This is a genomic window from Geobacillus sp. GHH01 (genome assembly GCF_000336445.1).
Lineage (GTDB): Bacteria > Bacillota > Bacilli > Bacillales > Anoxybacillaceae > Geobacillus > Geobacillus zalihae.
In genome coordinates this window covers 564,439-621,549 of the sequence record NC_020210.1, presented here as the reverse complement: position 1 = coordinate 621,549, position 57,111 = coordinate 564,439, and the positions used below count along the sequence as shown (strand labels likewise).

Below are 57,111 nucleotides of genomic sequence, written 5' to 3'. Positions count from 1 at the left end.
CATCATTTCCAGCCAGACGTGCGTGCCGCGTCCGGACGGTTCAGCCGGTTCGACGATGAGCCGTCGCGGCAGACGGTGGCGAATTTCTTGTACATGACTGATGACGCCGACCGCCAGCCGCTCGGTATGCAGCTTTTCCAAGGCGGAAATGACCGTCTCAAGCAGCTCAGCATCGAGGGTGCCAAACCCTTCGTCCAAGAAGAAAAAGCGGAGCGGATACTCGCCGCGCAGCTGAATTTGCGCCGATAACGCCAACGCCAACGACAGTGACGTCAAAAATGTCTCCCCACCCGAGAGCGTCGATACCGGCCGTCTGACGCCGCCATTGGCATCATCGCGGATCAGAAACCCGCCTTGCGAATCCAATTCGAGCGAATACCGGTGCCGTGTCAGCCGCTGCAGCCGTTCCGAAGCCATGGCGGTGACTTGCTCGAGCTGCTCTTCAGCCATAAATTCGACAAAGCTGTTGCCGCGAAGCAGCGCCTGCAGCTGTTTATACCGCTCGATGCGCCGGCTGAGCTCCGTCTGCTTCTCCTCCAGTTCAACAAAGCGGCTATGTTTTTTTCTCAACTCTTCCACCTTCGCTTGAGCCGCCCCAAGCTGCTGCGTCATCGCCTCCACTTGCCCCTTCAACTCGGCGTATACACGCTGCATCGTCTCCCATTGTTCAGCGCTCACCGTCGCCCCCCCGATGGCGGCGGCCAGCTGGGCGAGGCGATGTTCGGCTTGCCCGATTTGGCGCCAATAGCGGCGGATTGCCTCATCCCATTCATCTCGCTGCGCTTTTTCCGCCTTTGCTTGCTTGACTTGTTCGGCATCGGCAAACATGGTGTCCAAAAGCGCGCCGCGCCAGCGAGCGAGCGCCTCTTCTTCGCGGCGGACGCCTTCTTCCCACGCCTGCTTGGCTGCTTTTGTTTCGCTTTCAAGCATTTGATATTCCCGCTGGGCTCGCTGCCAGGCCTCATACGCCTGTTGCTCGCCGTTTTGCAGCTGGCGCCATTCGTCCTCCGCCTTCTGAAGCTGCACGGCCGCAGGACCTTCCCCCGCCTTCTCGCCCCGTTGCCGCTCATATTCGTTCCATTGCTGCTGTTTGGCACTAATCAGCGAGTCAAGACGCACCCGCTCCGTCTCAAGCCGGCTCCGCTCTTTGGCCGCTTCCTCTTTCGCCCGCTGTTTTTCCTCTAAAAACAGCACGCTGTCCTCCAGCCGTTTTTGCACGTCGCGCCGCACGTTTTCCAGTTCACACAGCTGTTCATACACCGCATCGATCGTCTCAAGCGAATGGAAAGGATACATCTGCCGCCATTGCTGTTCAAGTTGCCGCCGCTCTTCCTCCAGCCGCTGCTTTTCAACTTGCAGCGCTTCGATGTCCGCCGCTATCCATTGGCACGCTTTCTCCGCTTCGCGCCGCGCTGACTCGGCTTCATTCCATTGGGCAAGCACCCGGTAGGCCGCTTCTTTCAATTCAATGACATCTTGCGCAAGCGCCCGCACTTCCACAGTGAGGTCGACGACCTCCTCCACCGATCGGCTTTCGGCAAACACAGGCGGCGCTTCATGGCCTGCCGCCAGCTCGGCAAGCTGCTCGAGCTGCGCCTTGAACGAAATGATCATTTGCCAATCTTGTTCATACCGCTGCCGCTCTGCCTCAAGCTCGGACAGACGCTCAAGTTGGACATCGTGCGGTGCGGCGGCCGGATGCGGATGCTCGCGCGATCCGCACACTGGACACGGCTCGCCGGGACGGAGCCGCTCAGCCAAGGCGGAGGCGAGTTGCGCCGTCCGCGCTTCTTCGGCTCGCTGTCGCTCCGCCTCCATGGTTTTCTGCAACGTATACAATTGTTTTTCAGCGTCCTGCTGCCGCCAGCAGACGAAACGATACGTCCGCTCCACACGCCGGAACAGCTCTTGAAGCCGGGAGCCGACAGCGGCTGATCGGCGTTCCCGCTCCAACTTTTCCTCTTTCGCCCGACGCCAAACGGCCTCCTTTTGCTGAAGTTGGGCATCGACGCGAGCGATGGCTGACGCCGCTTGCTCAATATGCTGCTTCTGCCTGTACGCCCGCTCTGCCTCATCTTTTCCATCCAGCGCCTCTTCATGCTGTTTCAGTTCTTCTTTCAACTCCCGCTGCCGCTTCGCGCCGCGCTCATACCAGACCGACGCCTCTTCAAACCGGCGTGCAGCTGCCTTCTCCTGGGCAATGAGTCGCTTCCTCTCTTCACGAAGAGCTGCGAGCTCCTGTCCAAGCACTTCCATTTGCTGCTCAAGCTGCGCCGCCTGCCGCAGCCGTTCCATCTGGACGAGCAATTCCGGTTCGCGCTGCGCCTTTTCTTGGCGCGCCCGTTCATAACGCCGCGCCGCTTCTTCATAGCTCAATTGGGCTTCTTCTAACCGACGCGCCAGTCCTTCATACCGACGAAACGCCTCTGCCCGCAAGCGACATGCCTGCTCGCACTGCTCCCAATACGGCCAGATGCGCTCTGCTTGCTCGGCGCGCTCCTTTTTCGCCTCAAGCTCGCGGATGGCGGATTCATGTTGGCGCAGCGCGGCGAGCTCTTGTTCGACCGCTTCTTTTTCTTGCTGCCACGCCCATCGTTGTTTTGTTCGTTCCACATCTGCTTCGACTTCCTCAAGCTCTTTTTTTCGCTTGGCAAACAGCCCCGCGAGCTCCCGCACATCCGCCTCTGCCTGCTCGAGCGCTGCTTTTGAAGCATCGCCAAGCCCCGCTTTTTCCGCTTCGATTTTTTCCCATTCTTGCCGAGCGGCGGCAAGCCGGTCTTTCAACTTTTTATTCAACTGATCGCCATACCGCTCAAGATGGAAGAGGCGCTGCAGCATTTGCCGCCGCTCCGACCCTTTGAGCGATAAAAATTCGGCAAATTTTCCTTGCGGCAAGACGACCGCCCGGGTGAAATCCTCCATCGTCAAGCCGAGCAATTGCTCGATCGCCTTGTCCACCTCCGACAGTTTATCGGCGAGCACGACCGGCTCGGACCGATGCTCGATCAGGCGGCAAACGGCGCTGCGCGTCCGCCATTCGTCCACTTTTTTTAAGCTTCGTTCGACTGTATACCGTTTCGCTCCTGCCGCATTTTCCAGCTCAAACGTAAACGAGACAAACAACTCTTGCTCCGCGTGGTTGATGATCGCCTGCGTGCGGTTGGCCGCCCGCTCGACGCTGCCGAACAAGGCGAGCGTCATGGCGTCTAAAATCGTTGATTTGCCGCTTCCAGTCGGCCCGAAAATGCCGAACACACCGCCCTCACACAGTGCGGTGAAATCGATCGTCTGCTTTTCACGAAAGCTATGAAGCCCGGCGATCGTCAGCGAGATCGGCTTCATTCTCCCTCCCCTTCCTTCTCTTCTTCCGCCGCCAGCTCCAAAAAGAGGCGGACGAGCTCTTCATCCGGCGTTTGTCCCCCAGTCTGCCGTTCGTAAAAGCGGTGAAACATTTCTTCAAGTGAAAGCGGCTCGCGGCTCATTTCCATCATCTCTTCCACCCGATTGGGAAGCACCGGGCGAATGTGGACAAATCCGGGATGAAGCTTACGCAGCCGATCAATTTCTTCCATTGTCAACGACTCGGTCACATGAATCTCCAAATCGATCCAGCTTGATCGGTCTCTTCCTTCCTCACACCAGCGGTATACTTGAGCGAGCCCCTCTGTCGCCTTCCAACGGATGAGCGGTTTGCCGGCAACGAGCGGTATCTCCGCCACCTTGGCCGCCCCGCCTGGATGCACGTCAACGACCGTGACCGATTTGGCTTGACCGGCTTCGGAAAAGCTGTACGCCAACGGCGAGCCGGAATAGCGCGCCGCCGTCTTTGCCTGCTTGACATCCTGCGGCCGGTGCAGATGGCCAAGCGCCACATATTGCGCGGCTTTCGGCAAGCTCTCAGCCGCCACCGTATAAGCGCCGCCGACTTCAATCGGCCGCTCGGAATCGGACGTACGTCCGCCGGCAACGTAAAGATGGCTCATCGCGATATTGACGGTCTCCGCCGTGAACGAGGCGGCCATCGCCGCTAATAGGGCGCGGATGCGGTCATCGTACCGATCGCGCATCGTCGTCTCTTTACAGTCGGATGACAACAGCTCGGCGAGGCGCGATTCGGACGGATAGGCCAACGGAGCAAGCATCATCGTTTCGCCGCACGATGGAACGTCAATCCGGCAAACAGCCGCTTGCGGGCGGCCGAAAAGAAAAATGTTGTGCGCACACATCAACGTCCGGGCAGCGCTGATCCGGTCGGGGTGGTCGTGGTTGCCGCTGATGACTGCCACCGGGCGGCGTCCTTTGTCGGACAAGCGGGCGAGGCTTTCATAAAACAGTTGTTCCGCAGCCGCCGGCGGGTTGACGGAGTCGAATACGTCGCCGGCCACAAGGATGATGTCAATTTGTTCTTTCTTGACAATCTCCACAAGCTCATCAACAAATGCCTCTTGCTCGGCCATCCGACTCCTCCCCTCGAGCGTTCTCCCAAAATGCCAGTCCGCGGTATGCAAAATCCGCATTCTCTCTTTCCCCCCTTGCATCACTCAACAGCCACAACAAACCCGCCGTCAAACGAATACAAATAGCATTCCGCCACCGGCACACGCCAAATTTGCTCGATGGCCCGCCGGTACAAGCGCATTTGCGTCCCGTAGCGGCCGAGCAGAAAACGAGCCGCTTCTTCCTTTTGCCCAGCAAAACGGTGGACGACTTCATCCGTTTTATAGTCAATCATCACATAGCCGCATTCGTCGGCAAACACGCAGTCGATCACCCCTTGCACGAGGACGCGCCGGCCGCTTTCCGTCCCTTCGCCGCCGTACAGTTCAGCCGCTTTAAGCCCCAAGCTGAACGGCACTTCACGGTGCACTTCGCGGGCGGCGCAAAGGCGGCGGCCAAGATCTGCAGTGAAAAAGGCAGCGATGGCCGCTGGATCGACCGCCTCTGCTTGTTCTGCCGACAGCAGCTCTTTTTCGACAAGGCGGACGATCTGACTGCGGATCCACGATTCATCAAGCGGCGCTTGCAAATCGAGATGGCGCATGACGACATGGAGCGCCGTCCCTTTTTCGGCCGGCGTCAACGTTTTCTCCTGCATAAAACGCGGCCGGGAAAACACCGGAGCCGTCCCTTGGCGCGGCCGCCATTCGTCCGCTTGCTCGCCAAAGAGCGCGCGCTGTTCTTTAAGTTCTGACACCGATTGCTTGGCGCGCACGGCCGTTTCTTTCTCATACGAATACCGCCACAACAAGCGGCGTTTGACCTCCTTCTGCCACCCTCCTTCTACGGGAACGGGTCGGCCTTGTTCGAGGGCAAGAAGCACGCCGCCATCCATCTCCTCCCTCGCAGCCTCTGCGCCGCGCAAATCGGCGGCCGGCACGATGGCGACACGCCATACAGACGGGTGAGAGGCGACCTCTTCAGGCGCCTTCGTTCCCGCAAGCGCCCCCCCATCCCGATGACGGATGAGCGCCCGGCCGATCCAATCCAAGTAGGAGCGGGCCGAAGCCCGCACATCGTCGGGGAGAAGCCAGCCGCGTTCCGAAGCAGCGCTTTTCCATTTTTCAATCTCCTTGGCCGCATCGTTGACCGACGCCAACAAATACAGCTTCTCTTTTGCCCTTGTGAGCGCGACATACAAAATGCGCATCTCCTCAGCGAGCAGTTCAAGCCGCTTTTTCGTTTGGATGGAAAGCAGCGGCAGCGTCGGATAACTGATGCGCAGCCGCGGGTGGACAAAGCGGGCGGCAAAGCCCAGCTCTTTATCGAGCAAATATGGGTGGTGCAAATCACGTGTATGAAACGGACGAGCCAGCCCAGCGAGAAACACGATCGGAAATTCCAATCCTTTGCTGCTGTGAATCGTCATGATGCGCACAACGTCTTCCTGCTCGCCGAGCGGCCGGGCCGCCCCTAAATCGTCGCCGCGCTCTTGCAGCCGCTCGATGAAGCGAAGAAAGCGAAACAAGCCGCGAAACGACGTCGACTCGTACTGCCGCGCGCGGTCGTACAAAGCGCGCAAGTTCGCCTGCCGTTGCCTGCCACCCGGCAGTGCGCCGACAAAATCGTAAAATTGCGTATCGCGGTACAGCTGCCAAATGAGATCAGCTAATGAGCGGCGGCGCGCCATCGTACGCCAGCCCTCGAGCCGCTCTAAGAAAGCCGCCGCTTTCCTTTGGGCGTTGGCCTCCTCTTTTGTTTCCGCCGGCTTTTGCCGAAACGAACAGAGCGCTTCATAAAACGTGCCTTTTGGATCGGCGAGGCGAATCATGGCGAGCTCATTCTCGTCAAAACGAAAGAGCGGCGACCGGAGCACCGCGGCGAGCGGAATGTCTTGGTGCGGGTTGTCGATCACTTTTAACAGTGAGAGCATGATCGAAATTTCCGTCGCCTGAAAATAGCCGGATGACAAATCCGCGGCCGCCGGGATGCCTTGCGCCTGCAACTGCTCGATCATCTGCGGCGCATTCGTCATCGAGCGGACAAGGATGACGATGTCACGGTACATGGCGCGCCGCGGCTGCCCGCTCGAACGATCGTATACATAAAACGGAGCGGAAACGATCTCTTTGATTTTTTTCGCCATCAGCCGCGCCTCGAGCTCCGCCGCTTCCCATTCAGCCGCTTCCTCTTCGTCCTCTTCCGCCGCACGCTGCCGGTTGATGATCATGACTTCCGGCGCCGCATCCTCCCCTTCCGGGTAATCGGCACCGTATTTCAGCTGCGCCGCTTCGTCGTAAACCATTTCGCCGACGGTTTCCCCCATGAGTTGCGCAAACAGAAAATTCGTCCCGTCAAGCACTTCGCGGCGGCTGCGGAAGTTGCTCGCGAGGTCGATTTTCATCCCCCCTTCTTCCCCGTCGGCGGTGAATCGTTTGTATTTGTCCAAAAACAGCATCGGCTCGGCAAGGCGGAATCGGTAAATCGACTGTTTCACGTCGCCGACCATAAACAAATTGCCTGTTCGTTCGCTCCCTTTTTTCACCAGCTGCAAAATCGCTTCTTGAACGAGGTTCGTATCTTGATACTCGTCAACAAGCACTTCATCAAACTGCGCCTGGTATTCCAAGGCGGCGGAGGAAGGCTGCCATTCGCCCGTTTCCGGATCACGCCGCCGCAAAATATGCAAACAATAATGTTCCAAATCAGAAAAATCAACGATTCCTTTTTCCCGTTTCGCCGCTTGGAACATGACGGCAAAACGGCGGACAAGGTTAGCGATCGTTTCAACGATCGGCTTCATTTCCCGCATATGGCGGAGCCAAACGGATGGATCGAGCGAAAACACATTGTCGCGCAGCGCCTCCACTTTCTTTTTCGCCTGATCGCGCAACGATTTGGCTTCGTCGATCAGCCGCTCGTCATAGTCCTTGCCGCGGCAGGCCGGCAGCCGCCCAAACGACAGCGCCTTTAGCGCGCGATGCAGCTCGGCCCACGGTCCAGAAAGACGCGTTTCCAAATCAGCGATCATATCTCGATCTTCGCGCAGCCGCTCCGCGTACGGACGCGGTCCGCCCGGCTCTTCTGCAAGCTCAAGCGCCCTTCGGATCAGCCGTCTGGCCGCCGCCAGCTCCATCGCGGCATGTTGCGCGATATAGCGGGCTGCTGGCAGCGTCTTTATATCTGTTCGTTCATCGACATCATACATCGAGGTCAAACCGGCCAACCATTCATCTGGTTCCGGATGGGAGCGGGAAAATTCATAAAGGGCGACAATCATCTCCTGCAGCTCCGCATCGCTCCGGTCGCCCGTATAGGCATCCACGACAGCGAAAAACCGCTCGTTGTCCGGCTTTCCGTATTCCTCCTCAAGCAGCTCTTCAAGGACATCCTCTTTCAACAGCTCGATTTCCGTTTCATCCGCGATGCGAAACGACGGATCCAAATCAAGCAAATAGTAATATTTGCGAATGACATCCAAGCAAAAGGAATGGAGCGTCGAGATCGCGGCGCGGGGAAGCAGGCTGAGCTGGCGCCGCAAATGGAGCGAATGCGGACGCTTGGCCAATTCCCGCTCGAGCGCCTCACCGATTCTTGCTTTCATCTCCGCGGCTGCCGCATTGGTAAAGGTAACGACAAGCAGCCGGTCGATATCGACCGCTCCTTCTTCCGCCGTCACTTTTTGAATGATCCGCTCGACAAGAACGGCCGTTTTCCCGGATCCGGCCGCCGCGGCGACAAGAATGTCTCGGCCGCCCGCGGCGATCGCCTTCCATTGTTCATCCGTCCATCGGCTCCCAGCCGGCTTCGGGCGAATCGTGGCGTTCATTTATCCTTCCTTCCCTTCCGCTAGTTTTTCGATGACCGCTTCCTTCGTTTGCGGGGCAAGCTTCCGGTATTCGTTGCCGGAGAGTGCCTCATCAAATTGGCAGACCGGTTTGAAGACGCAAAACTCGCACGCTGTTTTATCTTTCAACTTGTACGGGGCGATCGACACGACGCCGTCGGCGATTTGCCCGCCGATGTCGATGAACAAACGGCGGACATGCTGGCGGAGCGCGGCAAAGTCGGATGGACTCGCCACCGACGAACGCGAATGGATCGATCCGCTTTTCGTAAGCTGAGCGGGCACAATCAGCGACCATTGTCCGTCTTCCGTTCGGTTGTCCATCAACCGGATCGCCTCGACGTCAGCGAGCAACAGTCCGCGCATCCGAAACGGTTCAAGCAACTTTTTCGCCATTTCCACCTCATCATCCACCCATTGCTTCGCTTGAACGATCGGATTGTGGATGTGAAAATAAAGCACCCCGGCTGGCAAGGCCGGCTGGCCGACGAGCTGTTCGGCATATGTCAGCACGATGTCCAGGTAGGTGAACATTTGCAGCGCCAGGCCGTAATATACTTCCGTCAAATCGAGCGTTTTCGCGCTCGATTTGTAATCGATAATGCGCAGAAGCACTCCTTGGCTGCTTTCCGCCTTATCGACGCGGTCGATCCGCCCAACAAGCTCCATCACTGTTCCGTCGGGCAGCCGAAACCGAAGCGGCGGCAGGTCGCCATTGGGGCCGAATGACAGCTCAAGTCCGATCGGAACGAAACCGCTCGCCCGCGCATGCTCACTTAAGACATGGGTTGTACGGGCAACGACGTGTTTCAATTTTCGTTTCATATATTCATAGCGATGAGAGCTTGAGAGCACTTGCTGCTGGATGAGCGGGGCGATTCGCTCGACCGCTTCGGCCGACAGCCGTTCACAGTCTGGTCTTGACAGTTCGCGCCAATCAAGATGCTGTTCGCGCAGCCGGTCGGCGATTTGCTTGATGGCGGCATGGAACAATTGCCCAACATCCGGCGCCTCAAGTCGGAAAACGTTGCGCTCTTTCAACCGCAGCCCATGCGATGCGAAATGGGCGTACGGGCATTTTTGAAACTGCTCCATGCGCGAGACGCTCGCCTGAATTTTTTTGCCGTACAGCCGCTGGCTCCACTGTTTTTTGAGCGGCGTCGCTCCGTTTGTATAAAAGAGCGCGGAGACGGCATGCCGCACCTGCTCCTTCCAGTCCCGATGGCCGATGAACGTGTTATACACATCCCACCAAAGCGGATCGATGCCGTAGTTGCGCTTCCATGCTCGGAGCTGGCTGATCAAATACGTTTGCGTCGCCCGCGGCGCGGTCACGAACGCCTCTGCTTTTTCTGCCGGGGCGTCGAACGGGTCGTTGCCGCACAGATGCACCGGCGCATGCGGAAACAGTTCCGTAAGCTGCTTGATGAGCGGCGACGGCATCAACGCTTTCCCTTCTCCATCAGCAAGCGGATATGTAACATACAGCCGCCGGCTCGGACAAACAAGTGCCAAGTAGACAAAAAACGGGTCATAAAACAGCTGCTCCCGTCCCCCTGGGGCGAGCGCCACCCCCAACTCACGCAGCTGCTCGCGCTCCACTTCCGCCATCAGCCCGTCTTCCTTCACTTTCGCTGGAATCACGCCATCGTTGGCGCCGATGACGAACGCATACTTGATGTCAATTAAACGAGAGCGATCAAGCTGAGCGACGATCACCTGGTCCATCGCCGGCGGCACAAGGGAGAACTCCAACCGATCGAGCCCAGCCTCGATAATCTTGACAAACTCAGCGAGCGGCAGTGATTCTGTCCCGAGCATTTCTACATATTGGTCAAGCAAATCGACGACGGCGTTCCACGCCTGTTCATGCTGGCGCGCTTCAACGAGGCGGCCGTCCGCTTCCGCTTGCGCGCTCATTTTCTCTAGTTTTTTTGGAATCTGCAATTCTTCCAAAAACAGATATAATGCCATACAAAACCCGCGTCCGTCCTCCGCCCGGCGCAGACGGCGCTCCAACCGGCGAAGCGGAGCGGCCAACGCCTCGCGCCATTCATTGAGCATGTCCTCAAACTGCCGCTCTTCATCCGTTTGTGGTACGTTCAAACCGTCAAGCGCCTGATAGCGCCGATACGCCCAGCGCTCATTGTTTGTCCACTTATCCCCTTTGATTCCGTAAGCAAGCACATAGTTTTCGAGCTTGTCGGCCGCCTCGCGCCACATGTGCAGATCGCCGTCCGTTGGAAAAAGCAAATCCGTTTTCACCGCCCGAAACACCGCTTCATATCGCCAACGCGTCACGACCGTCTCTAAGGCAGCGCGCACGAGTTCAATGAGCGGGTGGTGGTGCATCGGTTCTTTTTCATCCATAAAATACGGGATCCCAAAATCAAAAAACACCGTTTTTACCAGATCGCGGTACGCCTCCGTCTGGCGGATGATCAGCGCAATGTCGCGATAGCGCGCCCCTTCATCGCGGACAAGGCGGATGATTTCGCGTGCGACCGCTTCGATTTCCGCTCGGCGATTGGACGCCTCATAAAGATGGACGGCATCGGTCTTTGCACCATATGGAAGCAACGGGCGTCGGTGAAATTGCGCCTCAAGATGAACGAGCGCCCTGTCTTCATGGCGTCGGTTGGCCGAAAGCACGATCGGCTCTTCGATCGCAATGTCATTGCTTAGCGCCAACTCCCTCAGCTGGCGGTACGTTTGCGCCGGCAAATAAAAGAGATGAAGTTCGTCCGGCATTCCGTCGTCATACGGGCGGTCGATCGTCAAACAAACGGTGACGCGCCGGCAATGGCGAAGAAGCTGTTCGATGATCATATATTCTTGCGGCGCGAAATGATGAAAGCCGTCGATGTAAATATCGGCATCCCGCAAATAACTTGAGCGCGGAATATGCTCAGCGAGCAAGCGCAAATAATCTTCCGAATCAAGATAGTGGCCGGAAAGACTTTTCTCAAGTTCCTCATACACAAGCGCGACATCGCTCAACTTGTCAGCGAGCAAGCGGCGGCCCGGTTGATCAGGCCCATCCTCGAACGCCTCAGCATGTCGGCGGAGTTCGCCCGGCGTCAGGCAATACCGTTTGCATTCGGTGATCATTTCGTTCAGCTGCTCGATAAACCCATGTTTGTCCGCCGCGCGGCCAAACAGTTTCAGCTCTTGTTTGCGTTGCTCAATAATTTTGCGGATCATCATCTGCACGCCAACATCATGAATGTGGTACCGGGTCATGCCGCCTGTTTCCTGCAGCACGCGCCAAGCGAGACGGGTGAAGCTGAACACTTGGGCGCGAATCATCCCGTCCACTCCCTCGGTATGTATCAACGCGTATTCGCATTGAAATGTCATTTGCTCCGGAACGAGATAGACGATCGCCCTTCCTTTTGGATCCTCTTGCAACTGGCGGCGAATTTCTTCGAGGCAGACAGCCGTTTTCCCACTTCCTGACCGTCCGAGCAAAAACCGCAGCGACATTGTATCCACCACCATTCGTTTCCTTTATTTGTTTTATTTTAGCACGTATGTTCGCTTTTGGGAAGAAAAAAACGCCCTTCCGGCCGCGGGTTATATAGAGGCAATCTGAAACGTTAACGTTTGTTTCTTTTTGTGGAGCCAGCCGACATGTCAGCGACTGTCGGACGACTGAACAACCTCGCTTCGAAGGATCCATTTATTGGTCTGCAAAGCTTCACTTCGTTATAGAAGCGGAAGACTTCTTTCGAGATTAAGGTTAAAATTGAAAGGCGAACTGTTTAAACGGCCAGTAGCGAAAGTCCACCTTGCCGACAATTTGGTTGATTTTGACAAACCCAAAATGGCGGCTGTCCCAGCTGCTAAGCCGGTTGTCGCCAAGAACGAAAATGCAGCCGGGAGGCACCCGTGTTTTCCCGGTCACCTCCTCAAGCGTAAAATCCCCGGTCAGCCTGCCGTCAAGCAGCTTTTGCTTATACGGGCGCAAATACGGTTCGTCAACTTTTTTTCCGTTGACATACAAGATGTCATTTTTGTACGCGATCCGATCGCCAGGCAGGCCGATAACCCGCTTGACGTAATCTTCCTTTTTGTTGGCGTGAAAAACGATAATGTCGAACCGGCGAATAGGCCCGATGTCGTAGGAAAGCTTATTGACGATCAGCAAATTGCCGCTCTCTAGCGTCGGCATCATCGATTTTCCTTCCACCACGTAATTGCTGAACACGAACAACCGAAGCGTGGCGACAACACAAACGGCAACAAACCATGGCCATCGGCGGCCTCGTTTTTCTTTTTGCTTCGTCACTCCCCGTCCTCCTCGCCGCCTTGTTCTTCCGTCAACGAAAATCGCGCTTCCACCCGTTTTCCGGCGTACCAAAGCAACAGAACGACTGCGGCGATCATCGCCGTGCGCAGCGGCTGACGGATGAGCGCCTTCAAGTCATAGCCGATAAAACTGATGGTAAACACCATGATCATCTTTCCTAGCAGCACCGCCAATACAAACTGCTGGCGGCTGATGCGCGACAGTCCGGCAACAATATTGACAAGCGCCGATGGGGTGAACGGAAAGCAATACAACAAAAACAGCGGACCAAATCCGTGTCGCTCAATCCAATGCATAAACTGCCGCACTTTCGGGTGGCGGCGGACAAAGTGAAAAAAACGCTTCTGTCCCACTTTCCGCGTCAGCCAAAACACGATGAGCGAGCCAAGTGAAGCGCCTAGCCAAGAGATCAGAAACCCTTTCCATAGTCCAAACGCCGCTGCGTTCGCCATCACGAAGACGAACATGGGCAAAATGGGAAAAAACGACTCAAGCAACGTCGCTGCGATGCCGGGAAGCACGCCGAAAGAGCGGTATTGTTCGAGCAGGGAAAGGATGCTGTCGAGCGTGAACCATTGTTTGATTGTTTCCATATCCATGTCTATTCCCCATTCAAATGCCGTTTATATCTTTATTTTACACGTCCAGGCGCCTAATTTGAACTCATCTTTAGGAAAAACCATTTTTATCAATTTGTTCAGCTAACTCTGTTTTTCTTGCTGCATGCGAAATATGTATTGGAGTTTGCGCTCCCTCGCTTCCATCCGCTCGGATAATTTCGTTCGAAGTTGAGCCGTTCGGTATAACTGGTTGATGAACGATTTGCAGGAAACATCGAGGGATATGCTTTTTCCGTTGCGGAAATAAACGATGGTCCGCTCATATTTGGCAGGCTCATACCGATAGACGTGCATGTGCGAGAGCCAAACGCAGCGGGAGTCACGCGGAGAGGCGGTTGGAAATACGTAAATTTCATTGGACGGTTCAATGGCGATCGGCGCTTTATGAGTGATGCCAATGACGGCTTTCGTTCCTTCTTTCCTTCCTTGAAAGCTGCTTCCGTAGTAATCGCAACTATGTTTAATAATGTCAATCGGCGTTTGTTTGATGATATATTCGCCGTCCTCTTCAATGACTTTCGCATACACATCGCTGTTTAAAAAGTATGGGAGAACCGCCATCGTATAACGGCTTACGATGAATTGTTCCAATACAATGAATTCATTGACTTTCATCCGTTCGTCTCCTCCCTTAATCAACTCGCTCACTACTCCTATCATACCATCAGTAGTTATTTTTTTCTATATTTTGCAAAAAATCTAATAAAAAAACCCATGACAATCGTCATGGGTGTTCTAGGAGTTTTCGAACGTTTGGCCGATTTCTTTGGACGCTAAATATTCATTCGCCTGTTCCAACGCGGTATGCTCGCCGACCGAGTCGCCAGCATACGTCTCTTCATTCATCGACCATTGCTCAACATGAAGATCCGTACTGACGCGAAACTCGGCAGGCATCAGCTCCGGCAGATCGCCTTGATTCTTTTCCATTACATCGCCTCCTTGTACTCCATAGGATGCGTCATTTTTTTCCTTATTATGCGATGGAAGCAAGGAGGCTCTTCGTCTCAAACAAAAAACGCCCGGCCAAGCCGGGCGTCTCTTTGCTGGTGATCGGCATTAGATGGCTGTAAACTGTTGGTGATCGGCATTAGATGGCTGTAAACTGTTCTTCTTCGGTCGATCCTTTCAAAGCGACTGTTGACGATTGGCCGCCGGAGATCACTTGGGCGACTTCGTCGAAATAGCCCGTGCCGACTTCGCGCTGATGGCGCGTCGCCGTGTATCCGTACTTCTCGGCGGCAAATTCCGCTTGCTGCAGCTCGGCGTACGCCGCCATGCCGCGTTCTTTGTAGCCGCGCGCCAGTTCGAACATGCTGTAATTGAGCGCATGGAAGCCAGCCAAAGTGACAAATTGGAACTTGTATCCCATTTTGCCGAGCTCTTGCTGGAATTTGGCGATCGTTTCGTCGTCCAATTTTTTCTTCCAGTTGAACGACGGCGAGCAGTTGTACGCCAGCAGCTTGCCGGGGAATTTTTCATGAATCGCTTCGGCAAACCGGCGCGCCTCATCCAAATTCGGCTCGCTCGTCTCACACCAAATGAGGTCGGCATACGGCGCATAGGCAAGCCCGCGGGCGATCGCTTGATCCAAACCGGCTCTTGTGCGATAGAAGCCTTCCGGTGTCCGTTCTCCAGTGATAAACGCTTGATCGCGCGGGTCGATGTCGCTTGTGATCAAGTCAGCAGCGTTCGCGTCGGTGCGTGCGATGAGCACCGTCGGAACCCCCATGACATCGGCGGCCAACCGCGCCGCAATCAAGTTGCGAATCGCCGTTTGCGTCGGCAAAAGCACTTTGCCGCCTAAATGGCCGCATTTTTTCTCCGATGACAGCTGGTCTTCAAAATGGACGCCAGCCGCTCCGGCTTCAATCATTGCCTTCATGAGCTCAAAGACGTTCAGTTGGCCTCCGAACCCCGCCTCAGCGTCAGCGACGATCGGCACAAAGTAGTCCACGTCCCCGCTGCCTTCTAAGTATTGAATTTGATCCGCGCGCTGCAACGCTTGATTGATTCGCTTGACGACATGCGGAACGCTGTTGGACGGATACAGGCTTTGGTCCGGATACATCTGTCCGGCGAGGTTGGCGTCGGCCGCCACTTGCCAGCCGCTTAAATAAATCGCCTTCAAGCCTGCTTTCACTTGCTGCACCGCCTGATTTCCGGTCAGCGCGCCAAGGGCCGCGACGTAATCCTCTGTATGAAGCAGCTTCCATAATTTTTCCGCCCCGCGTCGAGCAAGCGTATACTCGATGTCAAGCGAGCCGCGCAGTTTAATGACATCCTCAGCGCTGTACGGACGAACGATCCCTTTCCAGCGCTCCTCATTTTTCCAACTTTCTTCTAATTGCCGGACACGTTCAGCAAATGACGCCATTTTTCCTTCCCCCATCTCTCTTTGTTATATTACATTGTTTTTATTTACGTTTTTATTATATAACAGAAAAACGAAAGTGCAAGCCTTTTTTTGAAACTTTTTTTAATTAGGAAAATAGTCGCATATTGTTCATAAACATCGCGATTTTTTCGCTAATTTTTTTGATATGATCATATTGAGGAGTGATGAATGGTGAAAAAATGGTATACGTTAGCTGCCTCTCTTGTCATCATCGGCATCAGCGTCGGCATCCTGTACTTTGCTGTCTACCAGCCATCAACGATGCGGCTTCCAAATGACGTGACGATGGAAACAGCATGGGGAAAATCATACGAGTTTGGCGACCTTCCGCCGAAAGTGAGGCTTGTCGAGTTTATTTATACAAACTGTCCGGATGTTTGTCCGAATACGACAGCGCAAATGGCAAAACTGCGCGATCGCCTAAAACAAGCCGGGGTATTTGGAAGCAAGGTGGAATTCATCACGATCACGATCGACCCGGCGCGCGATACGAATGAAAAGCTGCAGACATATGCCAATGCGTTTGGAGTCATGAGCGACGGACAAGGTTGGGTGTTTTTGCGCGGCAGTGAAGCGGACACGAAAAAAGTAGCGGACGCCTTCCACTTTCAATACCGCGACCCGGGCAACGGCATGATCGTACACACGACGCTCGCCTACTTGCTTGGCCGCAACGGTCGTGTCGTCAAACAAATCGGCATGGGGACATCTCGATTTCATGTCGATGAGGTATACGAGGCGATTATGGAGGAATTGTCATAACCATGCAGCAAGTTTGCATACCTGTCGCAAAAGGAAAAGAGGAAGCGATGTCCGCTTCCCTTTTTAAACAAATAACGAATACAGGCTGAGCGCTGCAACCGCCGCAAGCACGACGATCATGACGTTGGCCCCAAGCCAAGCTGTGATGACGGCCGCCGCAAAACCGATGACACCGAACCAAAAATCATCTTGGATGAAAAAAACGTCAGGAATAATGAGCGCCCCGAGCACCGCATACGGCACATTTTTCAGCACTCCTTGCCAAAACGACGGCAGCTCGACGCCACCGAGCAACACAAACGGCAACAGGCGCGGCAAATACGTCACGATCCCCATGCCGATGATCATCCATACGATTGTGCTATTCACCGCCGTTTCCCCCTTCCTTCGTCAGCCATTGAACGATGATGGCCGACAACAATGTAGCCAAAACGATCGACCAGCCTTTCGACAAGTGAAGAGCAAACGTGCCGATCGAGTTGAATAAAGCCGACAGCCCCGCCAGCCAGACGATTTTCCGCTGCTTTTTCAACGCTGGAACGAGCAGGCCGATAAACATGGCATACAAGGCAATGGACATACTTTCTTGCAAACTTTCCGGCAAACCGGCCCCAGCGGCATAACCAATGCCCGAGTTGACGACCCAACTGCCATACGCCATGGCAATGAGCCCAAACATATACGAGGCGTTGATCGTTCCTTCTTTCATCGCCGCCACCGAAAACGTTTCATCTGTAATGCCAAAGGCGTACAACGCTTTTTTCCAAAGCGCGTCCGGCTCAGCCTTTTCATTAAGGGACGCCGACATTAAAAAATGGCGAATGTTTAATATGAATGTCGTCAACACGATTTCAAACACCCCAGTGCCAGCGGTAAGCAGACTTAACGCGATATATTGCGAGGCGCCGGCGAAGACGACGATGCTCATGAGCACAGTCTCAGCGAACGTCAGTCCGGTTGTTTTGGCGAGCAGCCCAAACGCCAGCGCGATCGGCATATAGCCGATGGCGATCGCTACTCCTGCTTGCACCCCTTGGCGAAACGGCGCCATCTTGCCGGCTGCCCATGTCGTTTCCATCCATTCATCCCCTCCATTTGACTAGATTGATAACTTTATTGTCTAAAAATTCCTTTCGTTTCGCAACCCGAACGTCCATTCATTGTTTCCGCTCACGCCAAACACGAGACAAACGCAGAAAGAGGCCAATCTATGATATAATCAAACTGATTCATGATTGATGGCAACAGAAAAGGAGTGCACGTCCATGTCAGTGAAACCGTATGTATTAACCGACCGCGGCATTTTCCGTTATGAACAAGTCACGTACCCGATGGAAGAGCGCGGCTTGCAATTCGGTGATGGCGTCTACGAAGTCGTCCGCTTATATAACGGGATATACGTTTGGCTTCGCGAGCATCTTGACCGGCTGTACCGTTCAGCGGCCGCCATTCGCCTATCCGTTCCGTTTGGCTGCGAAGAGCTCATCGAACAGCTTGAGGAGCTTCGCCGCCTCAACGATGTGCAGGAAGATGCGATTTTGTATTTGCAAATGACGCGCGGCAGCTTCCCGCGCAACCATGCGTTTCCGGCGGAAAACCGGCCGAACTTGTACGCCTACATCCAGCCGATGGCGCGGAAAACCGAGGAAATGACACATGGGGTGCGCACGATTTTGACGAAAGATGTCCGCTGGGAATACTGTTACATTAAAAGCTTGAACTTATTGCCCAACGTATTGGCGAAACAAGAAGCGGTTGAGCGCGGAGCGTTTGAAGCGATTTTGCATCGCGACGGCGTCGTAACCGAAGGCAGCTCGTCAAACATTTTCCTTGTCAAAAATGAAACGGTGTACACCCATCCGGCCACCGCACGGATTTTAAACGGCATCGTCCGCACGAAAGTGAAGCAGTTTTGCGCTGAGCTTGGCATTCCATTTGTCGAAGAAGCGTTTTCCACCAACGACCTTGCGGAGGCGGACGAACTGTTTTTAACGAGCACGACGTCAGCGATTATCCCGATTATTCAAGTCGACGAAACGGTGATCCGAAGCGGCGCGCCAGGGGCGGTGACGAAGGCGCTGCAAGCCGCCTACCGACAAGCGACGCAGCGAGAAACCCAAAATATCTGACCGGCCGGCCGAACAGAAGAGGTGTCCCCTAGCCAAAGAAGGACACCTCATTTCGTTTATGAGCTGAGCACGGCGCGGTCGCTCGCAAACTGGCTGCCGCGGATGCGTTGGAATGCCTCAAGCAGCCGCTCGACCGTCAGCTCCTCTTTCTCCTTTCCTTCTGCGGCAAAAATGATTTGCCCGCCATCCATCATGATCAACCGGTTGCCAAGGCGAATCGCCTGCTCCATGTTGTGCGTCACCATGAGCGTCGTCAGGCGGTGCTGCTCAACAATTTGCTTCGTCAACTCCGTGACCCAGGCGTGTTGATTATCCAATAAAATCCAAAGGGTATAGAAAAAAGAGCACCTTTCCTGTAGAATGTGAGTAGCGACACAAACAAACCCAGGAGGTGCTCTCTATGAACAAGCATACCACACTCCCGAATTTGATGCAAAAACTTGTTTCGGATGAAGAGATTCAACTGATTGCCGAAGCGGTTGGGTATCGTGATTCGTCTCGAACCTTTACGTTGCGCGAGTTGATTCACTTCTTCCTGCTGGCCGCCATGCATCAATGGAAAAGCTTTCGCCACGGAGCCGATGTGGGGCCTCTGTATGGATTGCCGCGATTCCATTATTCAACTGTATCCAAGAAAGCGAAAGAAGTTCCCTATGACATCATGAAACGCTTGTTGGCGTTGATCATTTCCAAGTGCAACCGCCAAACCCGCCGTTCGCTTCGGTTTCCCAAACCGCTTCGGGTGGTGGATTCGACGACCGTCACGGTCGGGAAAAACCGCCTGCCATGGGCGCCGTATCACGGCGAACGCGCCGGAGTGAAGCTGCACGTCGCGTATTCGCCGGAATCCTCGTTGCCGGCAGACGTGGTGGAAACCATCGGACTGCGTCACGATGGCCCGGTGGGAGAACAGTTGACGAACGCTCAACAAGTGCTGGTGGAAGACCGGGCGTATTTCAAAATCGAACGCCTCGATCGATTTGTGGAGCAGCATCAGCTCTTTGTCATTCGGATGAAGGACAACATCGAACTTCATCAGAAAAAAAGCTTGAAACGCCTTTCCAGCACATCTTCATCGGTTCAAGCCGACTTCACGTGCCAGTTGGGAACGAAACAATACCGCTCCACCAAGCGTCACCGGGTGGTGATCTTTCGAGATGCGAATGGCCGCGACATTCGGGTCGTGACGAACCTCTTCCATGCGTCTGCGGAAACCATTGCCGACATGTACCAACAACGTTGGACTGTTGAGGTCTTTTTCCGTTGGGTGAAGCAATATCTGAATGTCCCGACCTTGTTTGGCACGACGGAAAATGCGGTATACAACCAACTGTTTGCGGCGTTCATCGCGTATGTGTTGCTGCGATGGCTGTATGATCAAACCAAAAAACAGACGAACGTCTCTCTTTCCTTCATTTCGTTCGTTCGCCGTTTTTTCTCTGGGCAGCTTCCTCTCGATTGGAAATCCGGGATGGCCGCTGCTTTGTTTGAGTATGCCCAAATTTATGGAAGGCGTATGTCTAATTTTGGATAATCAACACTCGTGTCCGTGACCAACTCCGCCCGCGCCGGATCAAGGGCGGCGGTATGTTCATCGAGCAACAGCACATCCGGTTTTGTAAACGTCGCCATCAACAAGGAAAGCGCCTGCCGCTCCCCGCCGGAAAGAAGTCCGACTTTGGCGGCGAGCCGGTCTTCAAGCCCTAAATGAAGCGTTCGCAGCGTTTCCCGAAACCACTCGCGCTTTTGCTTCGTGACGCCAAGACTTAACGTGCGCCGCTTCGTCCGGTTGTAGGCGAGCGCCAAATTTTCCTCAATCGTCATATGCGGGGCGGTGCCGGCCATCGGGTCTTGAAAGACGCGGCCGATGTAGCGGGCGCGCGCATGCTCCTTGAGCGCGGTTACATCGCAGCCGTTGATCCACACTTCGCCGGTATCAGGAGACAGCCGTCCGGAAATGATGTTCATGAGCGTAGACTTGCCGGCGCCGTTGCTGCCGATGACGGTGACGAAATCGCCGGGGGCAAGCGTCAGATCAATGCCGCGCAAAGCGATTTTCTCGTCAGCCGTTCCTTCGTTAAACACTTTTGTAATTCGTTTCAGCTCCAGCAACGGTTTCCCCCCTCTCCAACTGCCGCACCCTCCGCTTTTTCCGCTGCCGTTCTTTTTGCGCCGCCAACGTGTTGGGCACGACGAGCGCCAGCATGACAATGAGCGCGGTAATCAATTTCACATCGCCCGTCTCCAAAAACTCGACGCGCAAAGCGAGCGCCAAAATAAGACGGTAGACGATGGCGCCGCCGATGACCGCCCACGTCGCGCGTGCGACCGAACGGGCGCCAAACAACGCCTCCCCGATGATGACGGAAGCGAGCCCAATGACGATCATCCCGATTCCCATCCCGACGTCGCTGAATCCGCCGTACTGGGCGACGAGCGCTCCGGAAAGCGCCACGAGCGCGTTCGACAGCCCAAGGCCAAACACGATCAACCAATCGGTGTTGGCGGAAAAGCTCGCCACCATCGGCTTGTTGTCTCCAGTTGCCCGCAAGGCGATCCCCACTTCTGTTTTCAGCAGCCAATCCAACAGCCCTTTGACCATTAGCGCGACAATCGCCATTGACACAAGCACCGCCCATGTCCGCGGCGCAAAACCGGTGAAGGAAACGAGTCGGTTGAGCGCCGCATCCAATCCGGCTTGCCGCCAGGCGGCTGTGATTTTTGTGATGACCGTTTCCTGCTGCAACAGCGGAACGTTCGATTTGCCCATAATGCGCAAATTGACCGAATACAAAGCGATCATCATTAAAATGCCGGATAACAGTGGATTGATTTTCCCTTTCGTATGCAAAAGCCCAGTCAACACCCCGGCGGCAAAGCCGGCCAAAAGCGCCGCGGCTGAGGCGGCAAACGGATTGGCTCCATTGACAATCAGCACGGCGGCGACGGACGCGCCGGTGACGAAGCTGCCGTCAACCGTCAGATCGGGAAAATCCAAAATGCGAAACGATAAATAGACGCCGAGCGCCATCACGGCGTAAATCAAGCCGGCTTCGACGGAACTGAACATCGCTGTCCACACAACTTTTCACCTACCTTTTCGGAAACACACCAAAGGCGCATGTGACACGTTGAGTGCCAAAACGCACTTTTCCCTACTTTTTTGGCCCCCCTCCTTCATCGAAGGAGGGACGGCCGCTTATTCAATATATTCCGCAATGGAATCCCATTCCGGATTGAGCTTGATGCCCATTTCTTGCGCTGCTTTTTTATTGATGACAAGCTTCAATTTTTGTGGATATTGCACCGGCAAATCGGCTGGCTTTTTGCCGTCTTGCAAAATTTGCGCCGCCATTTCCCCCGCTTCGTAGCCGATGTCATAATAGTCGAACCCGTACGCCGCAAAACCGCCGCGCTTGACGGAATCCAGTTCACCGACAAAAAGCGGAATGTCGTGCTCATTCGCCACCTGGATCACCGACTCGAGCGCCGAGACGACCGTGTTGTCGGTGATGATGTACAGACAATCGACTTTGCCGACGAGCGACTCGGTCGCCTGCTTCACCTCTGCTGATGTCGATACTGATGCAGGAACGATTTGCAAGTCCGTTCCTTGCATCGCCTTTTTCACCTGTTCGATTTGAGCGACGGAGTTTTGTTCGCCGGCGTTATATACCATGCCGACACGGTTGCCTTTGATATATTTGTCAATAAACTGCACCGTTTTCGGGATCGCATCCGGGTGCGTATCGGTCGTCCCCGTCACATTGCCGCCCGGTTTTTCCATTGATTGAACAAGCTGCGCGCCGACTGGGTCAGTCACCGAAGTGAACACGATCGGAATGTCTTTTGTCGCATTGAGCGCCGCCTGCGCGCTTGGCGTTGAGTTGGCAAAAATCAAGTCGACGCCGTCCGAAACAAAATTATTGGCGATCGTTTGGTTGTTGCTTTGGTCGCCTTGGGCGATTTGCACGTCATACTCAACGGACAGCCCTTTGTCTTTTAACGCCTGCTGGAATCCTTTGCGCGCCGCATCGAGCGATGGATGCTCGACAATTTGCGTCACGCCGATTTTGTAAGTCTTTTCGCTCCCACTCTTCCCGCCGCTCCCCTGGCTGCTTCCCGTCTCTTTCGCGCCGCCGCAGCCGCCAAGCAACAAAAAGCTGGCCGCACACACCGCGGCGAACTGCCGAATCGATTGACCCACGATCCCATCCCCCTATGTAGAAAAGTTTATTCCTTTTAAACTTTTATGTGTTAAATTATATAAATTTCTCTACTTGTTTTCAATATAATATTCAAAAAAAAGAAAAGGTGCTGAAAATTCAGCACCATCAAGCGTGGGAAGACACGAGCCGCTCTTTTAACGCTCTTCGCAAAATTTTCCCTGTCGCATTTTTCGGCAGCTCGTCCAAAAAGTCAATCGCGCTCGGCACTTTATATTTTGCCAACCGCTCACGGCAGTAAGCAATGAGCTCTTCCTCCGTCAATTCCGGATTTTTCGCGACGACATACGCCCGCACGGCCTCTCCGTAGTCTGGATCCGGCACGCCGATCACCGCAGCTTCCACGACATCTGGATGGCTGTACAGCACTTCTTCGACTTCGCGCGGATACACGTTGTAGCCGCCGACGATAATCATCTCTTTCTTTCGGTCGACGATATAGAAATAACCGTCCTCGTCCATGCGCGCCAAATCGCCGGTGTGCAGCCAGCCGTCGCGCAAGGCGGCCGCCGTTTCTTCCGGCATTTTGTAGTACCCTTTCATGACGTTCGGCCCCCGGACGACAAGCTCGCCAACCTCACCGATGGGCACTTCTTCTCCATATTCGTTTACGACTTTATTTTCAACATTCTTAATGCTTGTTCCAATCGAGCCGGGTTTGCGCGGCCGGTCGAGAGGATTGAAGCAGGTGACAGGGGATGCCTCCGAAAGCCCGTACCCTTCCGAAATAATGACGTTGAACTTTTTCTCAAAGTTTTTAAGCAAGGCGACCGGCATCGAAGCGCCTCCTGAGATGCAAAGGCGGAGCGTCCGCAAATCGTCCGCACTTCCACCTTCATATTGATAAAGGAAATTGTACATCGTCGGCACGCCGGCAAAAATCGTCGCCTTTTCCTCGCGAGCTAGCTGAAACAACTTCGCCGGGCTGAACTTTGGCATAATGAGCACCGTTCCGCCGTTCATTAATGGGGCGTTGAGCGCCACGGTCAAGCAAAACACATGAAACATCGGCAAGGCGGCAATGACGCGATCGTTTTCATTGATGCCTAAATAATCAGCCGTATCTTGCGCATTGCTGTATATGTTTTGATGAGTGAGCATCGCCCCTTTCGGCTTGCCGGTCGTCCCCGATGTGTACAAAATGACGGCGACATCGTCATCACCCAGTTCAGGGCCGGTAAAATCCCGGCTGCCGTCCGCCAACACTTCTGCAAACGATTTCATTCCTTCCGACAGGGAAATGCCTTTTTCCTTCCCTTCCGGTGTTTCACAAACGATCGCATGCTCGAGCAGCGGAAGCCGCTTCTTCGCCTCCACAAACAACGGAGCGAGCAAGTCAAGGCCGATCACCGCCTTGACGTCGCCGTTGTGCAAAATATAAGAAATTTCCTCGGGCGTGTAGATGGGATTGATCGGAATGACGGTCGCCCCAAGCCGCAGCGCCCCGTACAAGCCGATGACGAACTGCGGCGAATTGCCAAGCAACAAGGCAATATGGTCGCCTCGGCGAATGCCAAGCCGCGCCAATCCGTCGGCAAATCGGGAAATGGCTTCATCCAATTGTTGATACGTGCACCGCTCTTCCCTAAACACATACGCTTCCTTGTCCGGCAACTGCTTCGCGATTTGCGCCAACCGCGCCGTGACGTTCATATACGCTCCTCCCCCCAAAATGAATGAATGACCATTCATTTTATAAATAAAAAAATTCGAACTATATCCATTATAAAAAAAAGAACAGCAAAGGGCAAGGGAAAGCGTTTCCTTTGCTGCTCTCTCTTATTTTGGCCTATTGCGCCCATGTTAGGCCGGTGCGGGCGAGGCGGATGACACCGCGGAACGTCCGGCCAGCCTCCTCAACCAGCTGCTCGTGCCGGCCAACGTGTGGCAAATGCGTCAACCATAATTCTCCGACACGTGCTCCCTCTGCGATGGCCGCCGCCTCCTCGCTCGTCATATGCCCAGCCGGCGCCGCGTTTTGCCCAGCGTAAAAGTTGCACTCGCAAATGAGCAAGTCGGCTCCTTTGGCAAACGGAAGAAACTCCGGTATATAGCTTGAATCGGCCGTATAAACAACCGTCTTGCCGCCGGCAGTAATGCGCATCGCGTAGCATGGCACCGGATGGACTGTTTTCATAAATGTGATCGAAAACGGTCCAACAGCCAGCGTCCCATTCGGGTCATAGGCAATTCCTTCCGTAATGCCGCTGTGCGTCAAGCGGGAAAACGCCGCCTCGTCTTCCACATGGCCGTAAATCGGCAAGACGGGAAGGTCAGCTCCCAAATTTTTATGAATGAGACGCGCGTATTGGAGCGGGCCGATGTCGGCGATATGGTCGTAATGGTAATGGGAGATGATGACCGCATCTAAGTTTTCCACAGCCGTATAGTTTTGCAGCTTGGCAAGCGCCCCGCTGCCGCAATCAACGAGCAGGCAAAATCCGTCATGCTCGAACAAATACGCCGATGTCGCTTCATTGGCGGCCGGGAACCCTCCCCAATAGCCGATGACCGTCACTTTCATTTTCGGTTCTCTCCTTCCATTCGTTTTGTCTTCATCATACACAACCGCGCCTATTTTTTCATCTTTGTTGATTTTTGTTTTAAAACACATATTGACATTTTGTTATGTGTTATAATACAATAAAATTACCAAGACAACGGAGGGGATCGGAATGTTGATGAAAGTGTTGGAATTTTTCAGAAACTTGCCACCTAAAAAATGTACGCACTGCGGCAAAGAGATTGACGAGCAGCATGAATGCTACGGCAACACATGTTCTGATTGCCTTGGCGCCGCTTACCGCCACTAGGTAAGCGGAATACCTTCTTGCGTCACGACGTCGGCTGCCCCGCCGGCGTTTGGCTGTTCCCTAATGCAGCCTGCCTTTTCTTTTGACTGCCTCTGGTTGAGAGGCAGTTTTTTCATTTTCGGCCGTCACCCTCATCACCCCATGTTTGAACAGCAGCCACCCGCCCCAATCACAGCAATGGTTGTTCTCTCATTGATTCCCGGTTGATGGTTTGATTCATGTGAAAAGAAGAAGGCGCCCCAAAAAGATGAGAGGGACGCCTTTCCTTCATTCTCATTTCGCATTGCTCATTTGCATGTCGGAGAAATGGCTGCTTTTGCGCCAGCCGGCAGCGCAGCCAGTCATCACGTTTGAGCTGCTGTTTCCGTTTCCCTCCATACCGCATAACGGCGGCGATACCGAAGGAGAAAATACACGAGCGTCGCCAAGGCAAAGACCGCGGCTGTCGCAAGCAATATCGCAGCTTCCTTCCACATGACCAAGAAATCGCCGCTTGAAATGACGGCTCGCAACCCACGGATCGCATGGGTCATCGGCAGCCACGGATGAAGCGACTGCAACGCACCCGGAACGAGCTCAATCGGATACGTGCCGGCGCTTCCGACCAGCTGGGCAATCAATAGCAAAATGGCAAGAAACCGGCCCGGGTTGTCAAACACGGTGACAAGGAATTGAACAATCATCATAAATGTTATGCTGATGATCCAAGTGAACAAATGCCAAGCAAATTCGGGCGGAGCACGATGGCCCGCAGCTCTTTTCGCAGCATATGGCGCTCCCTCCTTTGTACAGATGACCAAATTGTCCGCATGGTCAATTTCCAACAAAAAAAGAGGATCATCTATCTCGACAATCCTTGCAAAAAATAGAGCGTAAACAATTCAGCAATTTGTTCTTTTGTCAACGGTTCATGATCTTTTTCCCAATCGACGATCAAGGCGATGTACGTCTTGAGCATCAAAAATGCCGTAATTTCCGAATTGCACGGACGAATCTCCCCTTTTTCCACCGCCGCATCAATTTTTTGCCGAATGAACTCGACCATTGCCCGGTCCAGTTTGGCAAGCACTTCTTGCACCGCCGCCGTACCGATATTGCGCACTTCTTGAAGCAGCTTCGCCGTCAGCTGATGGCGCTGGCGAAATTCCAAAATGCGGTACAAGGCGCGGTGGACGTTTTCGGAAAACGGCAGCGACGAGTCCATCGCCAGCTCCGCTTCCGCCTTGATTTCCATAATCAATCCGGAGACGATTTCATCAAGCAGTTCCTCTTTGCTTTTAAAAAACGTATAGATCGTCCCCTTGCCGACGTTGGCGAGCTTGGCGATCTGCTCCATCGTCGTCGCCTTGTAGCCAAAGGCAGCAAACGATTGGGCCGCCGCTTCGATGATTTGCCGTTTGCGGTCGCTTGCCATACTCCTCATCCTTCAAACTGACTAAATGAACAATTTGGTCAATCCGTATCCATTATACTATCAAACAACATGGATGTAAAGGGCCGTCGCATTGGGGACGGAATTTCTTCCTGCTCCCTCATCCTTTCCAAGCAAATGGGTAGAAGCGCCGTTGAAGCTTCTCCCACGTTCTTTTCACATCCCTTTTGCAGCGGAAACCACTTCCACGAACCAAAAGAGACAAACAGCCATCCGCTGCTTTTCGCTTCAAACGGCGGGCGGCCGCACCGACGTCCAAATGTGAGCGGCGAACGGACCAGGGCGTTGGAAAACCGTTGGTTAACGGACGCTGCTGTACAGATCGGACGTCTGTTGAACTGGCGCTTGCTGCAAATACAGAAGCACGTCACGCACCGCTTTTTCGCCTTGGTCAATGCAATCCGGCAATCCGAGCCCTTCGTATGAGCTGCCGGCCAAAAACACCCCCGGCAACTCGGACGCCATCTGCTCCTTAATCTTCGCCAGCCGCTCGCGGTGCCCGACCGTGTATTGCGGCATGGCCCGCTTCCAGCGCGAGATGACGGCGAACTCCGGTTGGCCGGCGATGTTCATCACTTTATTTAAATCATCCAATACAACACGGACGATCTCATCATCAGGTTGGTCGACGATCTCCTCATCGCCCGGGCGCCCGACGTAGCAACGCAAGAGCGCCTTGCCAGGCGGCGCGGTGTGCGGCCATTTTTTATGCGTCCATGTGCACGCTGTCATCGTGTAATCGCTGCGGCGCGAAACGACAAACCCGGTGCCGTCAATGTCTTGGCGGATCGCCTCCTCCGGAAATGCGAGCGCCACCGTCGCCACCGACGTCAGCGGCACTGAACGGAACGGGGCGAAAAACGGATAGTCAGCGAACATGTCGGGCACAACATGATGCGGCGTTGTCACGATGATGCCGTCTGCCCCCCACACCTCTCCTGTGCTCAGTTGCAGCCGATACGCCGAATCGGTGCGAACGATCCGCTCGACACGCACCCCTTTGATGACGCTGCCCGGCTCAAGCCGTTTTTCCACTTCATCAACGAGCGACTGCAAGCCCGTTTTTAACGTCTGGAACGCCCCTTTCCGCTCTTTTTGCTCTTTCGGCGTCGTTCGTCTCGCTCCACGGACAAGGCTTCCGTATTTTTGCTCAAGCTGAAAAAACTGTGGAAACGTCGCCATTAGGCTCATCTCATCAATGTCGCCGGCGTAAATGCCGGAAAGTAGCGGTTCGATGAGATTGTCCACCACCTCATCGCCGAGGCGGCGGCGGAAGAAGCGGCCAAGCGGCATATCACCATCGACTTTCACCGGCGGCAGCACAAAGTCAAGCGCCGCCCGCAGCTTGCCGGCCGGGGAAAACAGTCCGGTCGTTAAAAACGGGGCGATGCGCGTCGGAATGCCCATCACCGCTCCGCCCGGAATGGGATAGAGTTTGCCGTTGACCAAAATGTACGATGTTCCGGTCGCGTTATGAACGATCTCATGTTCAAGGCCGACTTCCTTCACAAGGCGAAACGCGCTCGTTTTCCGCGCCAAAAACGAGTCTGGACCGCGTTCAATGACAAAACCGTCGCGGACGACCGTCTGCACTTTTCCGCCGAGCCGGTGCGTCGCCTCGACAAGTTTGCATGCAAGTGGGAGGCGTTGCTCTCGAATCGCTTTTTGCAAGTAGTAAGCAGCCGTCAAGCCGGTAATGCCACCGCCGATGATGACGACCGTCCGTTGCCCTTCATTCATGTCGATCGCCTTCTTCCGCCCACCGCTTTAACACAACCGACGCCAATGCATCAATAAACAATGGATTCGTGTTGGGCATCTCCGGTCGGTAATAGCGGGCGCCGATCTCTTCCGTCACCTGTTTGCACTCAATGTCGTTGTCATACAACACTTCCAAATGGTCGGCGACAAAACCGACCGGCGCGTAAACGAACGACGTATAGCCGCGCTCTTCGTAAAGCTGGCGCGTCAAGTCTTGCACGTCCGGCCCAAGCCATGGTTCCGGCGTCTGACCGGCGCTTTGCCAGCCGACGGCATAGTGGGCGACGCCGGCTTGATCAGCAATTCGTTTCGCTGTATCTTCGAGCTGCGTTGGATACGGGTCACCGGCTTGAATAATTTTTTCCGGCAAACTATGTGCGGATACGATCAGCACAGCTCGCTCCCGCTCACGTTCCGGCATGGCGGCAAAAATCGCCCGCACTTGTTCTGCCCAATATTGCAAAAACTTCGGCTCGTCATACCATTGATCAATCGTGTAAATGGTCGGTCCGCCGAGCTTTTCCGCTGCCGCTTTCGCCCGCTCATTGTACGAGCGAATGCTGAATGTGGAATAATGAGGGGCTAGGACGATCCCAACCGCTTCTTTGATGCCGTCATCATGCATGCGCTCGACGGCATCCTCAATGAACGGCTCAATATGTTTGAGCCCTAAATACATGCGAAACTCGACTTCATCTTGCACTTCGTTCAGCCGCTCCTCGAGCCGTTTCGCCTGCTCTTCCGTAATTTTCGCAAGGGGCGACAACCCGCCGATCGCCCGATAGCGCGCTTTTAAATCCTCGATTTGTTCCTGCGGCGGCTTGCGCCCATGGCGAATGTGCGTATAATACCGTTCAATATCATCTTCCCGGTACGGCGTTCCGTACGCCATCACGAGCAGCCCCACTGTTTTTTTCACCATTGTGCCACCCCCTCGTTTAGTTCGTTGACGTATATTCGTGGATAAAAGCGGTCAGACGCTTCAGTGTCGCCGGCTGAACATCCGGAAAAATGCCGTGGCCTAAGTTGAAGATGTAGCCCGGCCGTTCCATCCCTTCGTCCAAAATGCGCTTCACCCGTTCTTCGATCACGTCCCACGGCGCAAGAAGCACCGCCGGATCCAAGTTGCCTTGAATCGCTTTGACAATGCCTTGGCGGCGCGCTTCGCGAATCGACAGCCGCCAGTCAAGGCCGATGACATCAAGCGGCAAGTCGTTCCACTCATGCACTAAGTGACTGGCGCCGACGCCAAACATAATGAGCGGAGCCCCTTCTTCCCGCAAAGCGGCAAAAATGCGCGCCATCGCCGGCTTGATAAACGTCCGGTAATCGTCAGCATTGACGGCGCCAACCCAAGAATCAAAAATTTGCACAGCGCTTGCCCCTGCCCGAATTTGCGCCCGCACATAACGGATCGTCATCTCAGCGAGCTTGTCCATTAAGGCGAACCACGCTTTCGGTTCAGCATACATGAACGCTTTCGTCTTATGATAATTTTTTGACGGACCGCCTTCAATCATGTAGCTCGCCAACGTAAACGGCGCCCCGGCAAACCCGATGAGCGGCACATCCAACTGTTCGTTGACAAGGAGCCGGATCGTTTCAAACACATACGGCACATCATGTTCTGGATCAATCTCCCCGAGCCGCTCGACGTCTTGAAGCGAGCGAATCGAATTCGCGATCACTGGCCCGACGCCGCCCTGAATCTCGACGTCCACGCCAATGGCCGGCAGCGGTGTCATAATGTCTTTATATAAAATGGCGGCATCGACGCCATATTGCTCAACTGGAAGTCTCGTGACGTACGCGCAAAGCTCCGGTTGATGCGTAATGTCAAACAGCGAATATTTTTCTTTCAGCGCCCGATACTCCGGCTGCGACCGTCCGGCTTGCCGCATATACCAAACCGGCACGTACGGCGTTTGTTCGCCGCGGCAGGCGCGCAAAAATGTATCGTTGATCTGTCTTGCCATCTCCATCCGCCTTTCTGTCCTCACAATCCCGTCAACGATTTCGCCTTTTCTTGCCTTCAAACATTGCCTATCTCCCTTTCACTATACAGCTTTCCGTACCCAATGTATAGAGAAGAAGGCGAACTGTCAAAAAATCGACCGATTTTTCAGTTCATGCCCATTATAGCAAAAAAGCTGCCCCGGCCGCACGGGACAGCTTTCTGTTCAGATGAGAAACATGGCGACAACGGTCGTAACCACCAAGCCGACAGCAACAGGAATGAGGTTGCGGCGCGCCAGCTCAAACGGGTCAACCCCGCAGATCGCTGCCGCTGGAATGAGCGCCCACGGAACGAGCGTGCCGCCGCCGACCCAAATGGCGGCGATTTGGCCGAGCGCCGTCAACGTCGCCGCTCCGCCGCCAATCGCTACAGAAAACAAATGAGCAACCGAGCCGGCGAGCGAGATGCCGGAAAATCCGGAACCGTCAAGACCAGTAATGGCCCCGACGATTGTGAGCGTAACCGCCCCCACCTCATTGTTCAGCGGCACCGCGTGAGCCAAGGCAGCCCCTAAATCGTTGACAATGCCTTGCGATGCCTGCGGCAAATAGTCGCCGATGATTTTCACAAACCCCGCATCGCCAAGATAGAAAAACGCAGCGATCGGAATAACAGGGCCGAACACTTTAAACCCGAACTGAAACCCTTCAATAAAGTAATGGGTCACTTCCGCAAAACTTTCTTGCCGATGGGCGAGAACGGAGATGAGAATCAAAATGAAAATCGCCGTCCCACCAACCAAGGCGGTTGCTTCCCCGCCTTGCAATCGCAAATAAAACATCGCGATGACATCAAAAGCGAACAAAATCGGAATCAACAGCGCGAGCCATTTTTTCGTTTGCCCCGTCAGTAAATGGCCTGTTTTCTCCAGCGTCGAATCGACCGTTGCAGCCATTTCCGCCTCTCCGCTTGCAAGTCGCCCTCGATTCATGTCACGACGCAGCAAGTAAAACGCCGTGACCGTTGTGACGGCTCCCATTACAAAAACAAGCGGCACGCTGGCAGCGATGACATCGCCGACCGGCAGCCCGGCGGCATCGGCTGTTAATTTCGGCGCCCCTTGGATGATAAAATCGCCGGAAAGCGCAATGCCATGCCCGAACAAGTTCATCGCCATCGCCACTCCCAACGCCGGCAGACCGACGCGGACCGCTGCCGGCAACAGAACAGCCCCCATGAGAGCAACAGCTGGGGACGGCCAGAAAAACCAAGAAATGATCATCATCAAAATTCCGATCGTCCAATACGCCCAAGCTGGCGTACGAATGAAATGAACAAACGGCGAAACCATGACATCATTGATGCCGGTGGCCGACAACACTTTGCTCATCGCCACAATAATGGAGATGACTAAAATCGTCGGCAATAGCTCCGTAATGGCGTAAATAAAGCTGTTAAACACTCCGCTGACCGCCGCGCTCAACGAATGGGTAGCGACCGCCGCCAATAAAAAGATGCCGGCAATGCAAATGAGCGATGTATCTTTGCGGGCGACCATAAACCCAATGATGAGCACAATGAACAGCAAGTAAATCCAGTGCAGCGCTACAAGCTCTACACCCATGAACCATTCCCCTTTCTTCCCAACTTCGAGTCCGATCCTGTGGACATGCGCCCAGGCCGGCGTACTACAGCATATGAAGCGGGAAAAAAGGTGTGAAAGCTCGCATCGTCTCACGCCAAAAGAAAAAAGCCGGCGCAATCATCGCTAGCGTCCGGCTTTCTGCCCACGCTGCAGGCGCACGTACCGCCCTGCCGTCCAAAGCCCCCATATGTTTCCGCCAAGCCAAGTGGCGAGCCAAAGAAGGCGCGGGGAAACAGCCAACAGGACGAGATGGAATACCGTATTTTGCCCAAACAGCAGAATGGAAAGCAACCGAACCGCCGCAGCATCCGGTTGCGCCTGCGGCAACGGGTACAGCCGCGGCCATAGGGAATAGCGATGATGGGAAGGCAGCGCGGCCAGTTGAACAGCGGTCGCATAAAGAAACAGAAATGCGATCGCCGCCCGCCCGTATTCATGATCAACTACAGTGAGCAGGACACTTCCGAGCGCGGTGAGGCGGACATACAGGCCAATATACCCACCCACGCGCAAAAACGTGCGGGCATACAAATGAAAAAACACATGCCGCTCGTCGTACGGTATCAAAGCGAGCAGCGGATCAAGCCAGCGCCGCCGCTTCGCCGCCTCCCGCCATTCCGGAACGTCGGTAAACAAGTTGGCCAACCGGTAAAACGCCGTGGCCGCTCGCTGTTCTTCCGCGATGATCCGTTCCCATTTCCATGTTTTACCTCTGACCAATCTTGACAAACAGATGGACAGAACAACCATCAAACCGACCAAAACGACGAAAAATGGCCATGGGGCCGCAACCAGCACCAAATAAACGAACACCGCCGCTAGGCTGAAACGGGTAAATGCGCCAAAGCGATGAAAAGACGGATCGGCGATGTAGCTTCCTTGCCAACTGGCCCATAAGCTCCATCCTTTGAAACAGAAAAGACCGAACAAAAAAAGCGGCCATGACACCGGGGAAAAGCGAGCATGCAGTGGACCCGCCAACAGCAAAAGCAAAGAAAGGCCGTACGCCTGCCATAACCATGAGACGAAAAACGCCCGCTGAATATACGGACCGAGCCGTTCTTCCGCCGGCAACAAAAACACCGCATCCGCCTCGCGGAACAAGGTGCGCACTGATCCAGCGGCCGCCGCCCAGCCGAACACGACCGCCGCAATAGCCGGATACGGAAACGAGTCAGGAAGCGCCGCCGCAAAGCGCTCGTACATCACCGCTATGCCGCCAAGCACAATGATCAAACCGACGAGCAAATGGTCGTTGAACATATAGCGCAAGTAGCGGATCCGTTTTCGCCATTCCAATTGGAAACGCTGCTTCCAAAGACGGCGGGCGTCAATCATGGCGCATCGTCCTTTGTCAATTCGACGTACAGTTCATCAAGCGACGCCCCCCAGAGCCCGAACTGGCGGCGAATGTCATCGAGCGTCCCTTTGGCTTTGACGCGGCCGTTGTGCAAAATAACGAATGAGTCGCAATACCGCTCTGCCGTCGCTAAAATGTGCGTCGACAGCAAAATGCCCGCCCCCTTCTCTTTCTGTTCATTCATTCGCTCAAGCAGGGCGTGAATGGCAAGCGGATCGAGGCCGAGAAACGGCTCATCGATGATATAAAGCGGCGGTTCAAGCAAAAAGGCGCATACAATCATGACTTTTTGCTTCATTCCTTTCGAAAAATGAGCCGGAAACGAGGAAAGCCGCCGCTCCAATCGAAACTCGCGAAGCAGCGGCGGAAGGCGGCGTTCATACTCTGCTTCGCTCAACCCGTACGCCATCGCCGCTAGACGCAAATGTTCCTCAAGCGTCAATTCTTCATACAACACCGGCGTTTCCGGGATATAAGCAAACTGCCTTCGATACGTTTCCCGCCCGTCCGCAAGCCGATAGCCGTTAATGGAAATCGCGCCGCGGCGCGGTTCCATCAAGCCGATAATATGTTTGATCGTCGTGCTTTTGCCGGCTCCATTCAGGCCGATCAAGGCGACCATTTCGCCGCGGTCGACCGCAAACGTCACGTCTTCAAGCACGTTTTGCGCCGTGTAGCCTCCGGATAGATCCTTCACTTCTAAAAGCGTCATCGTCCGCTCCCTTTCCGTTCTGGCCTTTGTCCCCATTGTACCAAACGATAGCCTCGCTTACCAAAAAAAGATCACACCGTTCTTTTGCATAAACTCACTCAAGCCGGGCATGATAAATAGCGAAGAGGGGATGAGGAATCAAAAAGTTGATGAACGATCCATCCGAAATGGGGTGTTCGTCAAAGACACCGTTGTGAGCCGCAAAACGTTGTAAACGTTCCTAGGAAGCGACCATCGCATTCGTTGCTGGGAAGCAACGGTCCTGTCCAAAGGGGATGGTCACGTTGAACAAAGGAAGCGCTCACGCCGAACCAACTTTTGCTGCAAATGGGGTGTTCATCAAACGCACATTTGCTTGAATCATCCTCTCCCCTTTTCACCAACTGGGATGTAACCTGCGTTGCGGGATTACATCCCGGTTTTTTTATGGTAAAATGAAGAAAACAGGAAAGAAAGGGTGACCACAGTGAGCGATTGCATTTTTTGCAAAATCATTAACGGCGAATTGCCCGCGGCGAAAGTGTACGAAGACGACCATGTGCTCGCGTTTTTGGACATCAGCCAAGTGACAAAAGGGCATACGCTTGTCATCCCGAAAGTACATACGGAAAACATTTTCACCCTCACGTCGGAGGCGGCCAGCCAACTGTTTCGCGCAGTGCCGACGATTGCCAATGCACTCAGGCGAGCATTTTCCCCGGTCGGGCTCAACTTACTGAACAACAATGGCGAGCAAGCGGGGCAGACAGTGTTCCATTACCATCTTCACCTCATTCCACGCTACGGCAAAGGGGATGGGTTTGGCGCGGTCTGGAAGTCGCATGCAAGCGACTATACGCCCGCTGACCTGCAGGCGATCGCGGCCGCCATTCGCGAACAGCTCGGCTGATCTCCCGTTGTTGAACAGCAGAAAGGTCAAGCCCACAAATAAAAAAACGGAAGCAGGGATGTTCTGCTTCCGTTTTTTACTGTTTTCCTTGCTGCCCGATTACATCTTGCAAATCTTTGTCTTTGATCTCAACACCGGCATCTTTCACCAGTTTGTCCACTTTTGACTGCATCGTCGTAGGATCAAGCTTGTTCCGTTTGACTTCAAACGCAATTTCGTCTTTCATTTCGTTGAACGACTTTTTCTTTTCTTTGTCCGTCACTTTAATGATATGGTAGCCGTAATCCGTTTTCACCGGATCGCTCACTTCGCCGACTTTCAGCTTATAGGCGGCTTCTTCAAACTCCTTGACCATTTTCCCTGGGCCAAACCAGCCTAAATCGCCGCCGTTGGACGCCGAGCCTGGATCTTGGGAGTATTCTTTGGCCAACTTGGCGAAATCCTCGCCTTTATCAAGCTTCGCCTTTACTTCTTTTGCTGTTTTTTCATCTTTGACCAAAATATGGCTGGCGCGAATTTTCGGCTTGTAGTTGTCATAATACTCCTTCAGCTCTTTCTCCGTCACTTTTATGTCTTCAACGGCCGCTTTCGTCCGCAGCAAATCGAGCTTGACCATTTCGCGGATCACTTTTTCTCCGTTCTGCTGCACGGCCAAATCATATTGCGTTCCATACGCTTCCTTGATTCGTTCGATTTCGCGGTCGATCTCTTCATCGGTTACCTTGTATTTTTTGCTCAACACTTTTTCGTCAATCAAATCACGAAGGACGGATTTGCCGACGCGCTCTTTCATCTCATTATAAAATTCGTCTTTCGTAATATTGCCGTTTTTCGTTTCCACAATCGCTTCCGAACCGTCGTTGCTGCAGGCCGACAAAGCCATGAGCGAAACGACGGCAGCGGCCATCATCCATTTTTTCATTCGCTTCACAACTCCTACATCTTTTTTCGATTGAATGTTCCCACGCTTTCAAGCGGCGCAGATCGAATGGCGCCCAAGCGCGCCCAAGAAACAACATGCTCGCCTCTTCAGCCACGACAATAACTATACCATATTTCCAACGAAAAAAAAACCTCTTTCCGCTTTAGTCATCCGCCCATAACATGCACGCTTGCCATACATATGATGAGGATGAAGCGCTCGACAGGCTTCTTCTTGCCGAAAGGGGGTGTTACGATGAGCGCACCTTATTCCGGAGGCTTTGCGTTGATTGTTGTGCTGTTTATTTTGCTAATCATTGTCGGCTGCGCCTGCGTCATCTACTAAACGAAAGAGGGTGCTCCCGCAAAAGGAGCACCCTTTTTTGCCGCCTTCCTTGAAACGAAGGGAGAGGCAACGACAATGGAACTCGCTCCATCAAAAGGAAAACATAACAATCCCCGCATCAACCGTTAGAAGAGAGAAAAGTTATGTAAACAACACTTCAAAGTAAGAAGAGATTAATAAAATCGTAATCAGGACATTGATCGTGCGAAAAACCGCCGGCTGCTGCTCCTCCGGGATGTCACGCTGCGCACAAAGCGAGTGTGTGAGCTGGTTGATAAAAAATAAGACCACAACCGCCAGGAGGATGAAAGAAAGCACCAAAACTGTTCCCCTCCTCTTTGATTCTTCGCCAAACGCCGCCCATGGCTTTAACTTTACATCGTTCATGGCGGGAAATCAATCATTTTTCTTTTTCCGGACACAAACCGATTTTTCTATTGGTGAATGCGCACAAATTCGGTAAAATATACGTAAAAACGGTCACATTTTCGTCACCAAAAGGAGCACGATATATGGAATCGTTGGAAAAGCGAGTGGCCAAGCTGGAATTTCACCAGTCTCTGCTGATGGAAATGATCGACGAAACGAAAAAACCATTTTATTCCCTCATCATCCGCGCGGATTTGACCAAAGAAGAAGTCGACGCCTTCTTGGCGTTTTGCCAAGAGCTTGCCGACCAATACGAACAGCAAAAAGCGGAAGGGTTGACGATTTTCACTCCCCTGCTCGTGCAGTTTGCTGGAATGCTTCATCCGAACCTTCCGCTGGAACAGACAATTGACGCTCTTTTGGCCCAACAAATGTTTGTCCCGCTGATGACCGAGCTGAAAACGCTCATTCGCACCATCAGTTAGCCTGGCTGGCCAATTCTTTCTCGTGCTCTTCCGTTTTCGGCTTTCGCTTGACAAGTTTGCCGTCCTGCTCGATAAAATCTTCTTTAATGTTTTCAAACGCCCGCTCAAAAATTTCCATGAAATCATCGCCATAAATGTTGCGGACGATGCACATCATTTCTAAAATTTCTGGAAACTTTCCGTACAACTCGCGCAACGGCAACGCCCCATTGAAAACGGCATTTTTCGTCGGGTCATACGTCTCCATCAGCTTCATCAACACTTCTTCGCCTTTTTCCGTCAACTCAATATACGTATTGCGCTTGTCATCCTGCTTTTTGGAAAACGAAACCAATCCTTTTTCTTCTAATTTTTTTGAGAAGTTGAACGCCGTCGATACGTGCATCACACCAAACTTGGCGATTTCCGAAATCGAGGCTCCCTTGAAGTGATAGGCGATCCACAAAATGTGATGTTCGTTAATGTTCAAGTCAAACGGCTTGATCCAACGTTGCCAATCTTTTTCAATCGATTTCCATAACGCTTTGCTCAACTGGGCAATTCGTTGACTGAATAACATCGCCTCTTTGATGGAATAATGCTGTTCTGTCGCTTTCATCGTTCCACCCACTCTTCCCTCACCGTATTTTTTATTCTCCATTATATCAATAAAACAAAAAGGAATAAAGACAAAAACATTTATTTTTATGATTTTTTTTGCATATTCATAGTAGTAAGCATAAGGCGCTTGGCGCATACAGGAGGAGAATGCCATGGTGTATATACAATGGCTGCTTATCATCTGCGGATTTTTATTTTTCTGTCTTTTTATAAACGCATTTTTTGCCTTATGGAAAGCGCGGGCGTACCCGCCGAAAGCATTGCTGAAAGAACGGACTTTGCGCTATATTGGAATAGCGTTCATTTGCTTGCTCACCGCTTGGCTTCTCAGCTATGTCTAATACGCGTTAAAAACAAATGGAGCATAACACGAGTGTTGATGATCCATTATTTTACTAAAAGCACAGAATCATTTGACTGAACACAAGCTTTTCTGCCTCTTCCCTCGAACAAGAACGCCGGCGGGCAAATGTCATTTGCCCGCAAAGCGTTCATTGTTCGAGGAAGGCATGCGTACAGCATGCCCAGTCGGCAAGCGAACCGCTTGCCGACTACGGCAGAAAAGCTGATAATAGAGCGATTTCAACTGGTTTTTAATGGTTAATCAACACGCCTGAGAGCATAAGTATTTTTTTCCTACTCTCTCTTTGATAGCAAAAAACCCGACCAGCAATGATCGGGTTTTTCGCCGTCTACACGTGCGCTGTAACGTTCATCCGTCGGAAAATCGACGATGCGATCGGATAGATGATGGCCATCGCCACTGCGTTCAACGCCGCTGTCGGCAGCACGATGGTGACAAACAGCGCCGAAAACGTCGCTCCGCCCGGCAACCCGACAAGCAAGAGCGCCGCAGCCAAAAACACCCCGCCGGAAATGACCGTGCCGACTGCCGCCAGCACTGAAGCCCCAATGACCGTTTGGCTGTATGCTTTCATCAAAGTCGCTAGGGCAAACACGACAAAGGCGGTGATGATCTTATCGATCATATTCGGCAGCTGTCCGCCCGGGAACGTCGTCGTCATGGCTGAGATCAAGCCAGTGACGACGCCGACAAGGCCGACCGCTTTGACGTTCGGAAAAAGCAAAATCGCCAAAAACATCATCGCCAGCATCATATCCGGCTTCATTCCGAAAAACAACCCCGGAATGACCGCGTGCAACACGGCTCCGATTCCGACTAACAGCGCCATCGATACTAATGCTCTCACATTCATGCTCATCTCTCCTCATCTCTCCTCGTCTATATCTTTTGCTCGAGAATTTTTCTATCATTATATCACTTTGCAGTGTAAAAGTGAAGAAGAAATTTTCAGGCAAAACGGCGGCGGAACTCGTTCATGAACGACGCGAGCGCTTCGCACGCCTCAAGCGGCACCGCGTTGTAAATCGACGCCCTGCAGCCGCCGACCGATCGGTGCCCGCCGAGCCCGACAAACCCGCGTTCTTTCGCCTCGGCGAGGAACGTTTTCGTCAGCTCCTCATTTGGAAGCGTAAAGGTGACGTTCATGAGCGAACGGCTCCCCTTTTCGGCGTGCGGTTTGTAAAAGCCGCCGCTTTCATCAATCGCCTCATACAGCACGGCCGCCTTTTGCCGGTTGCGCTCTTCCATCGCCGCCACACCGCCTTGCTCTTCGACCCATTCGAGCACGAGCGACAGCATGTAAATGGCAAACGTCGGCGGCGTGTTGTACAACGAATTGCTCTTCTGGTGCGTCCGGTAATCCAGCATCGTCGGCAGCCCATCCGGAATGCGCTCCAGCAAATCGTTGCGAAGAATGACAACCGTGACTCCTGACGGGCCGAGATTTTTCTGCGCCCCGGCGTAAATGAGGGCAAATTGACTGACATCGAACGGACGGCTTAAAATATCGCTCGACATATCCGCGACCAAGTCAACCGGCGTGTTCGGAAATTCCTTCCATTGAGTGCCGAAGATCGTGTTGTTTGACGTAATATGGACATAGGCGGCGTTTTTCGGCCATTGGACGTCATCAAGCGGCGGAATGTATGTGTAGTTCGCTTCTTTGCTCGAAGCGACGACCGTTGTCAAACCGATTTTTTGCGCTTCTTTCAGCGCTTTCTCCGACCACGCCCCGGTCAGCACATAACAGCCGATTTTCCCTTCCGTGAGGAGGTTCATCGGCACCATTGAAAACTGCAGGCTCGCCCCGCCTTGCAAAAATAAAATGTCATATCCGTCCGGCACATTTAGAAGTCGCTTGAGCCGCTCTTTCGCCGCATTATGGACAGCCTCGTATTCCTTGCTTCGGTGGCTTAATTCCATCACCGACATGCCGGTGTTTTGAAAATTAAGGAGTTCTTTTTGCGCCCGCTCAAGCACCGGAAGCGGCAGCGCTGACGGGCCGGCGTTGAAGTTGTACGCGCGTTTCATTGTTATCCCTCACTTTGCCTCCTGGTAGTCCATTGATATTACTATCCTAACACGATTCAAAAAAAAAGAAAGAGAATTTTTTGAAAAAAGCGTTTTCAAATGAAATCTTCCAAAAAAAGAAAGCCCCTGCTATTGCAAGGACTTCGCTTGTTTCCGCCGCTCCCGTTCTTGACGGATGCGCTCCATATAAATTTCGCCTTCTTTTTCAATAAACGCCTCGTCGATTTCCCGCTCGCGCGCCGCTGTTTTGACGGTCATGTAGCCGCTGAAAATAATGCCGGCAACAACCAAATACACCCACCAAGGCAAACTGAGCATCGCCATTCCCCCTTGTATGCTTGTCTTACTACACTATACGCGCGAGCGGGCAGCCGTATGCATGGAGAAAGAGGCGGGAATGCCGCCTCTTTCATGGGGACAACGCTTATGTTTCGCTTCGTTTTGGCTTCTTCTTCGCTTCTACCTTTTTCCATTGACGTCGCAATTCCTTCAATTCTTCTTTCGCCTGTTCATACTGGGTCTTTGGGACGATTTCAATGATCGGTTCGATCATAATCCATCCCTCCCCTTGATCCGTCCCTACTCTTTACTACCCGCGTTTTTTGGCTTTGAAACAGACAAAAACGCCGGTTTGTAAAACGAGCGGTTGTCAAGGGCAAAGACGCGTTCAGTGAATTCACCTGGTTTTACTTTCTCAAGCGCACGGTCGATCATCGTAATTTTCGCATCCAAATTGTCAATGTAATGAAGTACCTCGGCTTCTTTGACAAGCGGCGGCTTCGGGCTGCCCCATTCCGCCTTGCCATGATGCGCGAGCACAAGATGCTGCAAAATGACGACTTCTTCACCTTGAATGCCGAGCTGTTCCGCCGCCTTGCTGATCTCGCTCACCATGATCGAAATGTGTCCGAGCAAATTTCCTTCAAGCGTATACGCCGCCGATACCGGACCGGATAATTCCATCACTTTGCCAAGGTCATGCAAAATGACGCCGGCATAAAGCAAATCTTTATTGAGCGACGGATAGAGATGGATGAGCGCCTTGGCGAGCTCGAGCATCGACACGACGTGGTACGCCAGTCCGGAGATGAATTCATGATGGTTTTTCGTCGCCGCTGGGTACTCAAAAAACGCCTTTTCGTATTTTTTCAACAAATAGCGGGTAATGCGCTGGATGTTTGGATTTTCCATCGCAAATATGTATTCCATGACTTTCGCCTTCATTTCCTCGCGGCCGAGCGGAGCCGTCTCCAAAAAGTCATCGATGCGCACCGCATCGCCCGGATGAGCAGGACGGATCGAACGGATGCGCAGCTGCAATTTGCCGCGGTAGTTATGGATGTCTCCCGCCACTTTGACGATGCACTCCGGCACATACCGCTCTTCGTCATCCGGCGAGACATCCCACAGTTTGGCTTCAATGTCGCCGCTTTTATCTTGCAAAATCAACGTTAAGAACGGCTTGCCGTTGCTGGCGATGCCTTTCGTTGCGGATTTGATGAGCAAAAAGAGATCAACTTGTTCCCCAACCTCATAATGGATGATGCCTTTCGCCACTTCGTTCTCCTCCGTTTCTCTGTACGTACTTTCTAGTATATCATAACGGTTAGAGGGCAAAAAGAAAGCCTTGCCGAAACGGCAAGGAAACATTGGCCCAAACGTCCCGTCACGCTGTTTATTTTTTTGTTAGCTGAATGGCCCGTTTTATATCCTTGAAAATGTTCATTCGCCCATACATCAGCACACCGCCTCGATACACTTTGGCGCCAAAATAGATCAGCAAGGCAGTCGTCGCCGCTAAAAGCACAAGGCAAAGCGCCACTTCCCACCCCGGCACGGAAACGAGGCCGATGCGCAAAAACATGAGCATCGGAGCGAAAAAGGGAACAAACGAGGCGCCGGTCACGAACGCCGACTCTGGCGCATTCAAGCCAAACATCGCGATCATAAATGCAGCGACAACCAACATCATGACCGGCGTAATCGCCGGCTGCACATCTTCGACCCGGCTGACGAGCGAACCGAGCACGGCAAACAGCACCGCATACAAGAGGTAACCGAGCAAGAAAAAAACGAGTGCATACACAAATATCGATGCCGGCAGGTGGTCAAATCCGAGGAAACGCCACACTTCCTGCCCGCTCGTTTTTAACGCGGCGAAAGCGACGGCGAAAAAAACGAAAAATTGCGTCAAGCTGACAAGAGCAACGCCGATGATTTTGCCAAACAGCTGTTGGACCGGCGGGACGCTTGACACTAAAATTTCCATCACGCGCGACGATTTTTCCGTCGCCACCTCCGTCGCAATCATTCCTCCATACATCAAAACAAACATATACATCGCGAAAAGAAGGACATAAACAAGAGCGCGCGCTTGGTTCAACTCCTCTTCCGTCTTCGCGTTTTTTTCCAATGCCACCTTTTGGAACGGAACCGGTTTGTAAAGCTCAGCCATTTGTTCATCCGTCAGGCCGAGCTTAGCGGCTGAAAGCGCTGTTTTCAGCTGGCTTAGCGCTCGTTTGAGTTCGTCAGGCGTCTGATTGTCCACAATCGTATTGGCATAATACACCGCTTCCGGCAATCCTTCCGCATCGATGGACAATACGAGCAATCCGTCCCATTTGCCTTCTTTGACTGCTTCTTTCGCTTCGTTTTCCATATCCGTAATTTTCGTCAACGCGATTTGGTCATGGCTTACCTGCTTCTCAAGCGGACCGTACAAGGATCCCGTGCGGTCAATGACCGCGACATGAGTCTTTTCATCACCGGTGAAAAACTCGATGATCGGCTGAATGTTGGCCACCCCGATGATCAACAGGCAAGTGATGGCGGTTGTCACAAGAAATGCTTTCGCCCTCAGCTTCGTTCCATACGTATGCCCCGCCACAAGGAAAAACTTATTCATACGCCGCACCTACTTTTTCAATAAAGATATCATTCAGAGACGGTTCTTCCAAGGCAAACAGACGAACCGCGACTTTTCCTGCAATATGGCCGAGTATCGCTTGTGCCGTCTCCTCATTGGCGATTTGCAGCCGCACCCCTTCCGCCGTCCTCTTCCACTGCAAAACGCCAGGAAACCGCGCCAATTCTTCAAACGGCCCGTCGCCTTGAATAACAAGTATTTGTTTGCCAAACGAGCGTTTCAGTTCACGCAGCGCTCCAGCCACCACTGCGCGGCCGCGGCGCAAAATGCAGACATGTTCGCACAGCTCTTCCACATGTTCCATCCGATGACTCGAGAAGACAATGGTCGTGCCGTTCCGTTTTAAATCAAGCACCGCTTCTTTCAACAGTTCAACGTTCACCGGATCAAGACCGCTGAATGGCTCATCCAAGATTAATAGCTTCGGTCGATGAAGCACAGCAGCGATAAACTGGATTTTTTGCTGGTTGCCTTTCGACAGCTCCTCCACCCGCTTGTTGGCGTAATCGCGGATATGGAAGCGCTCGAGCCAGCGGTCGATTTCCGGAAGAAGATCCGTCTTTTTCATTCCGCGCAACCGCCCTAAATACAGAAGCTGCTCTTGCACTTTCAGCTTCGGGTACAACCCGCGCTCTTCCGGCAAATAGCCGATCAGATGGCTTTTCGAGTCATCAATTGGTTCGCCTTGCCAACGGATCACCCCTTCCGTCGGGAGCAGAAGGCCTAAAATCATGCGAAAGGTCGTCGTTTTTCCCGCTCCGTTCGCCCCAAGCAATCCGAACATCTCCCCTTCTGGAACCGTCAACGTTAAATGGTCGACGGCCGTCGCCTGACCAAACCGTTTCGTCACCTCAATGATCTCTAAACTCATCCACATTCCCCCAACGTAAAACAAATTTTCCACCCACATTATTAAAACGTACAATCTTAAAAAAAGTTTCAGATAAAAGCAGGAATTTGTCGATTCAACCTCTAAATGAAAGAGAAATGAATGATGATTCAGCGAAAGGAGATGGTGACATGCCGACGTATACGTTGACCGCGTTTGAGCGCGACGGGGAAAAATTGCTCGATGAAACGTTTGAAGCCGCCAATGATGAAGAAGCGAAAAAAATCGGTGAACAAAAGCTGCGCGAGCGCGGCTGTTGGGACAAAACACACCGTTGCGTCAATGCCAGCGGCAAGCTCATTTTATTTCACCGCTAATCAAAACACCCCGGGGTTGTTCCCGGGATGTTGTTATTTATCCAAATATTTCCTTTAATATATTGATTTTCTCTTCCGTATATTCGGCGAAATGCTCGTTGTACACTTTCGGCTCTTTTGGGTTCGCCTGGCGGGTGATTTTCCGCGTTTTCGGATCAACGAATTTGCTTGATGCCCCGCAGCCAAGGCCGATGATCGACTGTTGCTCTTCCATAATCATGATGTTGTAGATGCTCTCATTCCCCGGCAGCGCGTAGCCGACGTTTTCAAGGTTGCCGAGAATGTTTTTTTGTCGATACAAATAGTAAGGGACATAACCGTGTTCCTTTGTCCATTCTTGGGCCGCCTTCATCATCGCCTGCACTTCCTCGCGGCTGGCGACTTTGTACTTTTGTTTGTTCTTTGTCATTTCCGACGCCCGCTTGAACGACAGCGTATGAACGGTCAGCGACTCGGGCAGAAGCCGTTCCGTCTGTTCAAGCGTATACACAAACTCCGGCAGCCCCTCGCCCGGCAGTCCGATGATTAAGTCCATGTTGATGTTGTTCATCCCCATCTGCCGCGCCAAGTGGAACTTCTCAATCGTTTCTTCAACGGTATGATGGCGCCCGATCGCTTTTAACGTCTCCTGAATGTAGGATTGCGGGTTAATGCTGATGCGGTCGATCCGCCATTTTTTCAACACTTCGAGCTTCTCCGGCGTAATCGTATCCGGACGCCCGGCTTCGACCGTGATTTCGCGGACGCGGTCGACGTCTGGAAATACGTCATACATATGAGCGTACAGCCGGTCCATCTCGTCGGCCGTAATGCTCGTCGGCGTCCCGCCGCCGTAGTAAATCGTTGTGATGCGGATGCCGCGCTCGCGCAAAAAGCGGCCGACCGCCTCCATTTCGTAATGAAGGCCGGCCAAAAAGGCGTCGACCGACCCTTGGCGGCCGTTGATGGCGTACGCCGGAAATGTGCAATAGGCGCATTTCGTTGGGCAAAATGGAATGCCGATATAGATGCTCACTTCGTGGGCCAAATCGTACAAATCCGGCACGACCGTGAGCTGGCGGTCCACGATCGCTTGCATCAATTCGATTTTTTCGTTTGTCACTAAATACTCTTCAGCCAGCTTCCGGTGCGCCTCTTCTTTCGAAAGGCCTGAGCGCAAAAGCTGATGAAGCAGCTTGACCGGACGCACGCCGGTCAGCACGCCCCACGGCTGAATGAGGCCGGTAGAACGCTCAAGCAACGTCAAATAGACATGCAAAACGGCGTTTTTCAGCTGTTTTTCGTACGTTTTCCCGTCAGCATCCGCCGGCGTGCTGCATTCATGACGCGCTTCCTCCACGCGCCCGGACGTCTTGTCGAGAAGCGTCCCAGAAACAGCGATGCACCCGTCTTCCTTGACGGAAAACATAGCGGCCATATCGGCCTCGGGAAGCGGCGCGAACAACAGCTCCGGCGCTTCGAAGAACAGCTCGGTCATCACTTCGAGCGGGCGCTGAAACCGTTCCGGATGCGGCAGTCCTTGAATTTCGATCCGCACGTTCATCACCTTTTCTTTCAAACTTCTTTCAGTGTACTGAACGGCTGTTTCCTTCGTCAAGCGGAAGAATGCACCTTTGCCACCGACTTTATGGAAATGACTCCCGCCCGGCCAACTATATAAGTTGAAACTTTGTTTTACATCCAGTAGAGCGCCCGCTGCATTCTATCAAAATGACTTGTTATGAAGGAAAACAGAATCGAACAATCGGAAAATCTTTATTGCAACTTATATAGATTAAAAAAGCCGGGCATTCGCTCCGGCCTCATTTTTATGATTTTCGTGAAAACGGCAAGCGCCAGTTGTCCGCTCACGGTTCGCTCCCCGCTCAAGCTTCTTACTGTTTCGTTTTGAGTTTTTGCAAAAACTCGATCCGTTGCTGTTTGCGGAAATGTTCTTTCACCATGTAGGCGACGCCGAGCTGTTCGTTCGAACGCGTCACCCAGTCGGCCGCCCGCTTCACCTCAAGCGGCGCGTTCCCCATGGCGACGCCGAGCCCAGCCGCTTCAATCGCCGGCAAATCGTCAAGGCCGTCACCGATCATCACCGTTTCTTTCAACGATACGCCGATATGTTGAGCCAGCCGGCGCAACCCCGCTAGTTTAGACACTCCTTGCGGGACAATTTCCATTTTTCCGTTTGGCTGCATAATCATATCAATGGACGGAATCGATTTCGTCAATAAAGCGGCCGCTGCATCCCTCTCTTCGTCTGTAGCAAAATATACATCAATTTTCGGCACAGCGATCGGTTCGTCCATCAACACGTCGCCAAGCGAGTCGACAAATTGGGTCGGATAGAAAAACGGGTCGCTTGAGGAGAGAACCGTTTGCACGACAAGGTTTTTCTTCACTTTCTTCCGATTGCCGAGCGAATACCGCTCATGCATGAGGCGGATGTTGCAGTTGAAGTTTTCCAAAATTTGCACGATATTAAACGTCCGCTCCTCAGGGATCACGGCGTCAAACAGCCTATCATCAAGCGTTCTGGCAATCATCGCTCCTTGGAATGCAATGAGCATCCCATCAAGCCGCAGCGCTTTCGCCACTTTGCGGGCGGAAAGCAAATTGCGGCTCGTGATTAACGTAACATAAACTCCTTTTTTCTTCACATAGTCGACCGCCTCTTTCGTTTCGCGCGGCAGGCGGCCGTTGTTTTTTAAAATCGTTCCGTCAATGTTGAGCGCCAACAGCTTATACACGGCTGTCTCCCCCTTTTGTCCGTCTCAACCTCTCTTGCCGCCGCCAGCAAGCTGGCGGCGGCTTTGCATTCCTTATCATTTTCATGACTATGACGAAACGGACAAAAAAAGAACACCCGACCGGGTGTTTTTCCTATCTTCCTTCCATGAATGAACGGTGCAACTCCTCAAGCGGCTTCATGGCGATTTGCTGAACCTCGGCAATGGTTATGCTCATTTGCTGCTCGAGCGCCATCAGGCGGGCGAGTTTCTCGTTTTGCTGGGCGAGCGCCATCGCCTTTTGCGCCTGTTCGATTTCATCAGGCAAAATGGCCGCCCCGCGCATCTGTTTTTCATGGAGCCGAAGCTGGATGTCGCGGACATTCGCGAACATTCGATAGGCGATTTCATCTCGGCGGACATCTTCGTATGCCCGTTTCAGCTGCTGAAACGGCTCGCTCGCCCGAATCGCCTGCTCAAGCTGTCTAGCGAGCGCATGAAGGGGTTCAGACATAAAAAGAGCCTCCTATACGAATATCGTTCACGTTCTAACGTATGCGCCATCTGACGGCGATATGCCACAGCCTACAGCCATAAGCCAATGACGCCTTGAACGGCGCCGATCAGCCCGCCAAGCAAGGCGCCCAAATACGTAATCATCTTTAGTTCACGGCGGGCGATCGATAAAATGATCGCTTCCAACCGTTGCAACGAAAATGACTCTACTTGTTCACGGACGATATCTTCAAGCCCAAGCTGCGCCACGATTGCCTCAATCTTGCCGCTAAGCAGGCGGCTGGCTGCTTCCGCCGCCTGCGGGATGAGACGACCAAACAAGGGCTGTTCGTATGGGGCGAGCAGTTCGGCAAGCGGACGGTTCAGCCATCCGCCGCTTTGCACCAAGCGGCGGACAGCCGACCGCACCGCTTCATCGATGCGCCGGCGGCCGATCATCTCTTCCACGGTTGCGAGCGGATAGTCCAACCATTTGTTCCACTCCGTCCAAAGAAGGCGGGAGAGCACCTCTCTTGTGCCAGCATGGCGCAAAAATTTACCGAGCTCCGCCTGCACCTTATCGACGAAATGGACATTGCCAAGCAGCATCTGCAGCATATTTCCAACCATCCCGCGCTCTTGGAAAAAACGCTCGATCATGCTGGAAATCTGCTGCTTTCCCTCCTCGCTGCGAAAGTAGTCAAGCGTCCTGTCGGCCAAATAACCCGCTAGACTTTCGACGCGCGCTTCCATTGTCTGCTTCAACTCCGCTGGCAATACATCGCGTATCGGCCGCAGACGCCACGTTTCGCTCCACCGTTCGTACGCTCGCTCAGCTTGCTCGGCCGCCATCGCCTCGAGCCGCTCGGCGGGAGAGCGAATACCAAGGCGTTCAAGCAACTCAGCCGGCGTTTCTTTGCGCGCAAGCCACTTTCGAAGCCATTCCCGCCCCCACTCGGCCATCTCGGCCGTAAAGGACGGATCCATGAGTTTGCGCCGCAATCCTTCCGGCGTCACCAAATGTTCCACGACCGTTTTCCCGAGCTGTTCGGCCAGCTCCCGCCGCCGCTTTGGAATCAATCCCGGCGTAAACGGCAGCCGTTTGCCAAACACGTACATCGGCTCATATGGGCGAAACAGCATCACGATGGCGATCAAATTCGTCACCCCGCCAATGAGCGCCCCGACCGCCACCATAAACAGCAAATAAACGAACGTTTCCATCCTCTTCTCCTTCCGTCCCCGCCGCTGTCACCAAACGGCGTCCGTCATCATACGATGGCGATATAAACGTTTGCCTAATTGTTCATTATAGAGCTTGCCTGACGAATGCGCAAATGAGGGACTGCGATGAGCAAACAACGAACGATGGCTGTGCTGACGGAAATCAATGAAACAAGTGAACGGGCTGCCTTTGGATCCATCCATCATTTTTGCGAGGAATTGGCGGCATATGCTAGAAAGCGTGGTCTCTTTTTTTACGTATCCTCGCCGGCGCTTTACTTAGAGGGAGTCGGCTATCAGTGGACCGAAAGCGGATGGGGCAAGCGGGACGTGCCTCCAGCCGATGTCGTTTACAATCGCCTTCACTCGCGCAAGCTCGAACGCTCCCCTTTGTTTGCCGAGCTGCTCGCCCGGCTTGCCGAAGAAAACGGGATGATGTTCAACCATCGCTTTTTGCATAAATGGGAAGTGCACTGCCATTTTGAGCGGCACGAGTACTTGCACCCGCACTTGCCGAAAACGGCGCTCTGGAGCGGTCAACATACGCTTGAGGCGTTCCTTGACGCTTTCCCATCCGTCTTTCTCAAGCCGATCTATGGCAGCCAAGGGCGAGGGATTTTCTGCCTCCAACATTCGGACGACGGAATTTGTCTTCGCCATTCCACTTCCGCTTCAACGGCCGTATATCGTTCGATGGACGCTTTAGCTTCCGCTTTGCGGCAACAAATCCGAACGCCGATGATCATCCAACAAGGGCTTGAACTTCGCACCCTCGACGGCCGCCCGGTCGATTTTCGCCTGCTTTGTCATCGCGTCCGCCACCATGATTGGCGCGTCACTTCCGCCGTCGCCCGCATCGCGCCGCCCGGCCAATTCGTGGCCAACCTTGCCCGCGGCGGAGAACTGATGGCGGTCAATGACGTCTTGCGGAAGTGGTACACGAGAGTTGACGCGTTCCAGCAAAAACAGCTTCTGAGAGAAATCGCACTGGAATCCGCTGCCGTTCTCGCCTCGGAAGCGGAAGGACTGTATGGAGAGTTTGGCGTTGATCTTGCCATTGACATCCATGGCCAGCCGTGGATCATCGAGGTGAATACGAAGCCGTCGAAACAGACGGATATGGCCGCTTCCTACCAATCGGTCCGCCCGTCGGCGAAGGCGATCATCGACTATAGTTTGACATTGATGGAAGAAAAGGAGTGAACCGTTTTGCTTTCACTCGGTTTTGTCACCCTTGACGAACAGCAAGACCACACGTATTGCACGGAGGTGGCGAAACGCGCCAGACGCTACGGCATTTCCGTCTGCCGCTTTTCACCGCTATCGATCGATCCGCAGACGGAAAACGTCCGCGGCTTTCTCTTTCAAGAGGAAACGAACGAATGGACAAACGCCGTCTTTGCCATTCCGCCATTTTTATATGACCGCTGCTTTTACGGCCATGATGAGCGGTCCAAAAAAGCAAAACCGATTATGAACTGGTTGAAGCAGCGACCTGACCTCACGTTTTTAGGCTATGGCCTGCCGGGCAAATGGGACGTATATGAAGCGCTCTCCTCTCACCCGCTCTTGTCCGCATACGTGCCTCCGACTGTCCGTCTTGAGCGCGCCGATGATGTGCTTGCGCTTCTCCGCCGCGAACAAGCCGCCATCGCCAAGCCGGTGCACGGCTCCGGAGGACGCGGTATTGGCATCTTTCAAAAGAAAGGGAAGGCGCTGTCCGTCCAAGACAGTCACGGTCAAGAACAGGCCGTCATTGCCCGCCGAAGCGAGCTGGAACAACTCCTCGCCTCTTGGAGCCGCCGCGGCGAGTATGTCCTGCAGCCATTGCTTCAGCTATCGACCCCGGAGGGTGAACCGTTTGACCTCCGCATTCTTTTGCAAAAGGATGAAAACGGACACTGGGTGGAGCGGGTGCGGGCCGTGCGAGTCGGCCGACCAGGGGCATGGGTGGCCAACGTCCGCGCCGGCGCGGACATTCGTCCGTTTTCCGAGTGGCTCGACCGCCTTTCCTCTTCAAAACGTCTCTTCGTGCTCGATGGCGTTGAGACGATCATCCGCACGCTGCCAGTTTATATGGATCACACGTTCGGACCTTTGTTTGAAATCGGCTTGGATCTTGGTGCGACCGACAACGGGGCGGTGTGGATTTTGGATGTCAATTCCAAGCCGGGGAGAAAAGTGGCGCATCTTCTGCCCCCGGAGCAACAAAACGAACTGTACGAAGCGCCGCTTCGGTATTGCTTGTTTTTGGCCAGAGGGGGAAAAAGCCAATGACCTACACGTTGATCATTGACGAAAAACAAACAAATACAGTGATTCTTCCCGCCACGCTCCAAGCATCTAGGCAAACATCAGCCGCGTTCGGCAGCCTTGTCACCCCATGCCGGGTCATTTCTTCCCCCCGTCTTGTCGACCGTGTGATTGTGTCGCATGACGTTGCCCGATGCTTGTCGATCCCATTTGCCGCTGACGTTCATGTCTTTTTGACCGATGAAGCTGTTCACTTCGGGCCGCTTGTCGGCATTTTGACCGCCGGATTCACAAAGTCGCTCCACCGCCCGGTCGGCAGCCGGAGCTTCTTTTTTGCCAAGCTGCTGGCGCAAGAAAAGCAAGTCGGCGGATTTGCCTTTTTGTTTGGCGCGCCCCATATTGACTGGGAAAACGGCATGACGAACGGCTATTTTTACACTGAGCGCGGCTGGGAACGCCATACGGTGCCGTTGCCGAATGTCGTTTACAACCGGCTGCCAAACCGGCGCGTCGAAAAGGAGGAAGCGTTTCAAACGATGACGAAGACGTTGCAAACCACCTACGGCATCCCGATCTTTAACGGGTGTTTTTTCAACAAATGGGACATTTACCGCCGGCTCGCTCTTCATCCGAAGGCGCAGCCGTATTTGCCGGCGACGTCCGCCCACGTGACGCAGCACACCATTGAGCAGTTTCTTGCCCGCTACCGTGAAGCGTACATCAAGCCGGCCGACGGCAGCCTCGGCCGCGGCATTTATCATGTAGCGAAAAAAAACGCCTATGAATGCCGGTTCCGCGATGAAAGCGGAGAAATCCAAACAGTGCTGTTTCCGACCGCCATGGCGGTGTGGCATCATTTGCTCGCCCATGCGCCGCTTCACCGCTATGTCATCCAACAAGCGGTTCCGCTTCTTGCCGTCAACGGCCGACCGGCTGATTTCCGCGTTCACGTTAACAAAAACGAACACGGCATATGGCAAGTGAGCGCCATCGCCGCCAAAATTGCTGGAAAACAAAGCATCACGACCCATATGAACAGCGGAGGCATCGTCAAAACGCTGGAAGAAATTTTCCCGGATGCCGTCGAGCGCGAAATCATGCTCGCCCGTCTTTCTGACGCCGCCCTTACGCTCAGCCGTTGCCTTGATGAAGCATCAGAAACGTTGATCGGCGAAATCGGTTTTGACCTTGGTGTTGACCAACAAGGAAGGATTTGGATGTTTGAAGCCAATTCCAAACCCGGACGGTCGATTTTTAAGCATCCAAAATTAAAGGACGCAGACGAACGAACAGCGCGGTTGCCGCTCGCTTACGCCGTCCACCTCAGCAAAACAGCCATCACCGAACCCGAGGCGCTTTGGCCATGCTGACGATCGGCTACCGTCCTGACATCGGGGAGTGGGTGTGCAACAGTCCGGGCAGCCCTTATCGATTCGGCAGCGGCTGGGTTGCTCCCGCCGCTGTCCTTCCCGATCTCGTCTTTCCCGTAAGCGAGCAATATGGACGGGTGGGACCGCTCGTCGGCGTGCTGGTCAGCGCCTCGTCCCTTTCCGCTTTGCTGGCTGGGAAAAAGCCGTGGCTTGAAACCGTCATCCGCTCCATCCACAAAGCCGGCGGCATCTCCGTCGTCAGTGCGGCCGCCGGCATCGGAGAGAAAACGGTCTCCGGATATGTATTCGTTCCGACGATTCATCGTTTCATCGAAGCGGCCGCTCCACTGCCCGATGTCGTCTACAATCGAGTAAAAAGCCGCGAAGAAGAAGAAAGCGAGCCGTTTCAAACGGCGGCTGCCCAGTTGAGCGCCCATGGCGTTCCACTTGTCAACCGCTCTTTTTTCCGCAAATCGGACGTTTATGACGCGCTGCGGTCCGACCGCCGGCTCTGGCCGCATCTATTGCCGACGGCGCCTGTCCAAACAGCGGCCGATCTTCGCGCTTGGCTCCGCCAATACAGCTGCATTTACTTGAAGCGGGATGACGGCGCCAGAGGAATGGGGCTGTTTCGTCTCACCGCCTTGTCAGAGACGGAAGCCATTTGCGAATATCCGGGCGGCCAAAAACGGTTCTGCTCGCTCGATGCGCTCGCATCACTCATTCAGTCCGGCCGCTACATCGCCCAAGCATTGGCTGAAACGAACGAGTGGAATGGACGCCGCTACGATTTGCGCGTGCTCGCCCATTGGCACAACGGCCGCCATACGATCACCGGCATCGGTGTTCGTTCGGCCGACGTCGAGTCAGTGACGACCCATGTGTTTCATGGCGGAACCATCCTCCCGTACAAAGAAGTCAAGGAACGCATCGATGAAGCGGCGCTCGAGCGGCTTATTGCCTTGAGCGGCGCACGCCTTGGCGAACGGTTTGGCTTTGTCGGCGAGTTTTCCGCCGACATCGGCGTCGGAAGCGAACGCGAGCTTTACATTTATGAAATCAACGCCAAGCCGATGGTGTTTGATGAGCCGGAGATTGAGGCACGGCGGCTTGAGAGGCTCAATCAGCTGTTTGCCGAGCTCGCTCATCGTACGCCATAGCTAGAAACTGGCCGCTGTAGCGAAGCGCCTGGCGGAACACAGCATCAACCGCTTGTTTGGCGGCTCCATTTAAGCTTTGGCAGACGTTCTGGCATAACATCGCTTTTTCCCACTCAGCCGCCGCCATGGCTTGCAAGAGATCACAACGAGGTGCGCCTGCTTTGCTTTGCTCTCTTTCCGCTCGACCGTCGGCGTTAGCCCCAGCAACTAAATAATGCACGTATTGCCAAAGTTTACGCTGCCGCTCGGCTTCAGCCAAATAGACCGCCCATGCCTCATCCGTTTCCATCTCAGCGAGCTGCCGGGCTTTTTCTTCCGCCGCGGCGGTTGTTTCGAGCAATTTTTTGATCAGCATGATCATCGCGTGCCGCCCCTTTCTTGCCGCTTGTCCTCTTTCATCCATATGAATGGCATGGATAGCGTATGCCTCTTTTGGACAAACTTTAGGAAAAACGATGAGAGGAAGGAGCGAGATGATGGAACGAAATGAAGCCAAGCGCCGGGATTCATTGTACGAAGGGCGCGATGAATACTATATGGACATCGACCGCATGATCAACGAAGGGATGGCCGGAGGTGCTGTGTACGGCCACGGCGATGACGTCAACATGGAGGAAGCGCGCGATCTTGTCAAAGAAGAGCCGCCGTACGAAGCCGGCCAGTAAACGGAGCCGATTTTCCCGCCTCGGGAAAGTCGGCCTTTTGTTTTATGAAGCCTCTCCGCCAATGCGTTAGGCAGGGATCGTTCGAAACGACCGCTGTTGGCCAAGCCGCCCGTTCATCCTGCGGCTTTCCCGCTTTCATCCATTGTCTTTCTTTCCATTCGCGGGGATTTGGTATAATGAAAACAACGCCGATTCCTCTTCGGCGTGACATCATCCTTGACGGAAAGTGGTGCGCCGCGATGCTAAAAGAGCTCGAATCGCTTTATGAAGGGGACATCGTCATCAACGGTCAGCCGGAACACCCCGAAGATTACGAATGGTTTTATACCGCCGATGGTGATGAGATCGGCATCGCCAAGCATCGATTGACAGAGCAGGAGCGGCGATTGCTGGCGCTTTTTTTCACCCCCGCCGAGCGCCGACGCGAACCGGAAAGCGAAGAGGAGCGGGCATGGAAACGATGGATGGCAACCGGCGACCCAGCCGCGCTCGCTCGGCTCGCTGCTCCGTATTGCCGGTTCATTCATTTTACAGCCAGCCGGCCGATCGCCAACAAAGAGGAGTTTGCTGACGCCGTTCGCGGCTTATTTTCCTCCCCGGTTGCCATCGTCTGGGAACAAGATCGGCGCGGGCTGATCGTCGAAGCGAAACAAAAGCGGACGACGGAGCCGCCTTCGTTAGCGGACATGGCTGAGGCGCTCGCCGCTGATTTTTATACTGCCCTTCATTTATTGATCGGCCCAATCCGCTCCGTCGATGAACGGCTATATGAATCGTTTCTCCTTGAAAAAGAGTGTTTTTCCGCCGCTCGGCGCTTTTGGCCGAAACGAACGGTGTACGAATGGGAAGACGTCATTCCGCTTCCGCTCTTTGAAGAAGGAGCAGTCAGTGAGAAAGCCCGCCGGACCCTCTCGTTTCTTGACGGATTCGACGAGGAGGAAGTGCGGGCGATGGAGACGTTTTTGCAATGCAACTTAAACGTCTCGATGGCAGCGAAAAAGCTGTATATGCACCGCAATAGTTTGCAATATCGAATCGATAAATGGACGGAGCAAACTGGTGTTGACATCAAACGGTTCAAAGGGGCGGCAGCCGTCTATTTGGCTATCTTGCACCGGCGCCGTTCGTAATCCCCCGCTTTTTTGTCATGTCGCCGAAAATCGGCGGCATTTTTTGTGCACCTCGTCCATTTACGAATGTTCCTATTTTTCTATACACTAATGGCAAGAAAACGATTTCGGCGATGAGGAGGATGGTTATGGCAGAACTCATTCTTGATCATATTTACAAAATTTACGACAACAATGTGGTCGCCGTCAAAGACTTCAATTTACATATTCAAGACAAAGAGTTTATCGTATTTGTCGGCCCGTCCGGCTGCGGCAAATCCACCACGTTGCGGATGATCGCCGGCCTTGAGGAAATTTCCAAAGGCGATCTTTACATCGACGGCAAACGAATGAACGATGTGCCGCCGAAAGACCGCGACATCGCCATGGTGTTCCAAAACTACGCCCTGTATCCACATATGAGCGTCTATGACAACATGGCGTTCGGTTTAAAACTGCGCAAATTCCCGAAAGCGGAAATTGAAAAACGCGTCCGCGAGGCGGCGCGCATTCTTGGGCTCGAGCAATATTTGGACCGCAAACCGAAAGCGCTCTCCGGCGGGCAACGGCAGCGCGTGGCATTGGGACGGGCCATCGTCCGCGATGCAAAAGTGTTTTTAATGGACGAGCCGCTCTCGAACTTGGATGCGAAACTGCGGGTGCAAATGCGCTCGGAGATCGCGAAGCTCCATCAGCGCTTGGAAACGACGACCATTTACGTCACCCACGACCAAACGGAAGCCATGACAATGGCCACCCGTCTTGTCGTCATGAAAGACGGCGTCATCCAGCAAGTCGGAACGCCGCGCGAAGTATACGAAAAACCGGAAAACATTTTTGTCGGCGGCTTTATCGGTTCACCGGCCATGAACTTCCTTCGTGGAACGCTCCAAGACGGCAAGTTTGTCGTCGGCCAAACATCATTTGGCATTCCGGAAGGAAAAATGAAAGTGCTGCGTGAGCAAGGGTATGTCGGCAAGGAAGTGATTTTAGGCATTCGTCCGGAAGACATTCACGACGAACCGCTCTTCCTTGAAGCATCTCCGGCGACGAAAGTCACCGCTCTCGTCGAAGTCGCCGAGCTGCTTGGCGCTGAATCGATGATTTATTTTAGCATCGACAACCAAGAATTGGTCGCTCGCATCGACGCCCGCACGGAAATCAAGCCGGGCCACCGGATTGACCTGGCGCTTGATATGAACAAAGCGCATTTCTTTGACGTTGAAACGGAACGGCGCATCCGGGCGGCGGATGAAAAGTAACCCCCCATTGTTGTTCATATAGATTCATTCGAAGGCGTTCCGAAAAAAACGGAACGCCTTTCCTTTCCACTCCATCAACAGCCTTATTCCTTGATAAAACGCACTTCCTCCTCATGGCAAGTCGGACAGTAAAACAAATGAACACATTCATGATTCGTATACGTGCGCAAATAGCCGTCGACAAGTTTCATGACGTCCGCATCCATGTACGGGCTGTAGTCATCGAAATAATCTGTAACTTTCCCATGATCTTCCATTGGTTGACGGCAGTAGCTACAATACACCGTCACCCGGCGCAGCCCGTTGCA

The 57,111-nt window shown here is 53.6% G+C and carries 54 protein-coding genes and 2 pseudogenes (2 of these 56 cut by a window edge); 15 read left to right on the top strand and 41 right to left on the bottom strand.

The window, feature by feature from the left end; all coding sequences use genetic code 11:
* The 9 genes from GHH_RS03175 to aceA form a co-directional block, all read right to left on the bottom strand.
* A protein-coding gene (locus GHH_RS03175; RefSeq protein WP_015374055.1) for an AAA family ATPase crosses the window boundary here: on the bottom strand, positions 1 to 3,342 show its 5' portion. It extends 3 nt beyond the left edge of the window; 3,342 of the gene's 3,345 nt are visible here — the first part of the coding sequence; the start codon lies at positions 3,340 to 3,342; the stop codon falls past the left edge of the window.
* Positions 3,339 to 4,517, bottom strand: coding sequence for an exonuclease SbcCD subunit D (locus GHH_RS03170; RefSeq protein ID WP_011230186.1), 1,179 nt, complete (start codon positions 4,515 to 4,517; stop codon positions 3,339 to 3,341). The genes GHH_RS03175 and GHH_RS03170 overlap by 4 nt, the downstream gene beginning before the upstream one ends.
* Before the next feature lie 20 nt (positions 4,518 to 4,537).
* Positions 4,538 to 8,266, bottom strand: coding sequence for a helicase-exonuclease AddAB subunit AddA (gene addA, locus GHH_RS03165; RefSeq protein ID WP_015374054.1), 3,729 nt, complete (start codon positions 8,264 to 8,266; stop codon positions 4,538 to 4,540).
* On the bottom strand, positions 8,267 to 11,770 hold the full coding sequence (addB, locus tag GHH_RS03160) for a helicase-exonuclease AddAB subunit AddB (RefSeq protein WP_278247960.1): 3,504 nt from the start codon (positions 11,768 to 11,770) through the stop codon (positions 8,267 to 8,269).
* Between the two features lie 256 nt (positions 11,771 to 12,026).
* Positions 12,027 to 12,575: a signal peptidase I gene (gene lepB / locus GHH_RS03155; RefSeq protein WP_011230183.1), complete on the bottom strand. Its 549-nt coding sequence runs from the start codon at positions 12,573 to 12,575 to the stop codon at positions 12,027 to 12,029.
* On the bottom strand, positions 12,572 to 13,195 hold the full coding sequence (locus GHH_RS03150) for a TVP38/TMEM64 family protein (protein ID WP_015374052.1): 624 nt from the start codon (positions 13,193 to 13,195) through the stop codon (positions 12,572 to 12,574). Before GHH_RS03150 ends, lepB begins: the two co-directional genes overlap by 4 nt.
* A 102-nt stretch (positions 13,196 to 13,297) precedes the next feature.
* Positions 13,298 to 13,831 carry a competence protein ComK gene (locus tag GHH_RS03145; protein WP_014195018.1) on the bottom strand — a complete coding sequence of 178 codons (534 nt, stop codon included), beginning with the start codon at positions 13,829 to 13,831 and terminating at the stop codon, positions 13,298 to 13,300.
* A 120-nt stretch (positions 13,832 to 13,951) separates the two neighbouring features.
* Entirely contained in the window at positions 13,952 to 14,146 is a 195-nt protein-coding gene (locus GHH_RS03140; protein WP_011230180.1) for a hypothetical protein, read from the bottom strand.
* Between the two features lie 160 nt (positions 14,147 to 14,306).
* Entirely contained in the window at positions 14,307 to 15,593 is a 1,287-nt protein-coding gene (gene aceA, locus GHH_RS03135; protein WP_011230179.1) for an isocitrate lyase, read from the bottom strand.
* Between the two features lie 192 nt (positions 15,594 to 15,785).
* On the opposite strand from aceA, the gene GHH_RS03130 reads away from it, so the two are divergent.
* On the top strand, positions 15,786 to 16,376 hold the full coding sequence (locus GHH_RS03130) for an SCO family protein (protein ID WP_011230178.1): 591 nt from the start codon (positions 15,786 to 15,788) through the stop codon (positions 16,374 to 16,376).
* A gap of 63 nt (positions 16,377 to 16,439) precedes the next feature.
* On the opposite strand, the gene GHH_RS03125 is transcribed toward GHH_RS03130, so the two are convergent.
* Together GHH_RS03125 and GHH_RS03120 are read right to left on the bottom strand one after the other, a co-directional pair.
* The gene (locus GHH_RS03125; RefSeq protein ID WP_015374051.1) at positions 16,440 to 16,745 is read right to left on the bottom strand and encodes an AzlD domain-containing protein; all 306 of its coding nucleotides are present in this window, start codon (positions 16,743 to 16,745) and stop codon (positions 16,440 to 16,442) included.
* A complete protein-coding gene (locus GHH_RS03120; RefSeq protein ID WP_014195014.1) occupies positions 16,738 to 17,454 on the bottom strand; it encodes an AzlC family ABC transporter permease in 717 nt (238 codons plus the stop codon). The genes GHH_RS03125 and GHH_RS03120 overlap by 8 nt, the downstream gene beginning before the upstream one ends.
* Positions 17,455 to 17,641: 187 nt before the next feature.
* Here GHH_RS03120 and dat point away from each other — a divergent pair, with 187 nt between their 5' ends.
* A complete protein-coding gene (gene dat / locus GHH_RS03115) occupies positions 17,642 to 18,505 on the top strand; it encodes a D-amino-acid transaminase (protein WP_011230175.1) in 864 nt (287 codons plus the stop codon).
* Between the two features lie 56 nt (positions 18,506 to 18,561).
* On the opposite strand, the pseudogene GHH_RS03110 reads toward dat, so the two are convergent.
* Positions 18,562 to 18,801 (bottom strand): annotated as a pseudogene (locus GHH_RS03110) (ABC transporter ATP-binding protein); the annotation flags it as partial.
* A 104-nt stretch (positions 18,802 to 18,905) separates the two neighbouring features.
* On the opposite strand from GHH_RS03110, the gene GHH_RS03105 reads away from it, so the two are divergent.
* Positions 18,906 to 20,039 carry an IS4-like element IS5377 family transposase gene (locus GHH_RS03105; protein ID WP_015373890.1) on the top strand — a complete coding sequence of 378 codons (1,134 nt, stop codon included), beginning with the start codon at positions 18,906 to 18,908 and terminating at the stop codon, positions 20,037 to 20,039.
* 11 nt (positions 20,040 to 20,050) lie between these two features.
* Here GHH_RS03105 and GHH_RS03100 read toward each other — a convergent pair.
* The 5 genes and pseudogenes from GHH_RS03100 to GHH_RS03080 form a co-directional block, all read right to left on the bottom strand.
* Positions 20,051 to 20,617, bottom strand: a pseudogene (locus GHH_RS03100) (ABC transporter ATP-binding protein); the annotation flags it as partial.
* On the bottom strand, positions 20,583 to 21,575 hold the full coding sequence (locus tag GHH_RS03095) for an ABC transporter permease (RefSeq protein ID WP_011230173.1): 993 nt from the start codon (positions 21,573 to 21,575) through the stop codon (positions 20,583 to 20,585). The pseudogene GHH_RS03100 and the gene GHH_RS03095, both read right to left, overlap by 35 nt.
* Positions 21,576 to 21,704: 129 nt before the next feature.
* Entirely contained in the window at positions 21,705 to 22,712 is a 1,008-nt protein-coding gene (locus tag GHH_RS03090) for an ABC transporter substrate-binding protein (RefSeq protein WP_015374048.1), read from the bottom strand.
* Positions 22,713 to 22,839: 127 nt separating this feature from the next.
* Entirely contained in the window at positions 22,840 to 24,384 is a 1,545-nt protein-coding gene (locus tag GHH_RS03085; RefSeq protein WP_015374047.1) for a fatty acid--CoA ligase family protein, read from the bottom strand.
* 136 nt (positions 24,385 to 24,520) lie between these two features.
* Positions 24,521 to 25,255: an MBL fold metallo-hydrolase gene (locus tag GHH_RS03080; protein WP_015374046.1), complete on the bottom strand. Its 735-nt coding sequence runs from the start codon at positions 25,253 to 25,255 to the stop codon at positions 24,521 to 24,523.
* 151 nt (positions 25,256 to 25,406) lie between these two features.
* On the opposite strand from GHH_RS03080, the gene yhfH reads away from it, so the two are divergent.
* On the top strand, positions 25,407 to 25,544 hold the full coding sequence (yhfH, locus tag GHH_RS17850; RefSeq protein WP_013146223.1) for a protein YhfH: 138 nt from the start codon (positions 25,407 to 25,409) through the stop codon (positions 25,542 to 25,544).
* Between the two features lie 344 nt (positions 25,545 to 25,888).
* Here the strand turns inward: yhfH and GHH_RS03075 are convergent, their stop codons facing one another.
* The 8 genes from GHH_RS03075 to GHH_RS03040 form a co-directional block, all read right to left on the bottom strand.
* Positions 25,889 to 26,227: a YhgE/Pip family protein gene (locus GHH_RS03075; protein WP_236612583.1), complete on the bottom strand. Its 339-nt coding sequence runs from the start codon at positions 26,225 to 26,227 to the stop codon at positions 25,889 to 25,891.
* A 158-nt stretch (positions 26,228 to 26,385) separates the two neighbouring features.
* Complete coding sequence (locus tag GHH_RS03070; protein WP_011230167.1) at positions 26,386 to 26,958, bottom strand: TetR/AcrR family transcriptional regulator; 573 nt, start codon at positions 26,956 to 26,958, stop codon at positions 26,386 to 26,388.
* Positions 26,959 to 27,276: 318 nt separating this feature from the next.
* Complete coding sequence (hemY, locus tag GHH_RS03065) at positions 27,277 to 28,716, bottom strand: protoporphyrinogen oxidase (protein ID WP_014195002.1); 1,440 nt, start codon at positions 28,714 to 28,716, stop codon at positions 27,277 to 27,279.
* A complete protein-coding gene (gene hemH / locus GHH_RS03060) occupies positions 28,709 to 29,659 on the bottom strand; it encodes a ferrochelatase (RefSeq protein ID WP_014195001.1) in 951 nt (316 codons plus the stop codon). The genes hemY and hemH overlap by 8 nt, the downstream gene beginning before the upstream one ends.
* A gap of 16 nt (positions 29,660 to 29,675) precedes the next feature.
* Positions 29,676 to 30,713 (bottom strand): uroporphyrinogen decarboxylase, encoded by a 1,038-nt coding sequence (gene hemE, locus GHH_RS03055; protein ID WP_015374044.1) that lies wholly within the window; start codon positions 30,711 to 30,713, stop codon positions 29,676 to 29,678.
* A gap of 204 nt (positions 30,714 to 30,917) precedes the next feature.
* On the bottom strand, positions 30,918 to 32,318 hold the full coding sequence (locus GHH_RS03050; RefSeq protein WP_015374043.1) for a hypothetical protein: 1,401 nt from the start codon (positions 32,316 to 32,318) through the stop codon (positions 30,918 to 30,920).
* A 144-nt stretch (positions 32,319 to 32,462) separates the two neighbouring features.
* Positions 32,463 to 33,677: an ABC transporter permease gene (locus tag GHH_RS03045; RefSeq protein ID WP_015374042.1), complete on the bottom strand. Its 1,215-nt coding sequence runs from the start codon at positions 33,675 to 33,677 to the stop codon at positions 32,463 to 32,465.
* Positions 33,674 to 34,411 (bottom strand): ABC transporter ATP-binding protein, encoded by a 738-nt coding sequence (locus GHH_RS03040; RefSeq protein ID WP_015374041.1) that lies wholly within the window; start codon positions 34,409 to 34,411, stop codon positions 33,674 to 33,676. Before GHH_RS03040 ends, GHH_RS03045 begins: the two co-directional genes overlap by 4 nt.
* 466 nt (positions 34,412 to 34,877) lie before the next feature.
* On the opposite strand from GHH_RS03040, the gene GHH_RS03035 reads away from it, so the two are divergent.
* The gene (locus tag GHH_RS03035) at positions 34,878 to 35,300 is read left to right on the top strand and encodes an HIT family protein (RefSeq protein WP_033024796.1); all 423 of its coding nucleotides are present in this window, start codon (positions 34,878 to 34,880) and stop codon (positions 35,298 to 35,300) included.
* 76 nt (positions 35,301 to 35,376) lie between these two features.
* On the opposite strand, the gene GHH_RS03030 is transcribed toward GHH_RS03035, so the two are convergent.
* Positions 35,377 to 36,222 carry a peptidylprolyl isomerase gene (locus tag GHH_RS03030; RefSeq protein WP_015374039.1) on the bottom strand — a complete coding sequence of 282 codons (846 nt, stop codon included), beginning with the start codon at positions 36,220 to 36,222 and terminating at the stop codon, positions 35,377 to 35,379.
* 255 nt (positions 36,223 to 36,477) lie between these two features.
* On the opposite strand from GHH_RS03030, the gene GHH_RS17845 reads away from it, so the two are divergent.
* Positions 36,478 to 36,567, top strand: coding sequence for a YjcZ family sporulation protein (locus tag GHH_RS17845; protein ID WP_021322511.1), 90 nt, complete (start codon positions 36,478 to 36,480; stop codon positions 36,565 to 36,567).
* 141 nt (positions 36,568 to 36,708) lie between these two features.
* Here the strand turns inward: GHH_RS17845 and GHH_RS03025 are convergent, their stop codons facing one another.
* Positions 36,709 to 36,888 carry a hypothetical protein gene (locus tag GHH_RS03025; protein ID WP_033006720.1) on the bottom strand — a complete coding sequence of 60 codons (180 nt, stop codon included), beginning with the start codon at positions 36,886 to 36,888 and terminating at the stop codon, positions 36,709 to 36,711.
* A gap of 191 nt (positions 36,889 to 37,079) precedes the next feature.
* Here GHH_RS03025 and GHH_RS03020 point away from each other — a divergent pair, with 191 nt between their 5' ends.
* Positions 37,080 to 37,421 carry a YhaI family protein gene (locus GHH_RS03020; RefSeq protein WP_015374037.1) on the top strand — a complete coding sequence of 114 codons (342 nt, stop codon included), beginning with the start codon at positions 37,080 to 37,082 and terminating at the stop codon, positions 37,419 to 37,421.
* Here the strand turns inward: GHH_RS03020 and GHH_RS03015 are convergent.
* The 8 genes from GHH_RS03015 to GHH_RS02975 all read right to left on the bottom strand — a co-directional run bounded on the left by GHH_RS03015 (position 37,414) and on the right by GHH_RS02975 (position 44,213).
* Positions 37,414 to 38,019, bottom strand: a complete 606-nt coding sequence (locus GHH_RS03015) for an HTH-type transcriptional regulator Hpr (protein ID WP_201764080.1) — start codon at positions 38,017 to 38,019, stop codon at positions 37,414 to 37,416. The two genes, GHH_RS03020 and GHH_RS03015, sit on opposite strands and share 8 nt — an antisense overlap.
* Before the next feature lie 694 nt (positions 38,020 to 38,713).
* The gene (locus tag GHH_RS03005) at positions 38,714 to 39,238 is read right to left on the bottom strand and encodes a tryptophan transporter (protein WP_011230154.1); all 525 of its coding nucleotides are present in this window, start codon (positions 39,236 to 39,238) and stop codon (positions 38,714 to 38,716) included.
* 95 nt (positions 39,239 to 39,333) lie between these two features.
* On the bottom strand, positions 39,334 to 40,416 hold the full coding sequence (gene serC, locus GHH_RS03000) for a 3-phosphoserine/phosphohydroxythreonine transaminase (protein ID WP_015374034.1): 1,083 nt from the start codon (positions 40,414 to 40,416) through the stop codon (positions 39,334 to 39,336).
* Between the two features lie 129 nt (positions 40,417 to 40,545).
* Positions 40,546 to 40,734 (bottom strand): sporulation YhaL family protein, encoded by a 189-nt coding sequence (locus GHH_RS02995; protein WP_015374033.1) that lies wholly within the window; start codon positions 40,732 to 40,734, stop codon positions 40,546 to 40,548.
* Between the two features lie 106 nt (positions 40,735 to 40,840).
* Complete coding sequence (locus tag GHH_RS02990) at positions 40,841 to 40,969, bottom strand: hypothetical protein (protein ID WP_015374032.1); 129 nt, start codon at positions 40,967 to 40,969, stop codon at positions 40,841 to 40,843.
* 26 nt (positions 40,970 to 40,995) lie between these two features.
* Entirely contained in the window at positions 40,996 to 41,973 is a 978-nt protein-coding gene (gene yhaM, locus GHH_RS02985; RefSeq protein ID WP_015374031.1) for a 3'-5' exoribonuclease YhaM, read from the bottom strand.
* Positions 41,974 to 42,091: 118 nt separating this feature from the next.
* The gene (locus GHH_RS02980; RefSeq protein WP_015374030.1) at positions 42,092 to 43,321 is read right to left on the bottom strand and encodes an ABC transporter permease; all 1,230 of its coding nucleotides are present in this window, start codon (positions 43,319 to 43,321) and stop codon (positions 42,092 to 42,094) included.
* Positions 43,314 to 44,213, bottom strand: a complete 900-nt coding sequence (locus GHH_RS02975) for an ABC transporter ATP-binding protein (protein WP_015374029.1) — start codon at positions 44,211 to 44,213, stop codon at positions 43,314 to 43,316. Before GHH_RS02975 ends, GHH_RS02980 begins: the two co-directional genes overlap by 8 nt.
* 149 nt (positions 44,214 to 44,362) lie before the next feature.
* Between GHH_RS02975 and GHH_RS02970 the strand changes: the two genes are divergently transcribed.
* Entirely contained in the window at positions 44,363 to 44,548 is a 186-nt protein-coding gene (locus tag GHH_RS02970) for a YhzD family protein (RefSeq protein WP_015374028.1), read from the top strand.
* A 37-nt stretch (positions 44,549 to 44,585) separates the two neighbouring features.
* On the opposite strand, the gene GHH_RS02965 is transcribed toward GHH_RS02970, so the two are convergent.
* The 4 genes from GHH_RS02965 to GHH_RS02950 all read right to left on the bottom strand — a co-directional run bounded on the left by GHH_RS02965 (position 44,586) and on the right by GHH_RS02950 (position 48,984).
* Positions 44,586 to 46,091 (bottom strand): coproporphyrinogen III oxidase, encoded by a 1,506-nt coding sequence (locus GHH_RS02965; RefSeq protein WP_041470642.1) that lies wholly within the window; start codon positions 46,089 to 46,091, stop codon positions 44,586 to 44,588.
* Positions 46,092 to 46,422: 331 nt separating this feature from the next.
* The gene (locus GHH_RS02960; protein WP_015374026.1) at positions 46,423 to 47,286 is read right to left on the bottom strand and encodes a Cof-type HAD-IIB family hydrolase; all 864 of its coding nucleotides are present in this window, start codon (positions 47,284 to 47,286) and stop codon (positions 46,423 to 46,425) included.
* A 133-nt stretch (positions 47,287 to 47,419) separates the two neighbouring features.
* Positions 47,420 to 47,779: a YlbF family regulator gene (locus GHH_RS02955; protein ID WP_013146245.1), complete on the bottom strand. Its 360-nt coding sequence runs from the start codon at positions 47,777 to 47,779 to the stop codon at positions 47,420 to 47,422.
* Positions 47,780 to 47,850: 71 nt separating this feature from the next.
* Positions 47,851 to 48,984, bottom strand: coding sequence for a DUF445 domain-containing protein (locus GHH_RS02950; RefSeq protein WP_015374025.1), 1,134 nt, complete (start codon positions 48,982 to 48,984; stop codon positions 47,851 to 47,853).
* 126 nt (positions 48,985 to 49,110) lie between these two features.
* Between GHH_RS02950 and GHH_RS02945 the strand changes: the two genes are divergently transcribed.
* From GHH_RS02945 to GHH_RS02930, 4 genes are read left to right on the top strand one after another with little or no spacing between them, the layout of a single operon-like run.
* Positions 49,111 to 50,187 (top strand): YheC/YheD family protein, encoded by a 1,077-nt coding sequence (locus tag GHH_RS02945; protein WP_015374024.1) that lies wholly within the window; start codon positions 49,111 to 49,113, stop codon positions 50,185 to 50,187.
* Positions 50,188 to 50,193: 6 nt separating this feature from the next.
* Complete coding sequence (locus GHH_RS02940) at positions 50,194 to 51,261, top strand: YheC/YheD family protein (RefSeq protein ID WP_015374023.1); 1,068 nt, start codon at positions 50,194 to 50,196, stop codon at positions 51,259 to 51,261.
* Positions 51,258 to 52,607: a YheC/YheD family protein gene (locus GHH_RS02935; protein WP_015374022.1), complete on the top strand. Its 1,350-nt coding sequence runs from the start codon at positions 51,258 to 51,260 to the stop codon at positions 52,605 to 52,607. Before GHH_RS02940 ends, GHH_RS02935 begins: the two co-directional genes overlap by 4 nt.
* A complete protein-coding gene (locus tag GHH_RS02930) occupies positions 52,601 to 53,767 on the top strand; it encodes a YheC/YheD family protein (RefSeq protein WP_015374021.1) in 1,167 nt (388 codons plus the stop codon). Before GHH_RS02935 ends, GHH_RS02930 begins: the two co-directional genes overlap by 7 nt.
* Here the strand turns inward: GHH_RS02930 and GHH_RS02925 are convergent.
* A complete protein-coding gene (locus tag GHH_RS02925; protein WP_011230138.1) occupies positions 53,727 to 54,128 on the bottom strand; it encodes a hypothetical protein in 402 nt (133 codons plus the stop codon). The genes GHH_RS02930 and GHH_RS02925 overlap by 41 nt on opposite strands.
* A gap of 115 nt (positions 54,129 to 54,243) precedes the next feature.
* On the opposite strand from GHH_RS02925, the gene GHH_RS02920 reads away from it, so the two are divergent.
* The 3 genes from GHH_RS02920 to GHH_RS02910 all read left to right on the top strand — a co-directional run bounded on the left by GHH_RS02920 (position 54,244) and on the right by GHH_RS02910 (position 56,803).
* Positions 54,244 to 54,432 (top strand): hypothetical protein, encoded by a 189-nt coding sequence (locus GHH_RS02920; RefSeq protein WP_015374020.1) that lies wholly within the window; start codon positions 54,244 to 54,246, stop codon positions 54,430 to 54,432.
* Positions 54,433 to 54,671: 239 nt separating this feature from the next.
* Positions 54,672 to 55,562 carry a CdaR family transcriptional regulator gene (locus tag GHH_RS02915; RefSeq protein ID WP_041470640.1) on the top strand — a complete coding sequence of 297 codons (891 nt, stop codon included), beginning with the start codon at positions 54,672 to 54,674 and terminating at the stop codon, positions 55,560 to 55,562.
* Positions 55,563 to 55,690: 128 nt separating this feature from the next.
* Positions 55,691 to 56,803, top strand: a complete 1,113-nt coding sequence (locus GHH_RS02910) for an ABC transporter ATP-binding protein (protein WP_013146253.1) — start codon at positions 55,691 to 55,693, stop codon at positions 56,801 to 56,803.
* 83 nt (positions 56,804 to 56,886) lie between these two features.
* Here GHH_RS02910 and GHH_RS02905 read toward each other — a convergent pair whose 3' ends face one another.
* Positions 56,887 to 57,111: the 3' portion of a hypothetical protein gene (locus GHH_RS02905; protein WP_011230134.1), read on the bottom strand. The gene runs 18 nt beyond the window's last position; the window shows 225 of its 243 coding nt (coding positions 19–243); its start codon lies off the right edge, out of view; its stop codon occupies positions 56,887 to 56,889.

What these genes read in the sequence shown, in the direction of transcription:
- GHH_RS03170 (WP_011230186.1), bottom strand. Translation starts at nt 4,517, where the DNA reads ATGCGGATTTTGCATACCGCGGACTGGCATTTTGGGAGAACGCTCGAG.
- addA (WP_015374054.1), bottom strand. Translation starts at nt 8,266, where the DNA reads ATGAACGCCACGATTCGCCCGAAGCCGGCTGGGAGCCGATGGACGGAT.
- addB (WP_278247960.1), bottom strand. Translation starts at nt 11,770, where the DNA reads ATGTCGCTGCGGTTTTTGCTCGGACGGTCAGGAAGTGGGAAAACGGCT.
- GHH_RS03150 (WP_015374052.1), bottom strand. Translation starts at nt 13,195, where the DNA reads ATGGATATGGAAACAATCAAACAATGGTTCACGCTCGACAGCATCCTT.
- GHH_RS03145 (WP_014195018.1), bottom strand. Translation starts at nt 13,831, where the DNA reads ATGAAAGTCAATGAATTCATTGTATTGGAACAATTCATCGTAAGCCGT.
- GHH_RS03140 (WP_011230180.1), bottom strand. Translation starts at nt 14,146, where the DNA reads ATGGAAAAGAATCAAGGCGATCTGCCGGAGCTGATGCCTGCCGAGTTT.
- aceA (WP_011230179.1), bottom strand. Translation starts at nt 15,593, where the DNA reads ATGGCGTCATTTGCTGAACGTGTCCGGCAATTAGAAGAAAGTTGGAAA.
- GHH_RS03120 (WP_014195014.1), bottom strand. Translation starts at nt 17,454, where the DNA reads ATGGAAACGACATGGGCAGCCGGCAAGATGGCGCCGTTTCGCCAAGGG.
- dat (WP_011230175.1), top strand. Translation starts at nt 17,642, where the DNA reads ATGTCAGTGAAACCGTATGTATTAACCGACCGCGGCATTTTCCGTTAT.
- GHH_RS03105 (WP_015373890.1), top strand. Translation starts at nt 18,906, where the DNA reads ATGAACAAGCATACCACACTCCCGAATTTGATGCAAAAACTTGTTTCG.
- GHH_RS03095 (WP_011230173.1), bottom strand. Translation starts at nt 21,575, where the DNA reads ATGTTCAGTTCCGTCGAAGCCGGCTTGATTTACGCCGTGATGGCGCTC.
- GHH_RS03085 (WP_015374047.1), bottom strand. Translation starts at nt 24,384, where the DNA reads ATGAACGTCACGGCGCGGTTGGCGCAAATCGCGAAGCAGTTGCCGGAC.
- GHH_RS03080 (WP_015374046.1), bottom strand. Translation starts at nt 25,255, where the DNA reads ATGAAAGTGACGGTCATCGGCTATTGGGGAGGGTTCCCGGCCGCCAAT.
- yhfH (WP_013146223.1), top strand. Translation starts at nt 25,407, where the DNA reads ATGTTGATGAAAGTGTTGGAATTTTTCAGAAACTTGCCACCTAAAAAA.
- GHH_RS03075 (WP_236612583.1), bottom strand. Translation starts at nt 26,227, where the DNA reads ATGATTGTTCAATTCCTTGTCACCGTGTTTGACAACCCGGGCCGGTTT.
- GHH_RS03070 (WP_011230167.1), bottom strand. Translation starts at nt 26,958, where the DNA reads ATGGCAAGCGACCGCAAACGGCAAATCATCGAAGCGGCGGCCCAATCG.
- hemY (WP_014195002.1), bottom strand. Translation starts at nt 28,716, where the DNA reads ATGAATGAAGGGCAACGGACGGTCGTCATCATCGGCGGTGGCATTACC.
- hemH (WP_014195001.1), bottom strand. Translation starts at nt 29,659, where the DNA reads ATGGTGAAAAAAACAGTGGGGCTGCTCGTGATGGCGTACGGAACGCCG.
- hemE (WP_015374044.1), bottom strand. Translation starts at nt 30,713, where the DNA reads ATGGCAAGACAGATCAACGATACATTTTTGCGCGCCTGCCGCGGCGAA.
- GHH_RS03050 (WP_015374043.1), bottom strand. Translation starts at nt 32,318, where the DNA reads ATGGGTGTAGAGCTTGTAGCGCTGCACTGGATTTACTTGCTGTTCATT.
- GHH_RS03045 (WP_015374042.1), bottom strand. Translation starts at nt 33,677, where the DNA reads ATGATTGACGCCCGCCGTCTTTGGAAGCAGCGTTTCCAATTGGAATGG.
- GHH_RS03040 (WP_015374041.1), bottom strand. Translation starts at nt 34,411, where the DNA reads ATGACGCTTTTAGAAGTGAAGGATCTATCCGGAGGCTACACGGCGCAA.
- GHH_RS03030 (WP_015374039.1), bottom strand. Translation starts at nt 36,222, where the DNA reads ATGAAAAAATGGATGATGGCCGCTGCCGTCGTTTCGCTCATGGCTTTG.
- GHH_RS17845 (WP_021322511.1), top strand. Translation starts at nt 36,478, where the DNA reads ATGAGCGCACCTTATTCCGGAGGCTTTGCGTTGATTGTTGTGCTGTTT.
- GHH_RS03020 (WP_015374037.1), top strand. Translation starts at nt 37,080, where the DNA reads ATGGAATCGTTGGAAAAGCGAGTGGCCAAGCTGGAATTTCACCAGTCT.
- GHH_RS03015 (WP_201764080.1), bottom strand. Translation starts at nt 38,019, where the DNA reads ATGAAAGCGACAGAACAGCATTATTCCATCAAAGAGGCGATGTTATTC.
- GHH_RS03005 (WP_011230154.1), bottom strand. Translation starts at nt 39,238, where the DNA reads ATGAATGTGAGAGCATTAGTATCGATGGCGCTGTTAGTCGGAATCGGA.
- serC (WP_015374034.1), bottom strand. Translation starts at nt 40,416, where the DNA reads ATGAAACGCGCGTACAACTTCAACGCCGGCCCGTCAGCGCTGCCGCTT.
- GHH_RS02995 (WP_015374033.1), bottom strand. Translation starts at nt 40,734, where the DNA reads ATGCTCAGTTTGCCTTGGTGGGTGTATTTGGTTGTTGCCGGCATTATT.
- GHH_RS02990 (WP_015374032.1), bottom strand. Translation starts at nt 40,969, where the DNA reads ATGATCGAACCGATCATTGAAATCGTCCCAAAGACCCAGTATGAACAG.
- GHH_RS02980 (WP_015374030.1), bottom strand. Translation starts at nt 43,321, where the DNA reads ATGAATAAGTTTTTCCTTGTGGCGGGGCATACGTATGGAACGAAGCTG.
- GHH_RS02975 (WP_015374029.1), bottom strand. Translation starts at nt 44,213, where the DNA reads ATGAGTTTAGAGATCATTGAGGTGACGAAACGGTTTGGTCAGGCGACG.
- GHH_RS02970 (WP_015374028.1), top strand. Translation starts at nt 44,363, where the DNA reads ATGCCGACGTATACGTTGACCGCGTTTGAGCGCGACGGGGAAAAATTG.
- GHH_RS02965 (WP_041470642.1), bottom strand. Translation starts at nt 46,091, where the DNA reads ATGAACGTGCGGATCGAAATTCAAGGACTGCCGCATCCGGAACGGTTT.
- GHH_RS02955 (WP_013146245.1), bottom strand. Translation starts at nt 47,779, where the DNA reads ATGTCTGAACCCCTTCATGCGCTCGCTAGACAGCTTGAGCAGGCGATT.
- GHH_RS02950 (WP_015374025.1), bottom strand. Translation starts at nt 48,984, where the DNA reads ATGGAAACGTTCGTTTATTTGCTGTTTATGGTGGCGGTCGGGGCGCTC.
- GHH_RS02945 (WP_015374024.1), top strand. Translation starts at nt 49,111, where the DNA reads ATGAGCAAACAACGAACGATGGCTGTGCTGACGGAAATCAATGAAACA.
- GHH_RS02935 (WP_015374022.1), top strand. Translation starts at nt 51,258, where the DNA reads ATGACCTACACGTTGATCATTGACGAAAAACAAACAAATACAGTGATT.
- GHH_RS02930 (WP_015374021.1), top strand. Translation starts at nt 52,601, where the DNA reads ATGCTGACGATCGGCTACCGTCCTGACATCGGGGAGTGGGTGTGCAAC.
- GHH_RS02925 (WP_011230138.1), bottom strand. Translation starts at nt 54,128, where the DNA reads ATGATCATGCTGATCAAAAAATTGCTCGAAACAACCGCCGCGGCGGAA.
- GHH_RS02920 (WP_015374020.1), top strand. Translation starts at nt 54,244, where the DNA reads ATGGAACGAAATGAAGCCAAGCGCCGGGATTCATTGTACGAAGGGCGC.
- GHH_RS02915 (WP_041470640.1), top strand. Translation starts at nt 54,672, where the DNA reads ATGCTAAAAGAGCTCGAATCGCTTTATGAAGGGGACATCGTCATCAAC.
- GHH_RS02910 (WP_013146253.1), top strand. Translation starts at nt 55,691, where the DNA reads ATGGCAGAACTCATTCTTGATCATATTTACAAAATTTACGACAACAAT.